The sequence below is a fragment of the Janthinobacterium aestuarii genome, from assembly GCF_051380835.1.
Classification (GTDB): Bacteria; Pseudomonadota; Gammaproteobacteria; order Burkholderiales; family Burkholderiaceae_D; genus Janthinobacterium; species Janthinobacterium aestuarii.
This window is the reverse complement of sequence record NZ_JBNYXU010000011.1, coordinates 167,606-225,276: the sequence shown is the minus strand read 5'-3', so window position 1 is coordinate 225,276 and position 57,671 is coordinate 167,606. Positions and strand designations below refer to the sequence as shown.

The following is a 57,671-nucleotide window of genomic DNA, read 5'->3' as shown; positions in this document are numbered from 1 at the left end:
TCAGGGCCAGCGCGGCCATCTTTTCCTTTTTCTTCAGGCTGCCCGTCAGCCACGCCACCTTGACGCCCAGCGGCTCCATCCAGGCGGCGATCTTGCGGAAGTGCTGCTCGGCCAGGATCTCCGTGGGCGCCATCAGCGCGGCCTGGTAGCCGCTGTCGATCGCCTGCGTGGCGGACAATGCCGCCACCACCGTCTTGCCGCTGCCGACGTCGCCCTGCAACAGGCGCTGCATCGGATACGGCTGGCGCAGGTCGGCGCGGATTTCCTCGAGTACGCGCGCCTGTGCGCCCGTCAGCTTGAAGGGCAGGGCGGCGCCGAAAGCGTTCGACAAATTGCCGACGATGGGTAGCGATGCGGCGCCCTTCGAGCGGCGCGCGCGCTGGGCGCGTTTCAGCGACAGCTGCTGCGCCAGCAGCTCATCGAATTTCATGCGCACCCAGGCCGGGTGCGAGCGGTCCATCAGCGCGCTTTCATCGATGTCCTGCGGCGGGTAGTGCAGCAGGTGCACGGCGGCGCGGAATGGCGACAGCTGCATCTCGCGCAGCAGCTGGTCCGGCAAGGTGTCCTGCCAGTCGATGCGGCGCATGGCGTCGGCGATTTCGCGCCGCAAGACGTGCTGCGACAGGCCTTCGCCGGACGGGTACACGGGCGTCAGGGCCGTGGGCAGGGGCGCTCCCTCGTTGACCACTTTATACGTCGGGTGCACCATCTCGGCGCCGAAAAAGCCGTGTTTGAGTTCGGCGCGCGCGCGTACCCGCGTGCCTTCGGCCAGCTGCTTGACCTGGCTGCCGTAGAAATTCATGAAGCGCAGCAGCAAATTGCCTGTTTCGTCGGCGATCGTCACCAGCAGCTGCTTGCGCGGCTTGAAATTGACTTCGCATTTGGTGACGACGCCTTCCACTTGCCACGACTCGCCGCCGCGCAGGCAGGCGTCGCGTATCGTGTAGACCTTGGTTTCGTCCTCGTAGCGCATCGGCAGGTGCAGCACCAGGTCCATGTCCGTGCGCAAGCCCAGTTTGGCCAGCCGGCTTTCCGTGCTGACCACTTTTTTGACGGCTTTCGGCTTGGTGGCCGGCTTGGCTGCGGGTGGAAGATCGGGCTTGGGATCGGACATATCGGAGATTTTTGTGCCGCTAGCGTAAAATAGAGGGTTGTCCGGCACACCCTGTGCGTACCGCAGTTGTAAATTGTTGCGGCGGATTATTGTAATGCCTGTATAGGCGCACAGTATAGTGCCAGATGTTCCATAGCGCACTCCTAATCATTTTTGACGTACTTTTGAAGCAAAACGCATGTATTCGCTTTCCGATTTCGATTTTAATTTGCCGCAAGAAAACATTGCGCAAACTCCGTTGGCCGAGCGCAGCGCCTCGCGCCTCTTGCATCTGGACGGTGAGACCCTGGTCGACCGCCAGTTCGCCGACATCGTCGGGCTGTTGCAGGCGGGCGACCTGCTGGTGATGAACGATACGCGCGTGCTGAAAGCGCGCTTCTTTGGCGTCAAGGAAAGCGGCGGCAAGATCGAGGCCCTGGTCGAGCGTGTGCTCGATGAGCGCACCGTGCTGGCCCAGGTGCGCGCCTCGAAGTCGCCGCCGCCCGGCTGCCGCATCCGCCTGGCCGACGCCTTTGATGTCACGGTCGGCCAGCGCGCCGGCGAATTCTTTACCCTGCACTTCGAGGCCGACGTGTTCGAGCTGATCGAGGCGCATGGCCGCCTGCCGCTGCCGCCGTACATCGAACACGATGCGGACGAATTCGACGAGACGCGCTACCAGACCGTGTTCAACAAGGTGCCCGGCGCCGTCGCCGCGCCGACGGCCGGCCTGCATTTCGACCAGGCCCTGCTCGATCAATTGAAGGCCAAGGGCGTCAACTTCGCCTATGTGACCCTGCACGTGGGCGCCGGCACCTTCCAGCCCGTGCGCACGGAAGTGCTGAGCGAGCACAAGATGCATACCGAGTGGTACACCATGCCGCAGGAAACCGTCGACGCTGTGCGCGCCGCGCAGCTGGCCGGGCGCGACGTGGTCGCCGTCGGCACGACCAGCTTGCGCGCGCTGGAGTCGGCCTCGCAAAGCGGCCAGCTGGTGGCGGGCAGCGCGGATACGGCCCTGTTCATCACGCCCGGCTATGCGTTTAAAACGGTGACGCGTTTGATCACCAACTTCCATTTGCCGAAGTCGACCCTGCTGATGCTGGTGTCGGCCTTTGCCGGCTATGCGCCGATCCGCAGCGCCTACGCGCACGCGATCGCGCAGAATTACCGTTTCTTCAGCTATGGCGACGCGATGCTGCTCACCACGCAATCGCGCGTTGCGCTGAACCTTGATACCCCCATGAAAGACTGACATGCTGGAATTTACATTACTCAAGACCGACACGAGCGGCCTGACCAAGGCACGCCGCGGCACCTTGAAGCTCAACCATGGTGTCGTGCAGACGCCGATCTTCATGCCAGTGGGCACTTACGGCTCGGTGAAAGCCATGTCGCCGCTGGAACTCAAGGAGATCGACGCGCAGATCATTCTGGGCAATACATTTCACCTGTGGTTGCGTCCAGGTAACACCGTCATGGAAAAATTCGGCGGCTTGCATGGCTTCATGGGCTGGAACAAGCCGATCTTGACGGACTCGGGCGGCTTCCAGGTGTTTTCGCTGGGTGCCATGCGCAAGATCACGGAAGAGGGCGTGCATTTCAATTCGCCGATCAACGGCGATAAATTGTTCCTCTCGCCGGAAGTGTCGATGCAGGTGCAGCGCGTCTTGAATTCCGACATCGTCATGCAATTCGACGAATGCACGCCGTACGAAATCCAGGGCCGCCCGGCCACCATCGAGGAAGCGGCCAAGTCCATGCGCATGTCCTTGCGCTGGGCGCAGCGCTCGAAGGACGAGTTCCACCGCGGCGAAAACCCAAATGCGCTGTTCGGCATCGTGCAAGGCGGCATGTTCGAAATGCTGCGCGACGAGTCCTTGGCCAAGCTGGAAGAGATCGATTTCCCCGGCATCGCCATCGGCGGCCTGTCCGTCGGCGAGCCGAAGGAAGACATGATGCGCATGCTGGCCCACGTTGGCCCGCGCCTGCCTGCCAACAAGCCCCATTACCTGATGGGCGTGGGCACGCCGGAAGATCTGGTGGCCGGTGTGTCGAACGGCATCGACATGTTCGACTGCGTCATGCCGACGCGTAACGCTCGCAATGGCTGGCTGTTCACCCGTTTTGGCGACATCAAGATCAAGAACGCCAAGTACAAGGAAGACCAGGCGCCGCTGGACGAGACCTGCAGCTGCTACGCCTGCCGCAACTTCTCGCGCGCCTACCTGCACCATTTGCACCGCTCCAAGGAAATCCTCGGCGCGCGTTTGAATACCATCCACAACCTGCATTACTACCTGGACCTGATGCGCCAGATGCGCGAAGCGCTGGACGAAGACCGTTTCCACGCGTTTACCCTGCAATTCCACGCGGAACGCGCACGCGGAACTTAAGAAAACCTTATCTGGCACCCTGGTCGCAGCATGGCCGGAAGTTTTGTGTATTGGTGCTTGGACTGGGGCGATAAAGCATTGCATAATGCCTTTTTAGCCCCATTTGAAGCTGCCATGCCTGCAATTGGAGGCTTGGCGGATTGCCAATGCTAGAATACAGCGCTATTTTTTCAAACTGATTAGAACTGGAGTCACCGTGTTTTTCATTTCCAACGCTTATGCGCAAGCCCCAACCGACGCCCTGGGCCTCGGCGGCAACCTGACCAGCTTCTTGCCGCTGGTATTGATGTTCGTGGTCATGTATTTCCTGATGATCCGCCCACAGCAAAAACGCGCCAAAGAACAACGGGCGATGATGGACGCGCTGGCCAAGGGTGACGAAGTCGTCACCGCCGGCGGCATGCTGGGCCGTGTTGTCAAGGTAGTGGACGCTTACGTCACCATCGAAGTGGCGACCGGCACCGAAATCACGGTGCAAAAGAGCTCCATCACCACCTTGCTGCCTAAAGGCACCCTGAAGGCGCTGTAATTCCTCGCTGTCATTGCCCCGGCAATGATTGAACGGGGCGGCTACCCGCCGCCCCTCGCGACGCCTCCGACGCTCAACACTGAACGCTGAATCAATATGAATCGCTATCCTGCCTGGAAATACATCATCATCGTCGTCGCCTTATTGCTGGGCGCACTCTATACGGCGCCCAACTATTTCGGTGAGTCACCGGCGCTGCAAGTAACCAGCGGCAAGTCGACCGTCAAAGTGACGGGCGAGCTGATGACGCAAGTCGAGCAAATATTGACGAAAGAGAACGTCAAGTCGGAAGGTGTCACCATGGATGGCGCCGGCAACCTCGCCTCCGTGCGCGTGCGTTTCGCCGATCCCGATACCCAGTTCAAGGCGAAACTGGTGCTGGAAAAAGACCTGAACACCGATGCCAGCGATCCCGCCTACATCGTGACGGTCAATCTGCAAGCCAATACCCCCTTGTGGATGCAAAAATTGCATGCCTTGCCCATGTTCCTGGGCCTGGACTTGCGCGGTGGCGTGCACTTCCTGATGCAGGTCGATGCGAAAGCCGTACTGAACAAGAAAGTGCAGGGCGTCCAGTCCGCCGCGCGTAGCGTGTTGCGCGACAAGAATATCCGCCACGCCGGCATCGAGCGCGTGGGCGACAGCGTCCAGATCAACTTCCGCGACGCGGAAACGCGCGTGAAGGCAAAAAATGTCCTGTCCGACCAGATGACGGAACTGGCGTTCGCCGATGCGGGCGAAGGCAGCGATTTGAAACTGAACATCACCCTGAAGCCGGCGGCCCTGAAAGCCACCATCGATGAAGGCGTGAAACAGAATATCTCCACCCTGTCCAAGCGCGTCAACGAGCTGGGCGTGGCCGAGCCGCTGATCCAGCAGCAAGGTCCTGACCGCATCGTGGTGCAATTGCCTGGCGTGCAGGACGTGGCCCGCGCGAAAGCCATCATCGGCCGCACGGCTACCCTGGAAGTGCGCCTCGTCGATGAAAGCATCGTGCCCGGCACCGAACTGTCGAGCGCCATCCCGTTCAATTCGGAACTGTTCACCGTCGGCAAGGGAGTACCTGTCGTGCTGGCGAAAGACGTGATCCTGACGGGCGACTATATCTCCAGCGCCACGGCCAGCTTCGACCAGAACCAGCAAGCGGCCGTATCGATCGACCTGAACGGCGACGGCGGCCGCAAGATGCGTGAAGCGACGCGCGAACGCGTCGGCAAGCGCATGGCCATCGTGCTGTTTGAAAAGGGCAAGCCGGAAGTGCTGTCGGTTGCCACCATCCAGCAGGAACTCGGTTCGCGCTTCCAGATCACCGGCATGGGCGGCGCGGAAAACGCGAACGAACTGGCGCTGCTGCTGCGCTCGGGCGCCCTGTCCGCACCGATGACCGTCATCGAAGAACGCACGATCGGACCGCAGCTGGGCGCGGAAAATATCGCCAAGGGCTTCCACTCGACCTTGTATGGCTTCATCGCCATCGCCGTTTTCATGATCGCCTACTACATGCTGTTCGGCGCCTTCAGCGTGCTGGCACTGGCCACCAACCTGCTGTTGCTGGTCGGCTTGCTGTCGATGATCCAGGTGACGTTGACCTTGCCAGGTATCGCCGCTATCGCGCTGGCGCTGGGTATGGCGATTGACGCCAACGTGCTGATCAATGAACGTATCCGTGAAGAGCTGCGCGCCGGCAATACGCCGCAAGCGGCGATCGCCGCCGGCTTCGACCGCGCCTGGGCCACGATTCTCGACTCGAACGTGACCACCCTGATCGTCGGCCTGGCGCTGCTGGCCTTCGGCAGCGGTCCTGTGCGCGGCTTCGCTGTTGTGCATTGCCTGGGTATTCTGACCTCGATGTTCTCCTCCGTGTTCGTCTCGCGCGGCGTGGTCAACCTCTGGTATGGCCGCAAGAAAAAGCTGACGACCTTGTCGATCGGCACGGTGTGGGTGCCGGGCGCGAGCAAGTAAGCGACGGCCCCGACTCACCCAATAGCGTCAACAGCGATCGCGTCCGGTGGCACAGCCGCCGGACGCACAGAATAGAACTCAGAGGATTTCATGGAATTTTTCCGGATCAAAAAAGATATTCCCTTCATGCGCCATGCGTTGATTTTCAACGTGATTTCGGCCGTGACCTTCCTTGCCGCCGTCTTCTTCCTGGTGCACAAGGGCTTGCACCTGTCCGTCGAATTCAAGGGCGGCACGCTGATGGAGGTGAAATACCCGAAGGCAGCCAATCTTGAAGGCATACGCGGCACCCTGATCGCCATGGGCTACGAAGAGCCGGGCGTGACCAGCTTCGATACGGCGCGCGACGTGATGATCCGCCTGCCGGTGGAAAATGGCGTTAGCGCCGCCAACACCTCGCAGCGCGTGTTCGAATCGCTGTGCAAGGCCGAGCAAGGCGCGACCAAGGCCATCGACACCGTCACCGACAAGGGCGAGCATGTGCTCAAGAGCGCCTGCATGGATGCTGCCGGCAGCGAAGCGGTCGTCTTGCAGAAAGTTGAATTCGTCGGCCCGCAAGTGGGCGAGGAACTGGCGCAGAACGGCTTGAACGCGCTGGTGGTGGTGATTATCGGCGTGATGATCTACCTGGCCATCCGCTTCGAATGGAAATACGCTGTCTCGGCGATTATCGCCAACTTGCATGACGTGGTGATCATCCTGGGCTTCTTCGCCTTCTTCGAATGGGAATTCTCGCTGACGGTGCTGGCGGCCATCCTGGCGGTGCTCGGTTATTCCGTCAACGAATCGGTGGTGATCTTTGACCGTATCCGCGAAAACTTCCGCAAGCAGCGCAAGGCGACCGTGCATGAAGTGATCGACAACGCGATCACCAGCACCATTTCGCGTACCATCATCACCCACGGCTCGACCCAGATGATGGTGCTGTCGATGCTGGTCTTCGGCGGCCAGACCCTGCACCACTTCGCACTGGCGCTGACCATCGGTATCTGCTTCGGTATTTACTCGTCCGTGTTCGTCGCGGCCTCGATCGCCATGTGGCTGGGCGTCAAGCGCGAAGACTTGATCAAGCCGATCAAGGAAAAAGACGAAACCGACGGCGCCGTGGTGTAAGCGCAGAGCTTTTTGCAGGTCGAATGGAAAACGATCACCGTTTGCGGTGGTCGTTTTTTTTTGTAACGGATGATGATGAAGCGTATTTTATTGATGGGCATGATGGCAGGCGTGACGGCGCTGGCCGACGCCGCCGATTTCAGCCGTGCCGATGCCGGCAGCATCGCCATGCGCGGCCCGATTGCCGAGGGCGACGTGGACAAGCTGCGGCAGCTGGCCGCGCCGGGTACCGTGCTGTTGCGCGTCAATAGCGACGCAGGCGATCCGCAGGCGGCGATGCAGCTGGGCCGCTATCTGCGCCAGCAGCAATGGCGTCTCGCCATCGACACGCTGTGCGCCGGCAGCTGCGCCCTGTATGTGTTCCCGGCCGCGCGGCACAAAAGCATACCCGACGGCGCCGTGCTGGCACTGCAGGAGTCGGCGTTCCTGCGCGCGCAGGTCGACCGGGCGCAGATGCGCCGCATTCTGGTTGAAGCGGGTGTGGCAGCCGAGGATCTGGACAGTGAAACGGTGGCGCTGGCGGCCCGGTTGGCAGAGACGGCGGCGCAGGAAGCGGTGTTTGCCGCGGAGCTGGGTATTGCCCCCGCCTTTTACCGCGACTTCCGGCAAGTGGCGGCGCAGGCCGATAGCGTGCGCCAGCGCTTTCCCGACCAGGAGGCGGCCGTCTACTGGTGGCCAGCTGCCGCCCGCCTGCAGCGCTGCTATGGCATCTCCGGCGTGCAAGAGGGGACGCGCGCGGCGCGCATGCTGCCCGACGGCTATCTGTACGTGCCGGCCCTGTCGGCCCTCGTCATGGGCGACCAGGCTTTGCAGGCTTGTCCATGAGCCGCAGCGGCCGTTTGTTCCTGCTGATGGACGCCATGCGCGCCAAGCGCGTGCCCGTCACGGCGGCCCAGCTGGCGCAGCAGCTCGGCGTTTCCGAGCGCACGATTTACCGCGATATCCAGACCCTGGCCGAATTGGGCGCGCCCCTGCAGGGCGAGGCCGGCATCGGCTATGTGCTGCGCCGCGGCGCCTTCTTGCCGCCGCTGATGTTTGGTGCCGACGAGCTGGAAGCGCTGGTGCTGGGCGCGCGCTGGGTGCGCCGGCAGGGCGATGCGGGCCTGGCGCAGGCGGCCAGCAATGCCCTGGCCAAGATCGCGGCCGCTTCGCCGCGCGACCTGCGCGACAGCATGGCCGAGACCAGCTTGTGGGTGCCGCTGGGGCGTCCCGCCGATGGCACGCAGCCGGCCGACCGTTACGTGCAGCCCGTGCGCGAGGCGATCCGCTATGAACAGAAGCTCACGCTCGCCTATCAGGATGAGCACGGCAGCGCCACCTCGCGCACGGTGTGGCCGTTCGCCCTGGCTTTTTTCGAAGGCAAGCGCCTGCTGGCCGCCTGGTGCGAACTGCGCGGCGATTACCGGCATTTCCGCATCGACCGCATCGCCGAGGTGCAGCAGCATGCGGAGCGCTATCCCACGCGGCGCCATGTACTGCTCGATGCCTGGCGCAAAGCGCACGAAATTGACCCGGAATCCTGATATCCGCTCCTGACAAAAACTGTCAGTGACGACGACTACGATGGTGGCTTCTTCACTCACCGGAGCCATCTATCATGCGCCTGTACCACCACCCCATGTCTTCGAATGCCCGCCGTGCCCTGATGACGGCGATCCACCTCGGCCTGCCTCTGGAACTGGCCGAAGTCGACCTGATGAATGCGGACGACCGCCGTCGCCTGGGTGAATTGAACCCGAACGGCAAAGTGCCCGTGCTGGCCGATGGCGATTTCCTGCTGTGGGAGTCGTGCGCCATCATGCAATACCTGGCCGAGCAGGTGCCGGGCCAGACGATTTATCCGCAGGCGCCGCAAGCGCGCGCCGACGTCAACCGCTGGCTGTTCTGGGCCGCGCAGCACTTCGCGCCTGCCATCAGCGTGCTGGCCTGGGAACGCGCCTGGAAAGGCATGACGGGCAATGGTCCGGCGGACCCGCAGGAAGAGGCGCGCGGCGAGCACGAACTGCATGCCTGCGCCGTGGTGCTGGACGCGCATCTGGCGCAGCGTGACTGGCTCTGCGGCGATGCCTTGACCCTGGCCGAGTTCGCCGTGGCCGCGCCGCTGATGTACAGCGAGGCCGTGCGGCTGCCGCTGGCACAGTACCAGTACATCCAGGCGTGGTTTGCCCGCGTGCGCCAATTGCGTGCCTGGCAGGAAACGGACGTGGAACTGTTGCCGGGATAATGTGCGCGCTAAGTGAGCCAGCGCACGGAGCCGGCGCGGCGCACCGCATAAGATAGGGCTGTCTCTTTCAGGACATCCCTAGCTTTGGACTTTACCCGCTTTCGAGCGGGTTTTTTTTGAATAGCGGCTTGATAAATTGATAATCGCTGCACAGATGGGGTACATCCCACTTCCAGCAGGTACGCCATGTTCATGCCACGCCATCCGAAACCCCTGTTGAGTACAAAAGCGGTCGCCATGCAAGTTGTTGAGCAGAAGCAGGGAACGCAGGCCATGGACAAGCATGTGCTGATCGTCGATACGCTCAAGCCGGCGGCGCCGCCGCCGGTCGTCAAGAAGCCTGCAAGCTAGTGCACGAGCACTTTCAGCAGCGACTGCACTTCATCGTCCGATTCTTCCATGATGCTCGACAAGGTTGCATCGTCGCCGATCAGGCAATCGATGCTGCGCGCGGCGCGGGCCGCCCGCACGGCGATGGCGGCCGGGCTTTCGTTGAGTGGTGACGAGACGGGCGCCAGGTCATTTGCCAGCAGCAGGGTGTCGCCCAGCGATTCGGGCGGGATGGCGCGCAAGCCTTCCCACAGCGCATCGATGGCGCCTCTGACCGCTTCCGGCACCTTCAGTTTGGCCAGGACGCCGTGGCCGATGGCCTGTTCGCCATGTTCGACCCAGTCTTCCGGTTCGCCGTCGAGGATGCCGGGGAATTCGGCTGCGCGCGACAGCAGATAAAAGCCGCCCACTTCATGCATGATGCCGGCAAACAGGGCCGTATCGGGGTCCACCTTGGTGACGCGGCGGGCCAGTACCTGCGACAGGGCCGCCACGTGGGCCGTATGCTCCCACAGCTGGTTGGCCTTCGCTTGCAGCACGGGATCGGTGATGGTGCTGCCCAGCTGGCGCACGATCAGCGATGCCACCACCGACTGCAGGGTACGCACGCCAAGCCGCTGCACGGCATTGCGCACGCTGGTGATTTCATTGCCGGAACGGTTGAACGCCACGGAATTGGCGATGGCCACCGTGCGCGCGGCCAGCAGCGGATCTGCCTGCACCAGCTTGGCGGCGGCCTCGATATGGCAGTCGGGATCGGCCAGCGCCTCTTGCAGCTTGAGCGAAGCGTCCACATTGGCAGGAAAGGTCAGCTCGCCACGAGCGGCTTGTGCGGCGATGCTTTTAAAGGCGTCGAGTCTGTTCATTGAAAAAATTATACTCGCAATATTTCCGCACGGAACTTTTTAAGCATGATCTTTTCGCAAACAGCCTGGCAAAGGCAAGCAATGCCCTGTAAACGGGAAAAGGCATGCCACTGGATCAGCGGCATGCCTTTTCTTCAACGACAGCGATCGTCAAGCGCTATTACAGAGTTTCACTGAATATGGCGTCGCAGCCTTCAACGAGTTCGTCGCTGTCTTCCAGTTCATCGGTCAAGCCCAGGTCGAACAGTTCCTCGACGGCGTTCATGAAGCTGTTGTGCTTGGTGGCGCCGATCAGGCGGTAGATTTCGCCGTCTTCGTTGCGCACGCCGATGATCAGTTTTTCCTGGCGTACCAGTTCCGGCGTGCTGGCGTTGAGCAGCAGATTGCCGATGATGTGTTTATCGAAATGAGCAGGCTTTTTGCCTTCGAGCAGTGAGGTTTTCAACTTGGTTTCCTTTGTCTTGTTTGAATGTCTGTGCTTGGTGAGTGGTCAGCCGTGGCCGTTGGCAATGGCGTGCTTCAATCCTGCCAGCGTCGTTTCCAACCGCATGAAATCGTCTTCGGTATAGCCGTCGAACAGACGCTGGCCCTGCTTTGTCAGCTTGGGGAACACGTCCTGAAACACTTGTTCGCCCTCGCAGCTCAGGCGCACGTAATAGGAACGCTTGTCGCGTGGACAACGTTCGCGTATCACCAGCCCCTTTTGTTCCAGCCGGTCCACCACACCCGTCAAAGTACCCTTGGTAATCAGGGTTTTCTGGCCCAGTTCCTTGTAGGACATGCCGGGGGTGTTGCCGAGCGTGGCAACGATGTCGAATTGCGCATGCGTCAAGCCGTACTGGCGCACGAAGTCGCTAGAAAACCGCTCGAAGCCTTGCATGCATTCGGCCAGCAGCCGGATACTTTTTAAATATCGTTCACCCATGGGAGTGATTATATCCTTCCGCTCCGCTTTTTTCCGCCGCGCCAGGATGTGCCCTTGCATGAAGGGCGCGACGGGGCGGAAGTCCGGTATCATGTGGGCAACTCAGCCCTTGCCTTTGGTCCGCCTCGCCGATGTCCTTCGCTAATCTTTCCCGTATCGGCCTCGACAAACCGCTGCGTTTGCTGCTGGTCCATGCCGGCGACGCCGAGTCGATTACCTGGGCCGGCCTGGTGCAGCCGCTGCGCCTGTGCGCGCGAGCGCTGGGGCCGGACGCCTTGCAACTGGACGTGCGCACGCCGGAACAGGTGGCCGCGCAGGGCGGCAACTGGCATATTGCGCTGCTGGTGGCCGATGAAACGCAAGCGCCGCTGCGCGCCGAGCTGTGCCGGGCCGTGATCGAGCGCTGCCGTTCGGCGCCGTTCTGGGGCGGCGTGGGTGCGGCCGTGCTGTGGCTGGCCGACGCGGGCGTCATGGATGGCGTGCGCATCGCTTTGCCGTGGGCCTTGTATGCCGATGCGGAAGCGAAGGCCGAACGGGCCATCCTGACGCCGCATTTGTTCGACATCGACGGCCCGCACATCACCTGCTGCGGCGGCGCGGCCAGCATCGACTTTTCGCTGACCCTGATCGAAACCATCTTTGGCGCCGACGTGCAGGCGCTCGTCAAGGAAGCGTTGTGCGTGGACAAGGTGCGCGGCAAGGAAGAGCGCCAGAGGGTGGCCCTGCAAGCGCGTTTCGGCGTGCTGCAGCCCAAGCTTTCCGAAGCGGTGACCTTGATGGAAGCCAATATCGAGGAGCCGTTGTCGACCGACGACATCGCCAGCCTGGTGGGCCTGTCGCGGCGCCAGCTCGAGCGGCTGTTCAAGCAATACCTGGGCAGCCTGCCATCGCGCTACTACCTGGAGCTGCGCCTGCAGCGCTCACGGCAACTGTTGCTCGATACACATTATTCCATCGTGCAAGTGGGCCTGATGTGCGGCTTTTCCTCCGGTTCGCACTTTTCCACGGCCTTTGGCACCCTGTTTGGCAATACCCCGCGCGAAGAGCGGCAGCGCAAGCTCATGCCCCTGTGTGATTAAGGCAAGCCCGGCTGTGATGAATTGTGAAAATCCTTGTCGCAGATTCAAAAGAGTTTTAGCATCCCGCTTTTTATAATGCAGTACACACGTAGCTGTCGTAGCTGCGGAGTACCTAACATATTGATGGGGAAATGCTATGAATGCCAAGCTTGATTCGACCGTAACGGCTCGTCCAGTCACCCGGGAAACCTTTGACCAGGTCCTCGTTCCTACCTACGCCCCTGCAGCCATGGTGCCCGTGCGCGGTTCCGGTCTGGATCTGTGGGACCAGTCAGGCAAGCATTACCTCGATTTCACCTCCGGCATCGCCGTCAACAGCCTGGGCCACTGCCATCCGGCCCTGGTCGACGTGCTGACCAAGCAAATCAATAATTTGTGGCATTTGGGCAACGGCTACACCAACGAGCCTGTCCTGCGCTTGGCGCTGGCCCTGACGGAAGCGACTTTCGCCGACCGCGCCTTCTTCTGCAATTCGGGCGCGGAAGCCAACGAAGCGGCCCTGAAGCTGGCGCGCAAGTACGCGCACACCAAGTTCGGCGCGCACAAGTCGCGCATCATTTCGTGCTTCAGCTCTTTCCACGGCCGCACCCTGTTTACGGTCTCCGTCGGCGGCCAGGCCAAGTATACGGAAGGCTTCGAGCCGCTGCCGCCATCGATCGACCACATTGCCTACAACGACATCGAAGCGGCGCGCGCCGCCATCGGCGATGACGTGTGCGCCGTGATCGTCGAGCCGGTACAAGGCGAAGGCGGCGTGGTGCCGGGCAATCCGGAGTTCCTCAAGGAGCTGCGCGCCCTGTGCGACAAGACGGGCGCCCTGTTGATTTTCGACGAAGTCCAGAGCGGCATGGGCCGCACTGGCGCCTTGTTCGCCTACATGGGCTACGGCGTCACGCCGGACATCCTGACGGCCGCCAAGGCCCTGGGCAACGGCTACCCGATCGGCGCCATGCTGACCACGAATGAACTGGCGCAAACGCTGGCCGTCGGCACCCACGGCACCACTTACGGCGGCAACCCGCTGGCCGCCACCGTGGCCCTGACCGTGCTGGACACGATCAACACGCCGGCATTCCTGGCGCGTGTGAAAGAAGCGAGCGTCAACACCATCGCCATGCTGCAAGGCCTGATCACGGATTACCCGCAAGTGTTCTCCATCGTGCGCGGCAGCGGTTTGCTGCTGGGCCTGGTCGTCACCGATGCCTTCAAGGGCCGCGCGAAAGACATCCAGAAAGCGGCCGAAGCGCAAGGCTTGATGGTGCTGATCGCCGGCATGGACGTGGTGCGCCTGGCGCCGGCCCTGATCGTCTCGGACGAGCAGATCGCCGAAGCGGGCCGTCTGCTGCGCGCCGCCATCGACGGCATGCTGAAAGCCTGAAGCTAGCCCCGCTCCCTGTTTGATCACCGGCCCGCCGCTTTGCTGCGGGCCGGCTTGGTTCTACCCCAGCATTGTCAGCATTGAAGGAGTACCCATGTATGTTGTCCGTCCGGTAGAAATTGCGGATATTGCAGCCCTCGAAGCGCTGGCCGCAGTCACCATGCCGGGTGTCCATACCCTGCCGAAGACGCGCGAAAAAATCGCCGCCTCCGTCGAGCGCTCCATCGCCTCGTTTGCCGCCCATGTCGACATCCCCAGCGAAGAGTCGTATCTCTTCGTGCTTGAATCCCTGCTCGACAAGAGCATCTTTGGTACGGCCGCCATCTTCGCCTCGGCCGGCTCGAACGGCACCTATTTTTCCTTCCGCAACGACGTTATCCAGCAAGTCTCGCGCGACCTGAACATCAGCCACAGCGTGCATGCGCTGACCCTGTGTTCCGAACTGACGGCGTACTCGCAGCTGTCCGGTTTCTACGTGCGCAACATGGAGCAGGCGGGCCTGGAAGCGGCCCTGCTGTCGCGCGCGCGGCTGCTGTTCGCCGTGCTGGCGCCGCACCGTTTTGGCGACCGCTTCTTCGTGCCGCTGGCCGGCATCACGGACGCCAACGGCCAGTCGCCGTTCTGGGATGCGCTGGGCCGCAAGTTCTTCCAGATGGATTTCCTCGATGCCGAAAAAGTCATCGGCGGTGCGCGCAACCGCACCCTGATCGTCGAACTGATGCCGCATTACCCCGTGTACGTGCCGCTGTTGCCCGGCGACGCGCAGGCGGCCATGGGCCAGATCCACCCGAGCGGCGAACTGGCGTTCAATCTGCTGACGGAAGAAGGCTTTGAAGCCGACGATTACATCGACATCTTCGATGGCGGCCCGATCCTGCAGGCGCACAAGCATGCGCTGCGCTCGTTTACGGGCTCGCTCACGCGCCGCGTCGTCGCAGGCGTCACGCCCAGCCGCACGGGCATGAAAGTCAATTATGCGGTCGCTTCCGGCGCCGAGCGCAATTTCCGCGCCGTGACCTTTGCCTGCGATGCGCTCGAAGCGCAGGACACCATCGGTTTGCCGGCCGACCTGCTCGAGGCGCTGGCCGTGGCCGAAGGCGACAGCGTCATTTGCGTGCGTATCTAAGGGAGTTAATTTTATGCTAGTAGTACGCGCCATCAACGCCAATGACCTCGATGCCCTGTATGGGCTGGCCAGCCAGGTCGGCACCGGCATGACCACCCTCAAGCCGGACATGAAAATGCTGGGCGACCGCCTGGCCATCGCCTGCGCTTCGTTCGCCGAAACCATCCCGCCCGAAAAGCGCGACTACATGTTCGTCATGGAGGATACCGACACGGGCCGCCTGGCCGGCGTGTGCGCCATCAAGGGCGCCGTGGGTCTGGACGAACCGTTCTATAACTACCGCATCGGCACGCTGGTCCATTCCAGCCGCGAGCTCGACGTATTTACGCGCATGGAAACCTTGTACCTGTCGAACGACCTGACGGGCAGCACGGAACTGTGCTCGCTGTTTTTGCACCCAGATTACCGCAGCGGCAACAACGGCAAGCTGCTGTCGAAAAGCCGTTTCCTGTTCATCGCCCAGTTCCCGCAGCTGTTCACGGAAAAGCTGATCGCGGAAATGCGCGGCTACCAGGCACCGGACGGCAGCTCGCCGTTTTATGAAGGCCTGGGCCGCCACTTTTTCAAGATGGATTTCCACCACGTCGACGACTTGACGAGCCTGGGTAAAAAATCGTTCATCGCCGAGCTGATGCCGCGCCAGCCCATGTACGTGGCCTACCTGCCCGACGAAGCGCAGGAAGTCATCGGCAAGGTGCATCTGAGCACGGCGCCCGCGCGCCGCCTGCTGGAACAGGAAGGCTTGCACTTCGAAGGCTATGTCGACATTTTCGACGCCGGTCCCGTGCTGCAGGCGCGCGTCTCGGAACTGCGCGCCATGCGCGACAGCATGCCGGCCGTGCTCGACGCCGAGGCTGCGCCGGAAGTGTGCGGCGATGCCGCCCAGGCCGAGCCTTACCTGGTGTCGAACACCGACCTGAAAGATTTCCGCATGATCGTCACCAGCGCCAATCCGCACAGCGGCAAGATCGCGCTCGACGACGATGAACTGCATCTGCTGCGCTGCCATCACGGCGACACCGTGCGCACCTTGTCACTCAACCCGAGGAAGCATCCCCATGTCTAACGTATTGAATCCATCTACCGCAGCATCGAACTTCATCAACGGCGCCTGGCTGCCAGGCACGGGCCGCGAACTGGCCACCATCGATCCGTCGAACGGCAAGCAGACCTGGGCCAGCCTGGAAGCGACGGAACACGAAGTCGAACAGGCGTGCCAGGCCGCGCGCGCCGCTTTCGAAGCGTGGGCCGATACGCCCGTCGACGATCGCATCGCCATCTGCGTGCGCTTTCGCGAACTGCTGAAGGAGCATGCGGAAACTCTGGCGCTGCTGATCTCGGAAGAAGTGGGCAAGCCGCTGTGGGAGTCGCGCACGGAAGTGGCCACCATGGCCAACAAGATCGATATCTCGGTGCAGTCGTACAACGCACGCACGGGCATCACGCAAAGCAAGATCGCCGATGGCGACGCCGTGCTGCGCCACCGTCCGCATGGCGTGTTCGGCGTCTTCGGCCCGTACAATTTCCCCGGCCACCTGCCGAACGGCCACATCGTGCCGGCCCTGATCGCCGGTAACACCATCGTCTTCAAGCCGAGCGAATATGCGCCGCGCACGGCCATCAAAACCGTGCAGCTGTGGCAGCAGGCCGGCTTGCCGAATGGCGTCGTCAACCTCGTCAACGGCGGGCGCGACACGGGCGTGGCGCTCGGCGCCAATCCACACCTCGACGGCGTGCTGTTTACGGGCTCGTGCCAGACGGGCATCAGCCTGCACCGCCAGTTCGGCGGCCAGCCGGGCAAGATGCTGGCGCTGGAAATGGGCGGCAACAACGCCCTCGTCGTGTGGGACGTCAAGGATGTCGACGCGGCCGTGCACCACGCGATCTTCTCCGCCTTTGTCTCGGCCGGCCAGCGCTGCACCTGCGCGCGCCGCCTGGTGGTGCAGGATAACGCCGCCGGTGCCGCTTTTGTGGCGCGCCTGGTGGAAGTGGCCGCGAAACTGGGTATCGGCGCTTCCGACGCCCAGCCGCAGCCGTTCATGGGCCCAGTCGTGTCGAGCGCCGTGGCAAAACGCCTGGTGCAGGCGCAGGCGGACATGGTCGCCAAGGGCGGTACCACCTTGCTGCAGATGCGCCAGTTGAATCCCGAGGCGGGCTTTGTGACGGCCGGCATCGTCGACGTGACTAGTGCTGTCGGCATCCCCGACGAAGAGTGGTTCGGCCCACTGCTGCAAGTGGTCCGCGTGGCCGATTTCAATGCGGCCCTGAAGGTTGCCAATGCCACGGAATTCGGCCTGGCTGCGGCGCTGTTGTCCGACGATCCGGCCCTGTGGCAAACGTTCCAGACGCGCGCGCGCGCCGGCATCGTCAACTGGAACCGTCCGACCACGGGCGCGGCCAGCACGGCGCCGTTCGGCGGCATCGGCAAGTCGGGCAACCACCGTCCCAGCGCCTATTACGCGGCCGATTACTGCGCCTACCCGGTTGCCTCGATCGAGAACGGCGCGCTGGAAATGCCGGCCAAGCTGTCGCCCGGCCTGAATTTTTAAGGAAATCCCATGCACAGCACGCGCGAATACAATTTTGACGGCCTGGTCGGGCCATCGCATAACTACGCCGGACTCTCGTTCGGCAACGTGGCCTCGTTCAGCAATGTGAAAAGCGCTTCGAATCCGAAGCAGGCCGCCTTGCAGGGCCTGGCCAAGATGCGCGCCCTGGCCGCGCGCGGCTTTGCGCAAGCCTTGCTGCCGCCGCAGGACCGGCCCAATTTCCGCCTGCTGCGCTCCATCGGTTTCACGGGGACGGACGCCGAGGTGCTGGCGCGCGCCTACAAGGAATCCCCGGTGATCCTGGCCTGCGCGTATTCCGCCTCGCCCATGTGGACGGCGAACGCCGCCACGGTCAGCCCGTCGGCCGATACGCACGATGGCCGCGTGCATTTCACGGCCGCCAACCTGAATAACAAGCTGCACCGCGCCTTCGAGCACGCGCAGTCGGCGCGCAGCCTGCGCGCCGTTTTCAGCGACGGCAAGCACTTCGCCGTGCACGATGCGCTGCCGTCGACACCGGCCTTTGGCGACGAGGGCGCGGCCAACCACACGCGCCTGGGCGCCAGCCACGGCGCGCCATCGGTGGAGTTGTTCGTGTATGGTCGCGTGGAGTTCGACCCGTCCGCGCCATCGCCGAAGCGCTATCCGGCGCGCCAGACCCTGGAAGCGTCGCAAGCCGTGGCGCGACTGCATGGCCTGGAGGCGAAACGCACCGTGTACGTGCAGCAGAACCCGGACGTGATCGACCAGGGCGTGTTCCATAACGACGTCATCGCCGTCGGCAATGGCAATGTACTGTTCTATCACGAGCAGGCGTTTGCCGATGAAGAGGCAAGCCTGTCGCAGCTGCATCGCGCCGTCGCCGCCACGGGCGCGCAACTGGACGCGCTGCGCGTGGACACGGGCCAGGTGCCGATCCAGGATGCGGTGACCAGCTATCTGTTCAACAGCCAGCTGCTGACGAAAGAGGGCGGCAAGATGGCGCTGGTGATCCCGCAGGAATGCCAGGAAAACCGCGCCGTGTCGCGCTACCTGGAAGGCCTGGTGGCCAGCGGTGGACCCATCGATGAACTGATACATTTCGACCTGCGCCAGAGCATGCGCAACGGCGGCGGGCCCGCCTGCCTGCGTTTGCGCGTGGCCCTGACGGAAGCCGAGGCGCGCGCCATGCACCAGGGCGTGATCATGACGGAAACGCTGTACCATCGGCTGGTGCAGTGGGTGGAAAAACACTACCGAGACCATCTGGAGCCGGGCGACCTGGCCGACCCGCAGCTGGCGCTGGAAGTGCATGCGGCGCTTGAAGAATTGACGATCATCCTCAACTTACCAGGATTGTACGACTTGTAGGCGATAGAAAAACACACAGAACATCCGAGACAACTATCCGTAGCACAGACAGAATTGGACGGGCGACCCCCGTCTCTTGACACCGCTGCCGCCCAGCCACAAGCCCGAACGACAGCGTTGGACATTCACATTACCGTAATGGAGATGCAAGATGAATCACACGCCACAAGATTTGCGTACACAAACGCTGGAGTTGATTAACGCGGCTGGCAATGCAGGCAAGGCGGTAGCGCCTGTCGTGCAGCTGGTGCAGGCATGGCTCGACTCGCTCGACGCCGAAGACCTGGCCGATATCGCGCCCGACAGTCTGGCGCCCGTGCTGGTCGACGGTTTCACGCAAGCGGCCGAGCGCACCGGCAACGGCTGCCAGATCGCGACCCTGCGTTATGCGGATGGCCGTGGCGGCATGGCGAGCGCCTTGCTGATCCTGAACGAAGACATGCCTTACCTGGTCGACTCCATCGTCATGGCCATGCGCCGCCAGCACCTGGCCGTGCGCGGCGTGATGAATACCGTGCTGCCCGTGCGCCGCGCCGCTGACGGCAGCGTCGAAGCGGTGCGCCAGCCTGGCGACCCGCTCGAATCGTATGTGCTGGTACTGCTCGACGAAGAGCTGGCGCCGGAAGCCCTGGCCGCGCTGGTCGCCGCCCTGGAGACGGTCGCGCGCGACGCCGCCGTCGTACGCCGCGATGCCGCCGCCATGAGCGAGCGCCTGGCCGCCGTCGCCACGGCTGCATCGCAGCATGGCGAAGAAGGCGCGGAAGTGGCCGCCTTCCTGGAATGGGCCCGCAGCGGCGGCTTTGAAGTCTTCGGCTATGCCTATTACCGCGTCAAGCCGGGCGTGCGCGAACTGGAACGCGACATTCCTAGCCGTGTCGGCGTGCTGCAGGATACGGCGCACCCCGTCTACGGCACCTGCCTGGCGAATATCCCGGGCGACTTCGACACCCTGGCCAAGCGCGACTCGGCGCTGTCCATCGTCAAGGCCGACGTGGCAGGCACTTTGCACCGCGACCAGCAGTTGGACTTCATCGGCGTGCGCGACATGGATGCGCAAGGCGCGATCCTCGGCGAGCACTGCTTCGTCGGCTTGTTCACCCGCGCCGGCAATTCCACCCCGCTGGCGGCGCTGCCGTTTGCGCGCGGCCGCGTGGCGAAGGTTTTGAGCCTGGCCGGCGTGCGCCAGCAAGGTTTCCGCGCCGAGAAATTCCGCGAAATCCTTGAGTCCTTGCCGCGCACGGAAGCGCTGGAAGCGGATCTCGACTGGCTGGCGCAAGTGTGCGGTTCTGTCGTCTCGCTGTACAAGCAGCCGCGCACCAAGGTTTTTGCGCGCCGCGACGTGTATGCGCGCCACCTGAACGTGCTGGTTTACCTGCCGCGCGAGCGCTACAGCGCCAGCGTCGCATCGAGCCTGGCGAAAGCCCTGCAAGCCAGTTCCGGCGCCACGCACGTGAGCATGCAAACCCTGGTGGCCGACGGCCCCCTGGCGCGCGTCTACCTGATCGCCCACGCCGCGCGCTACCCGCTGGACCTGGAAACGGACATCGAACAGCCGCTGCTGAGCGTGCTCGACGGCTGGCATAACGGCTTTGCCGCCGTGGCCGATGCCGTGCCCGACGTGGCCCTGCGCACCAGCCTGCGCAAACTGTGCGCCACGTTACCGCTCGATTACGTGGCCGCCACCGCGCCGGCCGTCGCCTTCCGCGACCTCGACACCATCCTGCGCAATACGGATCCGGCGCACGTGGCCGTGCGCATCGAGACGGGCGCCGTCACCACGATTCGCCTGTACTCGGCCAACAAGGTGCCGCCGCTGTCGACCATCCTGCCGGCACTGCACAATGCGGGCGTGGCCATCGACCGCGAACAGGCGTATTCGGTGTCGCTGGCCGACGGCACGCGCTATTTCGTCACCAGCCTGACGGTCGATGCCGCCAGCGCGGCGAAACTGGCGAAGCCATCCGTCGTCGCCGTGGCGCAGGAATTGTTTGCCGCCTTGTTCAACGACACGGCGGAAGATGGCCGCCTGAATGGCCTCGTCATCGAAGGCGGCTTGTCGACGCGCGAAGTGCAGCTGGTGCGCGCCTATACCAGCTACTGGCGCCAGACGGGCAGCCGCTTCTCGGTGCGCTACATCGCCGAAAGCCTGCGCAAGCAGCCGGCCCAGGTCAAAGCCCTGGTGGAGGCGTTCCTGCAGCGCTTCGATCCTTCGCTGTCCGACGCGCAGCATGCGGCGGCCCTGGAAAGCATCGCCGCCATCAAGGCTGGCCTGCCCTCCGTGAACCATGCCGATACCGAGGAAATCCTCGGCGCGCTGGCCGACCTGATGGCCGCCACCCTGCGCACCAGCTACTTCCAGAACAATCAACAAGGCGACAAGATCATCTTCAAGTTCGACACCAGCAGCTTGGCGCTGGTGCCGGAACCGCGTCCTTACCGCGAGATTTTCGTCTTCTCGCGCCGCTTCGAAGGCGTGCACCTGCGCGGCGGCCCTGTCGCCCGTGGCGGCTTGCGCTGGTCCGACCGCATGGAAGACTACCGCACGGAAGTCCTGGGTCTGGTGAAAGCGCAGATGGTCAAAAACGCCGTCATCGTGCCGGCCGGCGCGAAGGGCGGTTTTGTCTGCAAGATGATGCCGAAAGACGCCGTGCGCGAAACCATCGCGGCCGAAGGCGAAGCCGTCTACCGCCTGTTCATTTCCAGCCTGCTGGAAGTGACGGACAACCGTTCGCTGGGCAATATCGTCCCGCCAGTCGATACCGTGTGCTTCGATGACGCCGACCCGTATCTGGTGGTGGCCGCCGACAAGGGCACGGCCACGTTCTCGGACATCGCCAACGGCATCGCCGTGCAGCGCGGTTTCTGGCTCGGCGACGCGTTCGCCTCGGGCGGCTCGAACGGCTACGACCACAAGAAACTGGGCATCACCGCCAAGGGCGCGTTCGAAGCCGTGAAGCGCCATTTCTATGAAATGGACCACGACCTCAATACCACCCCGATCACCATGGTCGGCGTGGGCGACATGTCGGGCGACGTGTTCGGCAACGGCGTACTGCTGTCGCGCCAGCTGAAACTGGTGGCCGCGTTCGACCACCGCCACATCTTCCTCGACCCGACACCGGACGTCGCCGTCTCGTTCGACGAGCGCGCGCGCCTGTTCGCCTTGCCGCGTTCCTCGTGGGACGATTACAACAAGGAGCTGATCTCGGCAGGCGGCGGCGTGTATCCGCGCACTGCCCGCACGATCGAACTGTCGCCGCAAATCCGCGCCGCACTCGATATCGCGGAAACTTCGCTGCCGCCGGAAGAACTGATGCACCGCATCCTGAAGTCGCCCGTGGACCTGTTCTACAACGGCGGCATCGGCACTTACATCAAGGCGTCGACGGAGAGCCACGCGCAAGTGAAGGACCGCGCGAATGACCACATCCGCGTCAGCGGCAATGAGCTGCGCGTGAAAGTCGTGGCCGAAGGCGGCAACCTGGGTGCGACGCAGGCGGGCCGCATCGAATTCGCGCTGGCCGGTGGCCGCATCTTCACCGATGCGATCGACAACTCGGCCGGCGTGGATTGCTCGGACCATGAAGTGAACGTGAAAATCTGGCTGGACGTGGAAGTCAACGCGGGCAAGCTGACGGAAGCGGAACGCAACCGCGAGCTGTATGCGATGACGGACGACGTCGAGCGCCTGGTCTTGCGCGACAACACGCAGCAGACGCATTTGCTGGTGCGTGAATTGCAGGCGCAAAGCGAAAGCGCCGTGCAGGATGGCTATGCCGCCCTGATCGCCAGCCTGGAAGAAGAGGGCGCGCTGTCGCGCGATCTCGAGCAGCTGCCGTCGGTGGCCGAACTGGCACGCCGCAAAGCCGACGGTCGTGGCCTGACCACGCCGGAACTGGCGGTGGTGATCGCCAACGTGAAAAACCGCTTCAAGCGCATCCTGTCCGCCCTGCCGTTGACCGGCGAAACGTGGGCCGAGCCGGTGCTCAAACCGTACTTCCCATCCTTACTGGTGGAAACCCGTTCGGCGCTCGACCACCCGCTGGCCAACGCCATCTTGGCGACCGTGCTGGCCAATGAAGTGATCAACCGCTGCGGCCCGCTGATGATCCGCAACCTGGCGGCGGAAAACGGCGTGGACGAGTCGACCGTGATCCTGGCCTGGGGCCAGGCATGGGTGGCGCTGAATCTGGCGCCCGTGTTCGACGCGCTCGATGCGGATGCCTTGACGATTCCACGCGACGTGTCGATCAAGGTCGATGCGCAAACGCGCGTGCTGCAGCAAACGATGATCGCCGGTGTCTTGTCGGTGCCGGCCGAGCAGTTGCGCGGCGCCGGCCTGGCCGAACTGACTGGTTTGTTTGGCGCGGAATCGAAACGCGAGCTGCTCAAAGCTGTCGGCATCAAGTCGGAAGCGGCGCTGGTGCCGGGCTTGAGTCCGGCCTTCGTGCAGGCGTGGGATGCGGTCGACGCGCTGGAAGTCGTCGCCGGCTTCCTGTTCCCGGCCCTGTCCGTGGCGCGTCCTGCTTCGATGGACCTGGCTTCCTTCCTGCAAGTGGGCCTGGCCCTGCGCAGCCAGGCGGGCATCGATACGCTGGAACGTGGCCTGAAGCTGGCCGCGCAAGGCAAGTCGCAAGAACAGTTGCGCAACTACGCGCAGCAAGCGCTGCGCCGCACGCAACAGCGTCTGCTGACGCAGGTGCTGGCGCGTGCCGAGCAAGGCAATGCAGGCCAGGCAGTCGATGCCGTGACGGGCGCGCTGGGTCTCTCGGCCTATGTGGCGGCGACGGAACTGGAGCAAGCCATGCTGGACGTGTGGACCTTGTCGGAAGCCGTGAATAAAATCACGGAGAAAACCCCAGCGGAAGCGGCGGTGTAATGACGCAAAAAGTAACACAGGTAGTGCAGGCGCTGGCGCAGGCCGATTTCAGCGGCGTGGCCCAGTTGTTTTCGGACGCCGGTTTCACGGTGGCCTTGCCGGCGCCCGGCATGCTGCAAGTCGTCAAACTGGGAGCCGGCCGCGCCAGCGTGGCCGTCTCGGTGGGCGTGCATGGCGACGAGACGGGACCGATCGAAGTGCTGGCGCATCTGCTCGACGCCTTGTCGCGCGATGCATCGAAGCTGGCCGTCGACCTGCTCGTTTGCGTGGGCAATGTCGATGCGATCCGGGCCGGCAAGCGTTTCATCGACGCCGACCTCAATCGCATGTTCCGCCCCGTACGGGGCAGCTTGGCGCAAGCGGCGGAAAGCGCGCGCGCCGATGAAATGATCGCCGCGACAACAGCGTTCTTTGAAGCGGCCGGTCCCGTGCGCTGGCACCTGGATTTGCACACGGCCATCCGGCCGTCCGTGTACCCTACGTTTGCCATCGTGCCGGACCTGGTGGCCGACGACGCCAAGGCACAGCTGATCGACTGGCTGGGCCAGGCGGCCATCGGCGCCATCATCATGAACCCGCAGTCGGCCGGCACGTATAGCTATTATTCGGCCGAGCATTTCGGCGCGGCCGCCAGCACGGTGGAGCTGGGCCGCGTGGGCACCCTGGGGCAGAACGATCTGTCCCTGTTCGACGACGTGTCGCTGGCGCTCGATGGCCTGCTGCGCGGCCTGCCTGCGCAGCCCGTCAAGGCGCAACCGCACGTGTTCAAGGTGGCGCAGGAAATCATCAAGCACAGCGATGAATTCCGCATGGCTTTTGACCGCAGCACGCAGAATTTCACCTCGTTGCCGCAGCACGCCGTGATCGCCAGCGATGGCGACCATGTGTACACGGTGCGGCACGCGGAAGAGCTGGTGGTGTTTCCGAATCCGGACGTGCGCGTGGGCTTGCGCGCGGGACTGATGGTGGTGCGCGTGTCCTGATCTTCAAGCCATGCACAGCAGCAGGCGCCAGCCGGGGAAACCCGTCTGGCGCTTTTTTTATGGAAAAAATGCCACATAGAAATAATTATCCATTAGGCAATCAATTGATTTAAAATATTTACCCTTTGCAATTTTTTGGACCGATCATGTTGAAACGCCTGCTGACAGCCTTGCTGTGCCTGACTCTCTCCGGCCTGACGGCTGCCGCCCCTGCCGAAGAGAAGGCAGCCGCAACGGAAATGACGGCCGAGCAATTCCTCGCCCAGTTGCACCTGCAGCACGGCAAGATCACCTTGCCGGGCGGTATCGCCACACTGGATTTGCCCGCCAGCTTCCGTTATTTGTCGCCGGCCGATGCCGAGCGCGTGCTGGTCGAGGCCTGGGGCAATCCGCCGGGCATGGAATCGCTGGGCATGATCGTGCCTGCCAAGACGAGCGTGCTCGAGCGCGACAGCTGGGGCGTGGTGGTGACGTATGAAAAGGAAGGGCATATCAAGGATGACGATGCGGACAGCATCCAATACGACGAATTGCTCAAGGATATGCAGGCGTCCGTGCTGGAAAATAATGCGGAGCGCAAGAAGCAGGGCTATCCCGGTATCCATCTGATGGGCTGGGCGGAAAAACCCAGCTATGCCAAGGATACGCACAAGCTGTACTGGGCCAAGGACTTGATGGTCGATGGCGGCGAGCACTCGCTGAACTACAACGTGCGCGTGCTGGGCCGTGAAGGCGTGCTGAACCTGAATGCGATCGCCAGCATGCAGCAGATCGCGACGATCAAGCAGGAAATGCAGCAAGTGACGGCGTTCACGGAATTTACCGACGGTAACCGCTACACGGATTTCGACAGCAAGACGGACAAGGTGGCCGAGTACGGCCTGGCGGCGCTGGTGGCCGGCGGCGTGGCCAGCAAGCTGGGCCTGTTTGGCAAACTGCTGGTGCTGCTGCTGGCCTTCAAGAAAGTGCTGCTCCTGGCCGTCGTGGGTGGTGGCGCGGCCATCATCAAGTTTTTCACTGGCAAGCGCAAGGAGAAGCCGGCGCCGATACAGCCGCAGGGGGCCGTTGAACAGCCAGCGCATTTACCGGACGGCAAGGTCAACCTCGACAAGTAAAAGCAACTGGGCTGCTCGGTGCGCTGACGCACACGGGCGCGGTACCCGAAAACAGCGCCTCGGGTACACTGGCTCATCGTTCACTATCAGGAGTCCGCCATGTCCGTGTCCATGTATCAGGCAACCATTCCCGTCTTCATCCGCGGCTTGCGGGTCGTCTCGTCCCTGCTGGAAAAAGCGCAAGCCCACGTGGAGGAAGATGGCATCGTGCCCGAGATTTTACTGGGCGCGCGGCTGGCGCCCGACATGCTGGATTTGACGGCGCAGGTACAGCGCGCCAGCGATACGTCGAAGATGTCGGTTGAGCGCCTGAGTGGCGTGCCGGCGCCGAAGTTCGAGGATAACGAAGCGTCGTTCGAGCAATTACAGGAACGCATCGCCAGCACCATCGCCTACATCGACAGCGTGAATGCGGGCCAGATGGCGGGCAGCGCGCAGAAGGAAGTCGTGCTGAACTGGACGGACGAGGGGACAAAATTCTCGGGCGATGATTACCTGCTCAGCTTTGCCTTGCCGAACTTCTATTTCCACGTTTCCATGGTCCACGCTATCCTGAGAAACAATGGCGTGGCCGTGGGCAAGCTCGATTATCTTGGTCCTTACGATTGATAGGCTTGAAAAACCGTCGCGGGCGGCGATGATTTGTGGCTGAGAAGCGCAACCGTACTTTGGTACGGGGGCGCCGAGCTGGTGAGCATCGCCGGCCGCAAAGCGCGACGCGCAGCAGTTTTTTAACGTTGGGGCTGTTGTTCCACCTGGTTCTGCACCGCATTGCCCAGCATGCCGCCGCCGATCACGCCGGCCACCGTCGCCAGCGCCTTGCCGCGGCCGCCACCGACCTGATTGCCGATCAAGCCGCCGATGACGGCGCCCGTGCCGATGCCCACGTAGTTCGGTTGTGCTGGTGCCGGCGCAGGCACTGGCTGCGGCTGGCGTACGGGTTCGCGGTAGGCCGTGTCGCGGTAGCCATCGTTGTTGTCATTGTAGGCAGGGCGCGATTGCGCCACTTGCGTGTGGTGCACGACGCGCTTGTGCACGACAGGCGCCGGGGCTGGTGCCGGGGCGGCTTGCGCGACGACAGGCGCGGCTACCGGTGCAGTCACGGGAGCAGTCGCGGGCGCTGCCAGGGCTGCGGCGCCGGCCGGCGTCATGGCGGCCACGTCGGCAGGCACGGCCGGCACATTCGCCCGCGAATTGGGCAGGATGCCGGCGATGGACGCCGCGCCGACCAGGCACAGGACCGTCACGGAAATGGCGGCGCCGGCCATCAAAGGGTGGATGCGGCTGGCGGTAGTCGTCGTGTTCATGTGTTCTCCTGGGGTGGTACTGCGGGTGTTATTGATGTGTCCAGATTAGCGGCCTCGCCTGTCCAAGGCTAGCCCTTGCGCTGTATCAAACGTAAGCAGGTGTAAGCCGCGCTTTCCAAAGCACAGTAGAATCGGTGCTTCCCCTTTTCCGGAGTCCGCCATGAGCCAGTTATTCACGCCGTATGCCCTGGGGCCGCTGCTGGTGGCCAACCGCATCGCCATCGCGCCCATGTGCCAGTACTCGGCCGACAACGGCAACGCCACCGACTGGCACATGATCCACCTGGGCCATTTGGCCCTGTCCGGCGCGGGCTTGCTGATGACGGAAGCGACGGCTGTCTCGCCCGAGGGACGCATCTCGGCCGAAGACCTGGGCCTGTGGTCGGATGCGAATCAAGCTGCGCTGGCCAACGTGGTGCAGGCCATCCGCCGCCACGCACCGATTCCCCTGGTGGTGCAGCTGGGCCACGCGGGACGCAAGGCGTCGAGCCGCGCGCCCTGGCAGGGCGGTGCCTGCGTGCACCTGGCCGAAGGCGGCTGGCAAACGGTGGCGCCGTCCGCCATTGCCCATGCACCGGGCGAAACCGTGCCGATCGCCCTCGACGAGATGGGCTTGCTGCAAATCAAGGGCGCCTTTGTGGCGGCCGCCCAGCGCGTGCATGCGCTCGGCATCGAGGGCATCGAACTGCATGCGGCGCACGGTTATCTGCTGCACCAGTTCTTGTCTCCCCTGTCCAACCAGCGTACGGATGCGTATGGCGGCAGCCTGGAAAACCGCATGCGTTTTCCGCTGGAAGTCTATGAAGCCGTGCGCGCCGCCGTGCCGGCCGACATGGCCGTGGGTGTGCGCATTTCCGCCACGGACTGGGTCGAAGGCGGCTGGGAAATCGAGCAAAGCGTGCGTTTCGCGCAGGAACTCAAGCAGCTGGGCGCCGACTTCATCCACGTCTCCAGCGGCGGTATTTCGCCGCAGCAGCAAATTCCCGTGGGTCCCGGCTACCAGGTGGCGTTTGCCGAACGCATCAAGCGCGACAGCGGTTTACCCACCATCAGCGTCGGTTTGATCACCGAAGCGCAGCAGGCGGAAGACATCATCGCCAACGGCCAGTCCGATATGGTGGCGCTGGCGCGCGCCATCCTGTTCGACCCGCGCTGGCCCTGGCATGCGGCGGCCCAGCTGGGCGCGCAAGTGCCGGCGCCGCCGCAGTACTGGCGCTCGCAGCCGCGTGAATTCAAGAACCTGTTCGGCGACACGACGCTGGGGCAGCGCTGACAAGCCTGCTCTGTTACACTGACACTTCTTTCCCATTTCTCCAGGACGCTTCGACATGCGCCATTGATACTGCCGTGCTGTGCACGGCCTCGCCCATCCCGCCACAGCGCCATTGCGCCGCGCGGGTTCGCCAGCCCTGTCTGCACGTACAAGGAGTATCCATGCCCGCATTACTACAACTCGACCGTCTGTCCTTTGTGCTGCCCGATGGCCGCGCCCTGTTTTCCGATTTGCAATTTAGCCTTGCCCCGCAACGTATCGGCCTCGTCGGCGATAACGGCGTGGGCAAGAGTGTGCTGGCGCGCCTGCTGGCGGGCCAGGCGCAACCGTCTTCCGGTGCCGTGCGCTGCGACGGCCGCGTGCATTACGTGGCGCAGGAACTCGATCCTGAGTACTTTCCCACCGTGGCGGCGCTCGCTGGCGTGACCAGCTTGCTGGCCGCGCTGGCGCGCATCGCCGAAGGCAGCGTCGACGAAGCCGACTACGCGCTCGTGGGAGAGCGCTGGGATGCCCACGCCCGTTTGCGCCAGGCGCTCGATGCGCTCGATTTGCGCCATGTCGATGCCGACACGCCAACGGCCAGCCTGAGCGGCGGCGAGCGCCAGCGCATCGCCTTGCAAGGGGCCTGGCTGTCGCAGGCGGACTGGCTGGTGCTCGATGAACCGAGCAACCATCTCGACGTACAGCAGCGCGCCCGTCTGGTGGCGCAGATGGCGCGCTGGCCGGGTGGCCTGCTGCTGGTTAGTCATGACCGCGGCTTGCTCGAGCACGTCGATGCAATCGTCGAGCTGTCGAGCCAGGGCTTGCGCAGCTATGGCGGCAATTACGCGATGTATGCGCAGCAGCGCGCGCTGGAGCAGGCCGGTTTTGCGGCCGCCCTGCAGGCGGAAAAGGCGGGCGCCAGACGCGAACAGCGCGACGCGCAGCAGCAGGCCGAACGCCAGCAGAAACGGGTAGTGCGTGGTGAACGCGAGGGGCGCGAGGGTAATCAAAGCAAGCTGCTGCTCGACGCGCGCAAGGAGAAAAGCCAGGATAGCCAGGGCAAGCTGCGCCTGCGCGCGCAAGAGGCGCAGCAGGCGCGCCAGCAAAGGGTGATGGACGCCAGCGCCCGCTGCGCGCCAGAGGCTGAACGGCTGCTGCTGGCGCCCGACAGTGCCGTGCCGAACGGCAAGCTGATCCTGGAGCTGCGCGACGTGGTCTTGCCCTATGGCCAGGTGCAGCCTGTGAGCCTGGTCATCAGCGGCCCGCGCCGCCTGGCCGTGACGGGCAATAATGGCAGCGGCAAGTCGACCTTGTTGCGCGTGATCGCCGGACAGTTGGCGCCCGCCAGCGGCGAGGTACTGTGCCATGCGCGGGTGGCGTGGCTGGACCAGCATGCGGGACTGCAAGACGGCGAATGGAGCGCCGTGCAGCGCTTGCAGGCGCGCAATAGCACGATGGCGGAAGGGGACTTACGCACGCGGCTGGCGCTGCTGGGCATTGCCGGCGCGCGCGCCACCATGTCCAGCCGTTTGCTCAGCGGTGGCGAGCGCATGAAGGTGGCGCTGGCGGCCGAGCTGTATGCGCAGGCGCCGCCGCAACTGTTGCTTTTAGACGAACCCGACAATCATCTGGACCTGGCCAGCCTGCAGGCGCTGGAGCAGATGCTGCTGCAATATCGGGGCGCGTTACTTGTGGTTTCGCACGACCAGGCATTTCTGGATGCGATAAACCTTGACCCCGAGGGCTTGACATTGCACAAGTGACAATTTAATGAAAAAAGTCACGCTCGATGCCTGTAGAGCATGCTTCATGAACCGATGCTGAATTTTGTTTGATTGTCGGTATAATCCACTGAATAACCGGGCCTATTTGTGAACTAAAACTGCTGGTTCACCAATATGATGACGTTTAATCTGGCACTGTTGTCGGTCACTACCGCGCTGCCAGGGCGTCATCCTGCGTGCCCTGCCGTGCATGAATTCTGGTTTCGCTTATATTGTTTTCTTGGAGAAATAGCATGTCGTTTTACGAAAAACTCAAGGCCCTCAACATTGAACTGCCAGTCGTTGCCGCGCCAGCTGCCGCCTACGTGATGCATGCCCGCACGGGCAACACCGTCTTCCTGTCCGGCCACCTGGCCAAAAAGGATGGCAAGGTATGGGTTGGTCAACTGGGCAAGGACGTCACGACGGAAGAAGGCAAGATCGCTGCACGCGGCATCGCCATCGAACTGATCGCCACCCTGCAAGACGCGTGCGGCGGCGACTTGAACAAGGTCAAGCGCATCGTCAAGGTCATGAGCCTGGTCAATTCCACCTCCGAATTCACGGAACAGCACCTGGTGACCAACGGCGCCTCGGAACTGTTCGTCGAAGTCTTCGGCGACAGCGGCAAGCATGCGCGCTCCGCCTTCGGCGTGGCGCAAATCCCGCTGGGCGCTTGCGTCGAGATCGAACTGATCGCCGAACTGGCCTGACGCAGTGGTCTGACCACATGAGCATGCCGGCGCTTGCCGCCGGCGCGCCTTTTCCTCCTGTCCAGCAAGAGCGGAACCGCCATTGGGGTGGAGGGATCGGTGTATTCAAGAAAAAAACGGAGACACGTAATGAAAACGAGTGAACAAGGCTTGCACCGCGGCCTGGGTGAGCGGCAGATCCGCCTGATGGCGCTGGGCGCCGCGATTGGCGTGGGCCTGTTTTTGGGTTCCGGCAACGCCATCAAGATGGCCGGTCCCGGCATCATGCTGTCGTACATCATCGGTGGCGCGGTCATCTTCATGATCATGCGCGCGCTGGGCGAAATGGCCGTGCACAATCCCGTGGCCGGCTCCTTCAGCCGCTATGCCCAGGATTATCTGGGTCCTTTGCAAGGCTATCTGACGGGCTGGAACTACTGGTTCCTGTGGCTGGTCACGTGCGTCGCGGAAATTACCGCCGTCGCCATCTATATGGGCATCTGGTTCCCCGACGTGCCGCGCTGGATCTGGGCCTTGGCGGCCCTGGGTTCCATGGGCGCCATCAATCTGCTGGCCGTGAAAGCCTACGGCGAGTTCGAGTTCTGGTTCGCCCTGATCAAGGTGGTCACCATCATCCTGATGATCGTCGGCGGCACGGGCATGATCGTCTTCGGTCTCGGCAACAATGGCGTGGCTGTCGGTATCTCGAACCTGTGGATGCATGGCGGCTTTTTCCCGAATGGCGCGCAGGGCGTGCTGATGTCGCTGCAGATGGTGATGTTTGCCTACCTGGGCGTGGAAATGATCGGCCTCACGGCTGGCGAAGCGGCCAATCCGAAGAAATCGATTCCCGACGCCATCAATTCCGTGTTCTGGCGCATCCTGATTTTCTATGTCGGCGCCTTGTTCGTCATCCTGTCGATCTACCCATGGAATGAAATCGGCACCACCGGCAGCCCCTTCGTCATGACGTTCGAACGCCTGGGCATCAAGACGGCCGCCGGCATCATCAACTTCGTCGTGCTGACGGCGGCCTTGTCGTCGTGCAATGGCGGCATCTTCAGCACGGGCCGCATGCTGTACAACCTGGCGCTGCAAGGCCAGGCGCCGAAAGCGTTTGCGGAAACGACGGCCAGCGGCGTACCGCGCCGCGCCATCCTCGTGTCCGTCTTCGCGCTGCTGCTGGGCGTGCTGCTGAACTACCTGGTGCCGGAAAAAGTGTTTATCTGGGTCACCTCGATTTCCACCTTTGGCGCCGTCTGGACCTGGGGCGTGATCCTCGTCACGCAGATCCAGTTCCGCAAGACCCTGACGCCGCTGGAAATCAAGAACCTGGCCTTCCGCATGCCGTTCGCACCGTATGGCTCCTGGATTTCGCTCGCTTTCCTGGCGCTGGTGATCGGTCTGATGGCGTATTTCCCCGATACGCGCATCGCCCTGATGGTGGGGCCGGCTTGGCTGATCCTGCTGACGGTGCTGTACTACGCGCTGGGCCTGGCGCCGAAAGAGGGCCGCGACGACGTGCCGCAAGGCTACGAGGCAGGCTGGTCGCCGGCTGATGCGCCGCACGGCAAGAAGTAATTCAGCTGAACTGAGCTGAACCAGAAGCGCGCCCCTGCCCCTGCAGCGGCGCGCTTTTTCTTTCATAGAAGCAATATCTTCTTCGCCAGCACTCTTGCGTGTTTGATGGCGCACGCCTGGCGTTGTTTCCATGCATCAAAGTTCTGTTTGGCTGTGCCGGTGAAAGCCCTATAATCGCTTAGTTTTGAAAATGGACGCGATCTTTCCGGTTTTTTGCCAGGTAGGGCCGGAGCGCTATTTGTTTTTACCCGTCATACGAATATGTGTGCCTCATAAAGGAATATTAGTGAGCCAAACCCTGGTCCAGAAAATTTGCCGCACCAAGCCGATTGATACCACGGTCGAATATGGTGAAGGCCTCAGCAGCAGTGGCTTGAGCCGGTCCATCGGCCTGTTTTCCCTCACCATGATCGGCGTCGGCGCCACCATCGGCACGGGCATTTTCTTTACCATGGTCGAAGCCGTGCCCAAGGCGGGCCCATCGGTCGTCCTGTCTTTCCTGATCGCCGCCATCACGGCCGGCCTGACGGCCTTGTGCTATGCGGAGCTGTCGTTCCGCATCCCCGCCTCCGGCTCCTCGTATTCGTTTGCCTACGCCACCGTCGGCGAGTTTCTTGCCTTCATCATGGCCGCCTGTCTGCTGCTCGAATACGGCTTGGCTGGCAGTGCCGTGGCCATCGGCTGGTCGTCCTACCTGAACAACTTCCTGGAAAATGCGTTTGGCTGGCACATACCCGAGATGCTGCGCACGCCGATGATCGTTTCCGGTCCGCATGGCATGGAGTTTCATGCCGGCCACATCAACCTGCCGCCGATCTTTTTGATCTGCATGTGCGGTTTCCTGCTGTTGCGTGGCGCCAAGGAATCGGCGCTGATGAACGCCATCATGGTCATCATCAAGCTGTCCATCCTCGTATTCTTCATTGCCATTGCCTTTTCCGGTTTCAATGCCGACAACTTCGTGCCCTTCTTCAATACCGACAATAGCAAGGGCTTTGCCGGCATGACGGGCGTGACGGCCGCGGCCGGCACCGTCTTCTTCTCCTTCATCGGCCTCGACACGGTGGCGACGGCGGGCGACGAAGTGAAAGACCCCAAGCGCAATGTGCCGCGCGGCATCCTGTATGGCTTGCTGATCGTCACCGTGTTCTATCTGCTGGTGGCCGTGGCCGCCCTCGGTGCGCAACAGGCGAAGTTGTTCGAAGGCCAGGAAGCGGGCCTGGCGGTGATCCTGCAAAACGTGACGGGCAAGACCTGGCCCGCGCTGGTGTTGTCGGCCGGCGCCGTCATTTCCGTCTTCAGCGTGACCCTGGTGACGATCTATGGCCAGACGCGCATCCTGTTTGCCGTCAGCCGCGACGGCCTGATCCCGAAATCGTTCCAGAAGATCCACCCGCGCACCCTGGTGCCGGTCAGCAATACCATCATCGTTTGCCTCGTGGTGGCCGTGGTGGCGGGTTCCATCGATGCGACTTACCTGTGGGACATGGTCAGCATCGGCACCCTGACGGCTTTCATGGTGGTCTCGATCGCCGTGCCCGTGCTGCGCCACAAGCAGGGCGCGAACCGCATCGAAGGCTTCAGCGTGCCGTTCGGCCCGTACGTGATTCCTGGCCTGAGCGTGCTCGCCTGTCTGTACATCATGCGCGATTTGCCGCATACGACGTTTGTCGTGTTTAGTATCTGGATGGCGGTGACGGTGGCCATTTACTTCCTGTACAGCATGCGGCATTCGCACCTGGGCAAGAAGGCCCGCTAATGCAGTCTGTTCCATCCAAAACCGCCGCGCTTGCCGGCGGTTTTTTTTATTTCTAACCGGAATTTACATGATGAAAATAACTGATCTGGCCGCCTGCGGCTTGCTGGCAAGCAGCCTTCTGGGTACCACGGCACACGCCGCCGCTGCAACCGGGCCGGCATTGCGCGATTACCGCGCCGTGGTTCTGTCGGCCAATGGCCAGCGCATCGCCGCCATCGAATCGAACAAGGCGGGCGAGCAAGCGCAGCGCCCGCACGCGGCCATCGTCGTGCGCGACGCCGCCTACGGCGCCATCGTGCAGCAATTCGATCCGTGCACCGTGTGCTCCTACGACAAGCCCAGCTGGTCGCCGGACGGCAAACAGCTGGCCTTCATCGGCTACGACGCCAAGGCGGGCACGGCGCAGCTGTACCTGGCCACTCTGTCGCAAACGCCAGTCCGAACGTTGACCAGCATCAAGGGCGTGGCCAGCACGGCGCGCTGGTCGCCTGACGGCAAGCAGCTGGCCTTGCTGGCGACGGTGGGCGCGCGCAAGCTGGCCGGTGCCGTGGAGGCGGGCGCGCGCCAGGTGGGCGAAGTGGGCAGCGAAGACGATGCCCAGCGCATCGCCGTCGTGCCTGCCAGCGGCGGCGAGCCGCGTCTGCTGTCACCCGCCGACACCTATGTGTATGAATACAGCTGGACGCCCGATGGCCGCGGCTTTGTCGCCACCAGCGCGCAAGGCAATGGCGACAGCAACTGGTGGGTCGCCAAGCTCAGCCATATCGATGCGGCCACGGGCGCCCTGCGCGTGATCGCGTCGCCGGCCATGCAGCTGAACTTGCCCTCGGTCTCGCCCGATGGCAAGACAGTGGTCTTCATCGGCGGCCTGATGAGCGATTTCGGTTCCATCGGCGGCGATATCTACACGGTGCCGCTGGCCGGCGGCACGCCGCGCAACGTGACACCCGACTATCGCGGTACCTTCAATGGCGTCGTCTGGCGCGGCGCCGGTTTGCTGGCAACGGCCCTGATCGATTCGCAACTGGCGCTGGTGCCTGTCGATGCGCAAACGGGTCCGGCCCAGCCCGTGCTGCTCGGAGAAATCAGCAGCAGCGGCAGCGACGGCCGCTTGTCGTTCAGCGCCGACGGCCAGTACGCCGCCGCCGCACAGGAAGACTTTACGCATGCCAGCTACCTGGTGGCGGGACCGGTGGCCCAGCTGAAAAAGATCACGCGCGACAATGACGGCTTTGCGCCGCAGTTGACGGTGCAGAACGTGGGCTGGAACAACGAGCAATACAAGGTGCAAGGTTGGCTGCTGGGACCGTTGAAGATGGACGCCGGCAAGCGCTACCCGATGGTCGTCAACGTGCATGGCGGCCCTGGCGCGGCAGCTTCGCCCCGTTATGTGGGCGCGGGCACCCTGATCCACGAATTGACGCAAAAAGGCTATTTTGTCTTCCTGCCCAATCCGCGCGGCAGCTTTGGCCAGGGCCAGGCTTTTACGCGCGCCAACATGGCGGACTTTGGCGGCGGCGACTGGCGCGACATTCTCAGCGGCATCGACGCGGTGCAAAAAGTGGCGCCCGTGGACGGCGAGCGCCTGGGCCTGATCGGCCATTCATATGGCGGCTTCATGACCATGTGGGGCGTCACGCACAGCGACCGTTTCAAGGCGGCCGTGGCGGGCGCGGGCGTGTCGAACTGGATCAGCTATTACGGCCAGAACGGCATCAACCAGTGGATGATCCCGTTCTTTGGCGCCTCCGCCTATGACAACCCGGCCGTCTACCGTAAGGCCTCGCCCATCGAATCGATCAAGGCGGCCAAGACGCCGACCCTGATCTACGTGGGCGAACGCGACGTGGAAACGCCGGCCGCCCAGTCGCTGGAATTCTGGCACGGCTTGCGCGCCATGGGCGTGCCGTCCAGCTTGTTCATCTACGACGGCGAAGGCCATTCCTTCCGCAAGCCCGAGCACCAGCGCGACTTGCAAAAACGCACCGTCGGCTGGTTTGAACGCTACCTCAAGTAGCTCGCTTATACGTCCAGGCGCAGCTGCAAGCCCGTTGCCGTGTACGTCGGCGTCACCTTGAAACCATCGGCGGTGATGCTGTCGAACTTGCCTTTCAGGCTGGCGGCCTGCAGCACGGTCAGGGTGTCGCCGGCGGCCGGCTTGTAGCCGTTCTGGAACGTCACCTTCAGGCTGCCGCCCGCCACTGTCATCTGGCCCGCTACGCTCAGGCGGCCTTGCTGTCCGCTACCCAGCTTCAATTCCAGATTGCCGGTGGCCAGCTGCGTGTACTTGCCGGCCAGCACCAGGCCGGACGGGGCATTGCTGACCAGGGTGCCGCCGCTGACATACACGTCGCCCTTGCCGAAGGCCGTGGCCGACAAGCCTTCCACGCGGCCCCCTTCCAGCTGCGTGCCGCCGCTCCAGCTATTGTTGCCGCCCAGCTTCAGGGTGCCCGTGCCTTGCTTGTTCAGCTTGCCCGTGCCGCCGATGTCGTTGCGCCAGCGGTCGACGGCGTAGAAGCCGCCCTTGGCCGCATCCATGCTGATGCTCACATTGCCCGTGAAGACGGCATAGCCGTCGGCGGCGGCAAACAGGTTCAAGCGACCCCAGCCTTCAGCATCGTCCATCACCGGGTAGCCCGATGGCAAGGCCGTTGTTTTCAGCACCACGCGGCGCTGCGCGTCGGACAGATATGGCAAACGCGTTTCCAGCAGCACTTCCGCGCCTTTCGGCACGACGGCTGGCGCATTGGCGTCGCCCGTCTGCGCGAAACCGAAAGTCAGGCGGCGGATATAGGCGGCCCTGGTGCTGGCGTAGTCCGCAAAGCGGTCGTTGGCGCCGGTGCCCGAATGGGCGTAGTCATAGAAGGTGTCGGCCGTGGTGCCGGTTTTCGCCATCAGGGTCGTGTGCGCCTGCGTCACGGCGGCGGCCTTGGTGGCGGCCGTGGCCGGGTCGAGCAGGTTGGCGGCGACGATGGCTTGCGCCTGCACGCGGCCGCTGATCACGTCGAGCGGCGAATGCATGCCGGCGATGATGCGGTTTTCACCGAGTTCCAGGCCCCGCGCCACCATTTCCTGGTAACGCTCAGGCAAGGCATACGCCATGCCCAGTGCACCGCGCACGGCTTCGGCCGAATGGCCGCTGGTAAAGCCGCCATCGGTGGCGGGCGTGGCGCTCCTGGCCGGCAGCAGGGCCGGGATCACGGCTACGTTGTTGCTCCAGCGGAAGGGGCGCGCATATTTGTAGAAGCGCTTGGCCGGTTCCGTCGAGCCATTGTTGCCCATGGCATTGACGAGGCCCACCACGTTGCCGAACTCGGCATTGGCGCTGCCCGCCACGCCCGTGTTGCTGCCGCTATCGTTGTAGAGCTTGCTTGTCGCGTCCGGCGCGATGTCGGTGATGCTGGTGGTCTGGCGCGCCGCGCTACGCCAGGCGTCCGTCAGCGGACCCATGCCGTCGGTGATACTGTAGCCCTTGCCGCGGCGGTCATCGAGGTAGGCGGCCAGTTCCTGCGCCGGCGTGCGGCTGGTGGTGGCTTTGACGACGAAATCGATGTTCGCATTGTGCACGCTGGCATTGACAATGGTGCCGCCCGGCGTGCCATCATTGGGCACGCCCGTCCAGGCGGAAGGCACGACTGCGGGGAAGCCGTCCACGGCTGGCGCCGAGACGCCGGCATCGACGATTTCCGTCAATGGTTTCCAGATGTCGAGCATGCCGGCCAGTACGCGCACGCCCGCATTCGTGGCGGCCGTGGCGTAGCGCGCATCGCCGCGCTGGTTGCTGGCGATATTGTCGACAAAGGGAATGGCCGTGGCCGATGGCGGCGCCGTGTCGGGCGCGCCCTGGTCGGCGGGCGCGGCGGGAATGACGAGCGCTGCTTCCTGGTGGTCGGAACCGCCGCAGGCGGCAAGGGCGAGGGCGGCGCTGATGGCCAGCGCCAGCGGCAGGCGCCGGCTCAGGGGAAATGCGTGCATGGATGACCTTGGCTGGAAGTGGAAAATCCATGGCAGCATAGAGAGGCCAGATGACCTCCTGATGACACCACTTGCGCCAGGGCGCTCCCAGAAGATTATCTGGGTGCCACGATATGCACGATCGCCGCGCTATGCACCACGATCTTGTCGGCATCGGCCTGCAACAGGCGGATGCGTCTTTTGACCAGCGGCCAGCCCGACCAGTCCACTTCGCTCACGGGCGGTGCGGCAGGGGCCGCCAGCGGGGCGCTGATGGCGGCCTTGTTGTCGAGCTGATCCAGCGCGCGCGACAGGGTCAGGCACACTTGCGTATGGCTGTGGCCAAGCAGGGCGTTGACGGGCGCGACGGGAAGCTGGCTGGCATGGCGTCCCAGGATGGAGCGCAGCGCCGCCACGTGGGCCACCAGCAAGTAATTTTGCACGATGAACAGGTTGATGTCTTCCACGGCCCGCTGCTTGCTGGCCGGTTCGTCGAGCATGCGCACCAGTGCCGAGCTGAGCGCGGCCAGGCTGTCCATCAAGCGCTTGCGCTCGATGCGGTAGGCGAAGTCATCGAAACACTTTCCCTGCAGCAGCGCGAAGCTGGCTTGCATGTATGACAGGTTCACGTTCAGCACCTGGCGCACGAGGCGCGGCAGGCTCTGGTATTCCCAGTTGGCCAGCACGAAGCTGAACACGGTGGCCACTGCCGCGCCGATCAGGGTGTCGATCAGGCGCTCGCTGACGAGGTTCGGGTTGCTGGGCGCCACCAAATGCATTTGCAGCAGAATCATCAGGCTGACGGCAATGGCCGTGTAGCGGTAGCGCAAATAGATGAAGGTGGGCGTGGCCACGATGGAGAGGAACAGGATGGCCATCAGCACGATATTGCTGTGTACGAAACGGATCACGATGGCCGTGATCACGCAGCCGATGATGGTGCCGATGATGCGGTCGGCGCGGCGCTGGCGCGTCATGCTGAACGTGGGGCGCAGGATGATGACGATGGTGAGCACGATCCAGTAGCTGTGCGCCGCATACGGCAGCCAGTGGCCGATCAGCAAGCCAACGGAAATGGCCATCGATACGCGCAGGGCGAAGCGGAATACGGGCGAGTCCAGGCGCAAATTCGACAGCAGGGTCTTCAGTTCGTATTTCTGTTGCGACAGGAACGGCGCCATGTCCGCACCGCTCCAGAACGGCACGTTGTCATAGACTTTTTGCGTGGCAAGGTGCAGTTCACCGATCATTTTCAGAATGGCGCGGATCTTGTTGCGCTGCGCGCGTAACGTCGCCAGCGCTTCCTGCGCACTGTCGCCCTTTGCCTGCAGTCGGGCAATTTCTCCTTCGATGTCGGCCCATTCCTTGTCATAGCTGATCTGCGCATACGAAGCGCGCTTGCGCGTGACGGCGTAGGCGACGGCTTCGATGTCGCGCGCCGCCTTGTAGGCCAGGTCGTGCAGGGATTTCAGCACGTCGGAGTCGGCCAGGTGCTGGCGCAGCAGCGCATAATCCGTGTGCGTCGAGAGGATCAGTTCATACAGATCGAGCATGCACACGTGCACTTGCACGACGATGGCGTCCTTGCTGTTCTTGTGGCTGCGCAGAATCAAATCGCGCGACGCCTGCTGGCGGTCGGCGAGGATGCTTTGATGGCGCACCAGCTTGTTGAACTGTTCCGTCAGATTGAAACGCGTATCGTAGAAATCGGCCTTGATGTCGATGTAGGCGGCCAGCTCGAACAGGGCTTCGGCCAGCACTTGCTGCTTGATGCGGTGGCGCAAGACCCAGGCGATGGCCATGGCATAGGCCAGATAGATCAAGCCGCCCAGCATGAACAGGCCCGCGTGGTGGAACGATTGCTGCCACGTCATCTGATGCTCCATCGACATGGTCATGATGAACAGGGCGGCCAGCTGCAAGGGCATGGATTTCTTGCCGTACACCACCATCATGCTGGCGAGAAAACTGACGAGCACGAGCACCGTCATCAACAGCCACTGCACGGGCCCGCACAGGCTGATCAGCAGCGTCACGGCGCTGCACAGCAGCACCGAAGCGAGCATTTCGTTGAACTTGTGGCGCAGCGGGCTGGGCATGTCCATCAAGGTCGTGCACAGGGCGCCGATGCACACGGTCATGGCGGTGGCGCTGTCGCTGATTTCCTGGGTCAGCAAGGCCAGGCCGACCAGGCCAACGGCCACGCGCAAGCCCAGGTAAAAATAATGGCTGTAAATAAAGGTGCGCAGGTTCAGTGCGTAGTGCATGGGATTACCTTGTGGGCAGGGCACAGAAAGAGGCGCCGCACCGGGGTCTCCGATGCGGCGCCAGGATGTTGCAGTCGCTACAGCCGCGAGTTACATCAGGGCGATTACAGGATAACGCCGCCATTCCGGCTCGGCAAAGCGCTGGCAGTGTGCAAAAATGAAGTCGAGCACGGCTTCCTGATTGCTCAGCAAGGCCGGGTTGGCCGCTTTCCATTCGGAAAATTTTGCCGCCAGCGCCGGCTCGTCGCGCAGCAATTCGGATGCCATGTCTTCGAACACGTAGTCGGAAAACGCTTCTTTCTTCTCCAGCACGCTGTTGAAGAAGCCCCAGCGGAAGAAGCTGTCGTGCGCCTGCGGCTCCAGCGTTTCCACGGCGTAGCGCGCGTTGTCCTGCTCCAGGGACACGACATAATCGCCCGCTTGCACGGTGAACTGGCCCGTGCGCGCTACCAGTTCCACCGTGTCGTGGAACATGTGACCTTCGTAGGCCGTGGCGCGCGTGCCGACGCTGGTGATGTGGTAGTAGCGCGCCGTTACCGTCTGTTCGGTGGTGATGCGGCTCATTTCGACACCGTTCCAGCGCAGGCGCTCGATGACTTCGCGCCACGCTTGCGGCACGATATAGGCTTTCGGCGCGGCCACGATGACGTCCGCATCAAAGCGGTTGTAATACTTGATGTCGCGCTCCCACGGCTGCGAGCGGTCATACGACAGGCGCTGGTAGTCACCGAGGATACTCGGCGTGTATTGCGCCGCATAGCCCTTGAAGGGGAAGGTCGACGGCTGTTCTTCGTTCATGGTCCAGTGGATGGGCCACTCGGCTTGCGTGCGGCCGGCCGCCTTGGCTTGCGCGCGCAATTGCTTGATCTGTTCGCCATGTTTGACCGTGAACGCCATCGTGATGTCGAGCAGGGCGCGCATGGAGGCGTAGCGGTCGGCAAACGGTTTCAGCATGTGCGTTTCCGGCATGAAACCGATGACGTGATGCAAGGCCGCAAAGCCGGTCGAGAAACGCGGCACTTCGAGGAATTCGGCGATGCCGTGGTCGGGGCTGTCCTTGACAGGGTTCACATACGGGCAGGTGGGCCAGCCGGCACTTTCCATCTGCGCAAAGATGTGCGGCAGCATGATGTCTTGCAGGAAGGGGCCGAGGCCATTGCCCAGTTTGTCCGTCTGCGTGTGGATCAAGGTCATCGTGTATGGGTAGTCGGCGCCGTTCGACGTGTGCGTGTCGACCATCACGTCCGGGTCCCAGCTGGCCAGCAGGCGGTTGAACACTTGCGCGTTCAGGCTGTCGCACTTGATGAAGTCGCGATTCAGGTCCAAGTGGCGGCTATTGCCGCGGAAACCGAATTGCTCCGGGCCATCCTGGTTCACGCGCGACGTGTTGGCGCGGTTCAGGCTGCCATCGACGTTGTAGATCGGAATGAACAGCAGCACGGTGCTGCCCAGCGCCGCCAGGCGTTCCGGCTGCGTGCACAGGTCGCGCACGATGGCCATGCAGGCGTCGATGCCTTCCGGTTCGCCCGGGTGGATGCCGTTGTTGTTGAAGAACACGGTGCGGCCTGCGCGCTTGATCTGTTCGCGGTCGAACACGCCGTCCGCGCTGACGACGCCAGCATGAATGGGCACGCCCGAGTCGGACAGGCCGATCTGTTCGAAATGCAGCACTTGCGGGTAGCGTGCGGCGAGATCCTTGTAGAAAGTGATGCATTCCAGCCAGGTCGTGGTCTGGTTGTGGTTACCGAGTTCGTAGGTCGTGCGCAAGTCTTGTGGCATAGCGGTCTGAGTCTGGGAGGGGGAAGGCGCGCTGGGTAAGCACGCCCGCTAGGCGCCAATTGTAGCATCGGCGTTGGCGCCTTGAGGCGCGGCAGAGGGACTGGGCCGCACTTGTGTTATGAATAGGTTTCACACGCGAGGGGGGAGGCGGCATGGGCAAGACGGCGATGGCGGCGCTGGTGTGGTGGATATGCCTGGCAGCGCAGGCGGCGCCATTGCGCTTGCCAGCAGGCAAGGGACCCCTGGCGCAGGGCGGGTCCGTCACGGCTGCCGCGCAGGGCGCGCTGATACGCTACCGGGGCTGGCTGCTGGCCGTCGATGGCGCCGTATCGGAGGAGCTGCCCGACGTCGTGCTGGCGTCGGCGCGGGCGGGCCACGCGCCGCAGCTGCAGGCCGGGGCCACACAGCGCAGCTTGCCCCTGTGGTCAGCCCTCGAACTCGTCAAGGGTAGCGCGCGCCTGCGCATCACGGTGCTGCCCGGACCCGATGCGTTTCCCGCGCTGCTGCTGGACTTTGGCGATGGCGACTACCGCATCGTGATTCCCGCCGCCGGCATTGCGCGGCAAGCGTATCCGCTGCTGGCGCAGCGTTTTCCCGGCGCCGACCTGGCCTTGCTGCTGCACGATGGCCGGCGGGTCATGCTGCCCTTGGGAAGTGGCAGGGCTCAAGTGTTTGGCGAGGAACAAGCCGTGCCGTATCGCTTTACCAAGGTAAAACGCTAGGCGAAAAAAAGCCACTCCCGCAGGAGTGGCTCAGGCTAAAGCGCCCGTTGCCGGGTTATTGCTTCTTGTTATTCAGCGCCCATTTCTTTCAGCAGATTGTCTGCATGGTCGATGTGTTTCATGTTCCACAGCATGTAGCGCAGGTCGACCTGGATCGAACGGGTGTTGGCCTTGTTGTAGTCCCAATCGGAAATGATCGAGTCCAGGGTGCCGTCGAAGGCCAGGCCGATGAATTCGCCTTTGGCGTTCAGGGCAGCCGAACCGGAGTTGCCGCCGGTGATGTCCAGGGTCGCCAGGTAGTCGACCGGTACGGTTTTCAGCTTCGGATCGACGAATTTACCGAAGTCCTTGGCTTTGATCGCGGCCAGTTGATTTGCCGGAGCATTGAACTCGCCCTGGCCCGTGGCTTTGGCGGCGACGCCATTGACGGTGGTGAAGGCAGACCAGGTGGTGCCGTCGGCGCCATGGTCGCGGCCGGCTACTTTGCCGAACGTCACGCGCAGGGTGCTGTTGGCGTCAGGATAGACGGCTTGGCCCTTGCTCTTCATGAAGGCGATTTTTGCTTTCATGTAGTTGGCATAGGCTTGCTGGATCTTGCCTGCCAGTTCTTCGTCCTCCGCTTCGTTTTTCAGCGAATCCGGGTACATGGCGACGGCTGCCTGGATGAAGCTGTCCTTGCTGGCCTGGAATTCGGCTGGCGTGCGTTTCAGCCATGCTGCGCGCTCGGCCTTGTCGGCCAGCTTGCTGCCGGCATACAGTTTGTCCAGAGCGGCGGACAGGTCGGCTGGCGACATGCCGTCCTTGATGCCGATGGCGGCGTCGAAGCTGGCGCGGCGTTGTGCTGCCGGTTGCGCGGCGTACTTGGTCAGGCTGTTCAGTACCAGCGCCTTGTCGACTTTTTCATCGTAGGTGCGCTCGACCGAGGTGATGCCCGCTTCCAGGCGTGGCAAGTCGCGCGTCTGGTAGCCGGATTTGCGTTCCGTATCGGCCTTGGTGCCTTCGTTCGACAGGCGGTACAGGCTGCGTGCCGTGTTCAGCAGGCGTGGCTGTGCGTAGCTGAGGAAGAAATCGCGCTTGGTGTCGGCATCGCGCTCGGCGATCAGCTTTTCCACTTGCTCGATGTCGCCGGCAAATTCCGCCTTGCGTGCCGGCGTGGCGTTGACCCAGGTCTTCAGGGCTTCATGTTCCGCCGTCTTGCGCGCCAGGAAGTCGCTGCCGGCGTACGAGTCCAGCATGCCTTGGCGGTTCTTGTAGTAATTGTTTACACCGGCAACTTGACCCGCGTATTTCAGGGCAACATCCTTGTTGTCCTTGGTTTCGCGCGCGATGATGGCCAGGGTTTCGCCCGACGCTTTCACGAAGGCCGGGTAGTTCCAGTCAAACGTGTACGCCACTTCCGATGGCAGGCGGTGACGGTTGGTGCGGCCAGGGTAGCCCAGGACCATCACGAAATCGCCTTCCTTCAAGCCATCCTTGGCCAGTTTCAGCACGTGTTTTGGCTGGTACGGCACGTTGTCCTTGCTGAAGTCGGCCGCTTTGCCGTCCTTGCTGACATAGGCGCGGTAGAAACCGTAGTCACCCGTGTGGCGTGGCCACATCCAGTTGTCGGTGTCGCCGCCGAATTTACCGACGCCCGCTGGAGGCGCGTGCACCAGGCGCACGTCGCGGATTTCCAGTTGCTTGATCAGGTAGAACTCCAGGCCGCCGTAGTAGGCGGACACGGTGCAGCGGAAGCCCGCTTCTTTTTCGCATTCGGCGACCAGTTTCTTCTGGTTTTTCTCGATCGCGTCGATGCGTGCCTTGCCTTGCAGCTTGGCCACGTCGGCGGTGATGATCTTGTCGCTGACATTCGTCACGGCCGAGGTGACGAAGATGCGGCTGCCTGGGGAGGCTGGCAATTCTTCAGCGAAAGTCTTGGCCAGGAAACCGTTGGCCAGCAAATCGCGCTCTTTGGTCGAATTGACCGCCACGCTGTTGTAGACGCAATGGTGGTTGGTGGCAACCAGGCCTTGCGGCGAGACGAACGACGCCGAGCAGCCGCCCAGGCTGACGATGGCGCCCATCGGGAATTCGGTCAGTTTGGTCAGGTTGGTCGGATCGAGTTTCAGTCCGGCCGCTTTCAGTTCCTTGGCTACTTGTGGCAGCTGTTGGGGCATCCACATGCCTTCGTCGGCGTGTGCGAAATTGCTCAGGATGGCGAGCGCGATGAGAGATTTTTTCATTCGAGTTCTGTTCTTTTACATTGTAGGGAAGTCGGAATCAGCGGAGTACCCGCTGATTGTGCAGCGGGCGACATAGAGTATCCGTATCGAACTCGCACTAGTCAATCACATTTTCCGGGCAGCATGTTCGCATGTGCTTGCCTGAATGGCATGATTTTGGGGCGCATACGGGCTGGAACCGGCTGCCAGCGCGCATTTTTCCGCGTGGCGGCTGTGGTATTTGTACATACGTGTCCTGGCGGCAATGAAAAATGGCCGGGCGCTTGCGCGGCCCGGCCATGTGTTGCTGCGCTGCTGTTTGACTGCTTAGCGTATTTTGCCGCGGCGCAAAAGATTCACGATGCCCAGCAGGATCACGGCGCCCAGGAACGAGACCAGCAGCGAAGCCAGGCTGAAATTGTCGCTATTGATGGTGCCCGTGCCGAACAGCGGGGCCAGCAGCCAGCCGCCCAGGAAGGCGCCGACGATGCCGACGATGATATTGAGGAAGATGCCCTGTTGCGCATTGGTTTTCATGACCATGCTGGCCAGCCAGCCAATGACGCCGCCAATAACGATCCAGATAATGAAATTCATGTAGTCCTCCGCGCGATGGATAAGTGGGTGTGCCATGTCAGAACAACATCATGCCAATGGATAGTGATGCCGCACGATAGAAAAGTCCAGCGGATTCGCGTGGCGCATGCAAAAGCCCGCCTGGCTGCGGGCAGCAAGGCGGGCTTGTCATGCGGCAAGGCTGTGTTTAGTCGGCTTTGATGGCTTCCACCTGGATGGCCAGCTTGACTTCCGGCGAGAACGCCGGCATGCCGTAGTTCAGGCCAAAGTCGCTGCGCTTGAATTCCGCCGTGGCGTCGGCGCCGCACACTTCACGCTTGTAGCGCGGGTGCATGATGCACTTGAACTTGCTCACGTTCAGCTTGACGGGCTTGGTCACGCCCAGCAGGGTCAGTTCGCCATCGACTTCCACCAGCTGATCGCCGTTGAACTTGAGCGACTTGCTCTTGTAGGTAATTTCAGGGAATTTCTCGACGTTGAACATGTCCGCTTTTTTCGCGTGCGTGTTCATGGCGTCCAGGCCAAAGTCGATCGAATCGGCATCGATGACGAGGTCCAGACTGCCCGTCTTGGCAGCACGGTCCAGGGTGACCGTGCCCTTGGTCTTGTTGAACTTGCCGCGCCACACGGACATGCCCATGTGATCGGCTTCAAAGCTGGGGAAAGTGTGCGTCGGGTCGAGGTTGTAGGTGTCGGTAGCGGCCATGGCCGAACCCGCGCCGGCGGCTGCCAGCATGGCGATCATCAAGTGCGAAAATTTCATGCAGATCCTATAGTTGAACAGGTTTTGGGGTTGTTTTTCATAACGCTTGAAAAACGTTCAGGGCAAGGCGCCTTGCCGAAGGCAGTACGAATGTACGACGAGGCAAGAGCAACGCAGCCATGGACGTTTTCTCAGGTGTTACTGGGCTGCGACGTGGAATTTAATTGTGACTTCATCGGCGACCATGCTCGTGTCTTTCCACTCGCCTTCGCCGATGTTATAGGTCAGGCGCTTGATCGGCAGGGCGCCGTCAAAGGCATATTTGCCGCCATCGGCTTTCACCGCCAGGGGGAAGGTCACGTCGGTGGTCTTGCCTTTGATGCTCAGCTTGCCGGTCACCGTCAGCTTGCCCGCGCCGGCCGCCTTGATGCTGCTCGAGACAAAGGTGGCTTTCGGGAACTGGGCCGAGTTGAACCATTCTTTCTTCGCCACTTCCTTGTTGTACTCGGGGTCGCCGATATCGATGCTGGCCGTCTCGATTTCCACCGATGCCTTCGAGGCGTCCGGCGCGGCCGGGTTGTAATCGATGGCGATATTGAACTTCTTGAACTTCGCTTCCACGGGCACGTTCATTTGCTTGAACACGGCCGATACGCTGGTCTTGGCGGGATCGACTTTCAGCAAGGTGGCGGCGGTGGCGGCCACGGACAGGCCCAGCAGGGAAGCGAGGACGATGCGTTGGGTGGTTTTCATCTTGTTTTTTTCCTGTAGTTTTTCAGTGAGCAAGGGGAAGTCGGTGTCAGGGCAGCATGCGCTTGAGGACGCCATCGCGGTCGATGAACTGGTGCTTCAGCGCCGCCAGCACATGGGCGACCACGGCGGCGGCCATCGTCATGTTCAGAACATAATGAATCTCTTTTAAAAGCGGCTTAAGTTCCGGGTTCGGCGCCATGATGACGGGCAGCTGGAACAGGCCCAGGTAGACGACGGGCACGCCGGCGGCCAAGGTGTACAGGTAGCCGGAGACGGGCACGGCGAAGATCAGGAAGTACAGCAGCACGTGCATGGCGTCGGCCGCCTTCTTTTGCCAGGCAACCATGCTGGCCGGGTGCGGCGGCGGCACATTGGCCTTGCGCCACAGCAGGCGGATGGCGGCGATGGCCAGCACGGTCACGCCCAGCCATTTGTGCCACGAGAAATATTTGAGCTTGGTGGGCGTCAGGCCGGGAATGTCGACCATGACCAGGCCCATGACGAAGGCGCTGATGATCAGCAGGGCGGTCAGCCAGTGCAGGATGATGGCGGTGGTGGTGTAGCGTTGCATCGATGGCTTTCTTGAAAGTAGTACGTATTAGGACTAATTCGGCCTAATATACCAAAGAAAAGCAAATTGCGCTGCGTGCCGGAGATTCTACAAGAAAGATTGCTGTAAAAACCGCGGGGCGGGCAGCAATTGTGTGCTGGCCGCCCCGCGGGAGTGGGATCGGAGGATCCCCATGTGGAAACTGCTTAGATGGCTTTGGCCAATTGCGCGGCGATGCCGATGTAGTTACCCGGCGTCATGGTCAACAGCACGTCCTTGGCATCCTGCGGAATGGCCAGGCCATTGACGAAGGTTTGCAGCGCTTCTTTCGAGATGCCCTTGCCGCGCGTCAGCTCTTTCAGCTGCTCGTACGGGTTTTCGATGCCATAGCGGCGCATCACGGTTTGTACGGGCTCGGCCAGCACTTCCCACGTCGCGTCCAGATCTTGCGCCAGGCGCGCGTGGTTCACTTCCAGCTTGTTCAGGCCGCGCAGGCAGCTGTCATACGCCAGCAGCGTATAGCCCAGGCCCACGCCGATATTGCGCAGCACGGTCGAATCGGTCAGGTCGCGCTGCATGCGCGAGACGGGCAGTTTTTCCGACAGGTGTTTCAAGACGGCGTTGGCCAGACCCAGGTTGCCTTCCGAGTTTTCGAAGTCGATCGGGTTGACCTTGTGCGGCATGGTCGACGAACCGATTTCGCCCGCTTTCAGCTTTTGCTTGAAATAGCCCAGAGACACATACGTCCAGATGTCGCGGTTCAGGTCCAGCAGGATCGTGTTGGCGCGCGCGAAGGCGTCGAACAGTTCGGCCATGTAGTCGTGCGGTTCGATCTGGATGGTGTACGGATTGAAGACCAGGCCCAGGCGCTGTTCGATGACGGCCTTGGAGAACGCCGGCCAGTCGAAGCCCGGGTAGGCCGACAGGTGGGCGTTGTAGTTGCCGACGGCGCCATTCATCTTGCCGAGGATTTCCACTTGCTCGATGCGTTTCACGGCGCGCTGCAAGCGGGCCACGACGTTGGCAAATTCCTTGCCCAGGGTGGTCGGGCTGGCCGTCTGGCCGTGCGTGCGCGACAGCATCGGCACGTCGGCATTGTCGTGCGCGATCTGCGTCAGCTTGGCCACCAGGCCGTTCAATGCCGGCAGCATCACGCCATCGCGCGCGGCTTTCAGCATCATGCCGTGCGAGGTGTTGTTGATGTCTTCCGAGGTGCAGGCGAAATGGATGAATTCCGACGCCGCCACCAGTTCCGGCACGTCCGCCACTTGTTCCTTCAGCCAGTATTCGACCGCCTTGACGTCATGGTTGGTCACCGCTTCGATGGCCTTGATGCGGGCCGCGTCGGTTTCTGAGAAATCGGCCGCCATCTTGTCGAGCAGGGCGCTCGCTTCTGCCGAGAACGGCTTGATTTCAGCGAAACCGGCTTGCGACAGCGCTTGCAGCCAGGAGATTTCCACTTTCACGCGGTGGTGCATGAAACCGGCTTCGGACAGGATCGGGCGCAGCAGATCGGTCTTGCTGGCGTAGCGGCCATCGAGCGGAGACAGGGCCGACAGCGTGGAATACGGAGTAGTAGAAGTCATGAGAGCGGATGCAAGTTAAAGAAACGGTTGGCGTGTGGCGCGCGGGGAGGGCAGGGTTATTGCAATACAGCAACACTGACGGCGCCACAGTAAAGGGCGATTTTACCACCGCTGGCCGCTGGCCAGCCGTCCGTCGGCAGCGGATGGCCCCCATGTTGGCCGAATCCGGCCCCGATGCGGCGTGCCTGCCACACACTGGAGGCCGCCGGGCGCGTGCTGCCAAACACCGCTGCCGCCGATGCTATACTGCTAGCTGCTCCTTTACCTTAAAGTACCTATGAAACTGATCGGTTCCCTCGCCAGCCCGTATGTCCGCAAAGCCCGTATCGTGCTGGCGGAAAAAAAGCTCGACTATGTCTTCGAGCTGGAAAACGTGTGGGCGCCGGAAACCCGCATCGCCCAGGCCAATCCCCTGGGCAAGGTACCCTGCTTGGTGATGGAGGATGGCAGCACGCTGATCGATTCGAAAGTCATCGTCGAATACCTCGACACGCTCACGCCCGTCTGTAAACTGCTGCCGGCCGGCGGCAATGGCCGTGAGCGGGCCGATATCAAGAACTGGGAAGCGCTGGCCGACGGCATCCTCGACGCGGGCGTGCTGGTGCGCCTGGAGCGCACGCAGCGCCCGCCCGAGCAGCAAAGCGCGGCCTGGATCGCGCGCCAGCTGGAAAAAGTCACCCTGGGCCTGGCGGCGCTGGAAGCACGCCTGGGCGAGAGCGCCTATTGCGCCGGCAAGAACTACACCTTGGCCGACGTGGCAGTGGGCTGTGCCCTGGGCTGGCTCAGCTTCCGCTTCCCGGAAATCGACTGGCGCGCGGATCACCCGGCGCTGGCGCGCCTGTTCGACAAACTGTCCGAGCGTCCATCGTTCAAGGACACCGCGCCGCAGTGAGCGCACGATGACCGGCAACGATTCGAAGGCGCAGCAGCGCCTGCAGATGGCCGATATCGCGCGCCTGGCCGGCGTGTCCACGTCGACCGTGTCGCGCGCGTTGAGCGGCAGTTCGCTGGTCAATGAAGAGACGCGCGCGCGCGTCATCGCGCTGGCCCGTTCGCTCAAGTATTCCATCAATATCGGCGCGCAAAACCTGCGCCTGAAACAGAACCGCACGGTGGGCGTGGTGGTGCCGTATGACGCGGCCACGCGCCAGCACCTGTCCGACCCTTTTTTCCTCAGCATGCTGGGCAGCCTGGCCGATGCGCTGACGGAGCAGGGCTTCGACATGCTCATTTCGCGCGTGGACGCGGAAACGCTCGATGCGGCCGCCCTGTCCTTCGACAGCGGCCGCGTGATCGGCATCATCCTGATCGGCCAGTGGCGCCACCATGAACAACTGAACCAGCTGGCCGCGCGCCAGGTGCCCATCGTCGTGTGGGGCGCGCAATTACCGCAGCAGCTGTATTGCACCGTCGGCGGCGATAACGTCGCCGGCGGCAGGCTGGCCACGGAACATTTGCTGGCGGCGGGGCGCCGGCGCATCGCCTTCTTTGGCGACGCCAAGCTGCCCGAAGTGGCGCAGCGCCACGCCGGCTATGCCCAGGCGCTGGCCGCGCAAGGGCTGGCGCCGGACCCGCAACTGTACGTGGCCGGCTCCTTCCTGCCGCAGGGCGGCGCGACGGACGTGCAGGAATTGCTGGACCGCCAGCTGCCGTTCGACGCCATCTTTGCCTGCAGCGACTTGCTGGCCATGAGCGCCATCAACGCCCTGCGCGCGCGCGGCGTGGGCGTGCCGGAACAGGTGGCCGTGGTCGGCTACGACGATATCGAACTGGCCGCGTATTTCCACCCGCCGCTGACCACCGTGCGCCAGCCGATCCGCGCCGCCGGACGCGCGCTGGTGGCTTCGCTGCTGGCGCTGGTCGACGGCGCGCCTGCGCCATCGCAGCAATTGCCAACCGAGCTGATCGTACGCGCCTCGGGCCGCTGAGGCTTGGCAGCAAGGTACTGCAACCGATTGCAATAATTTTAAATTTATCCGTGATTTTTCATGCTGCACAGCAGCATGAAAAATCCTGATATCACGTCGAACCCCGCATTTTCCCCTCTGTTTCTCCCGTAACATTCTCTTAAAAACAACAATATTTCCATGTTGCAGCGCTCTATTGCAATCGATTGCAATAAGTTCTTATTCGTTCAATAATGGCGTACCGGCTCAGCCAGCGCGCCACGGCATGCGGCGGCCAGTACCCATAACAAGCGGATACCTCGATGTATCGGCATACAACACTGGAGACAAAATGAACGCACGTACTGCTCAACGCGGCTGCATGGCTGCCGCCGTCGCCCTGGCCATGCTGCAACTGGGCGCCGCCCACGCGCAATCGGCCGCCGACACCGCCAGCGCTGCTCCCGCCGATGGCCTGAACCTGGAACGCATCGTCGTCACGGGCACCACCGGCGGCACGTCCAAAATGAAATCGAGCAATTCCGTCAGCAGCATGGAACTCGACACCATCCTGCACAACGCGCCCACCAGCGCGTCCGAAGTCCTGCGCTCGGTACCGGGCTTGCGCGCCGAATCCTCGGGTGGCGAAGGCAATGCCAACATCACCGTGCGTGGCCTGCCTATTTCCGCCGGCGGCGCGCGCTATGTGCAGATCCAGGAAGACGGCTTGCCCGTGCTGCAGTTCGGCGACTTCAATTTCACCACGCCAGACAGCTTCGTCAAGATCGATTCCACGCTCGACCACCTGGAAGTGGTGCGCGGCGGTTCGGCCTCCACCCTGGCAACCAATTCGCCGGGCGGCATCATCAATTTCATCAGCAAGAATGGCAAGGAGAAGGGCGGCAGCGTGGCCCTCAGCCGTGGCCTGGGCTACGACCAGACGCGTGTCGATTTTGATTACGGCGCGCCGGTTTCGGAGCGCACGCGCTTCTTCATCGGCGGCTCCTGGCGCACGGGCGAAGGCATCCGCCACAGTGGCGTCAACAGCGAAAAAGGGGGCCAGATCCGCGGCAATGTCACACATGAATTCGACAGCGGCTTCGTGCGCCTGTCGTTCAAGCACCTCGACGACCAGTCGCCCACGGCCCTGCCCGTGCCCGTCAGCGTGCGCAATGGCCGCATCGGGGAAATTGCCGGCATCGACCCGCGCAAGGCCAGTTTCTATTCGCCGTACTGGGTGTCCGACATGGTGCTGAACAAGGATAACCAGCGCGTGGCCACCCGCGTCAACGACGGCTTGCACGTCAAGAGCGATACCGTGGGTCTGGAAGCGTCGTTCAAGCTGGGGCAGGGCTGGAGCGTGAGCGAAAACTTCCGCTATGCCGACAACTCGGGCCGTTTCATCGGCATCTTCCCGTCGAATAATGGCAGCGACGGCAGCTATGTGTTTGCCAGCGGCCCGAACCAGGGCAAGCCCTACACGGGCCGCGCGTTTTCCGCCGTGGTGTTCAACACCTCGATCGACGACGCCAGCAATACCCTGAGCGACACCAAGCTGGCCAAGACCTTTGTCCTCGACAGCGGCAAGCTGACCACCACGGCCGGCCTGTATTTGTCGCAGCAAAAGCTGGGCCTGACCTGGAATTTCAACGAATACCTGATGCAGGCCACGGGCGACCGGCCGGCGCTGCTGCAGACGGCCAGCGGCACGCCAGGCTATATCGGCCCGGCCTTCGGCGCCTGCTGCTCGCGCGCCGTCGACATGGAATACCGCACGACGTCACCGTACCTGAACCTGGCCTGGGAAAGCGGTGCGCTGAATCTCGACGGCGGCCTGCGGCGCGACCGCCAGCATGCGAGCGGCACGGCCAACCAGGCCACCGGCGCGCAAGTCTATCTGCCGTCGACGGTGCAGCGGGTCGACTACACCCTGGGTCACACCTCGTACTCGCTGGGCGCGAACTACAAGCTGCAAGCGAACCTGGCCGTGTTTGCCCGCGTCAGCGAAGGCGTGGCCTTCAATGCCGACCGCATCCTGTTCGGCACACCGCTCGATGGCAGCGTGCCTGTGGCGATCAACACCGTGCGCCAGCTCGAAGGCGGCGTGAAATGGCGGCGCGGCCCCTTGAGCACCTTCGTCACCGTGTTCCAGGCCAAGACGAAGGAAAGCAATTACGAAGCGACCACCCAGCTGCGCACGGCCAACAGCTATGAAGCGAAGGGCGTGGAGCTGGAAGCGGCCTACAGCGCCGGCGACTTCCGCATCAATGGCGGATTGACGTTCACGGATGCCGAGATCACGGGCACGGCGGCGGCCGACGTGGCGCTGATCGGCAATACGCCGCGGCGCCAGGCGCGTGTCGTCTACCAGATCGCGCCCACCTATGAATGGGGACCGGCCACCTTGGGCGCGAGCCTGGTCGGCACGGGCAAGTCGTGGGGCGACGATGCGCACACGATCACCTTGCCCGCCTACCAGGTGCTTAACGCCTTCGTCAATTACCAGCTCACGCCGCAATTGCAGGTGGCACTGACGGCGAACAATCTGCTCGACAAGATCGGCTATACGGAAGTCGAGGGCGATGGCCATGCGGCCCGCTCGATCACGGGGCGCGCCGTCAAGGTCAGCCTGAAATACGCATTTTAAGCAAGGATAGGATTCATGATGTCGATACGCAGCCCCCTGGCGCGCCTGCTGGCGCCGCTCCCCACGTACTTGCGCGACGATGCGGCGCGCCGTTATGCGCGCCAGGAGGCGGTCTTGCTCGATCGCCTGGGCAGCCTGTATGGCCAGCGGCCGGACTTCCTGCCCTGGCTGGGCGACCTGATGGAAAGCGTGGGGCGGCTGTACGCGGCGCGCGCGCCCGAACTGCGGCAGCAGGATGCGCAGCGCGAAGCGCAACCGGACTGGTTTGCCAGCCAGTCCATGCTCGGTTACAGCGCGTACGTGCAGCGCTTTGGCGGCAGCCTGCAGGGCGTGGCGGCGCGCATTGCCCACCTGCGCGAACTGGGCGTGACGTATCTGCACCTGCTGCCGTTCTTGCGTCCGCGCGCCGGCGAAAGCGATGGCGGTTTTGCCGTCGCCAGCTTCGAGGAAGTCGATCCCGCGCTGGGCAGCAATGCCGACTTGCTGGCGTTGACGGCGCAGCTGCGCGCGGCCGGCATCAGCCTGTGCTCGGACCTAATCCTCAACCACGTGGCCGACGACCATGCGTGGGCGCTGGGCGCCAAGGCCGGCGATCCGCTGCTGCGCGATTTTTTCCACACTTATCCCGACCGCGTGCAGCCGGACCGCTACGAGCGCACCGTGGGACAGGTCTTCCCGCAGGCGGCGCCCGGCAATTTCACTTTCGTGCCGGAACTCGAGCGCTGGATCTGGACCACGTTTTATCCCTACCAGTGGGATTTGAATTACGCCAATCCGGCCGTCTTCGCGGCCATGGCCGGCGCCATGCTGGGCCTGGCCAACAAGGGCATCGAGGTGTTCCGCCTCGATTCGACGGCCTTCCTGTGGAAGCGCGAAGGTAGCGATTGCATGAACCAGCCCGAAGCCCACAGCCTGCTGCAAGCGTTGCGCGCGATCGCCGCCATCGTCGCGCCGGGCGTGCTGCTCAAGGCCGAAGCCATCGTGCCCACGCCCAAGCTGCCCGCCTACTTTGGCAGCGATGCCGCGCCTGAATGCCATATCGCCTACCACAGCAGCTTGATGGCCGCCGGCTGGGGCGCGCTGGCCGAGGAAAGCACGGACTTGCTGCAGCAGGTGATCGCCGCCACGCCGCCGCTACCGCCGGCCGCCAGCTGGCTCAGTTATGTGCGCTGCCACGACGACATCGGCTGGAACGTGCTGCTCAATGAAGCGGGCGCGAACGGGCCGGCACGGCTGGCGCGCATCGCGCAGTTTTTTGCCGGTGCACCCGGCAGCTATGCGCGCGGCGCCGCCTTCCAGAGCAGCAGCGCCGACAAGGCGCATGGCAGCAACGGCATGGCCGCTTCGCTGGCGGGCCTGGAAAGCGCCGCCACGGTGCAGGAGCAGGAATACGCGTTGCGGCGCCTGCTGCTGCTGCATGGCCTGGCCTTGAGCTTTGGCGCCTTGCCCGTGCTGTACATGGGCGATGAACTGGGCATGACCAACGATCACAGCTACGTGCAGCGGGTCGACCGGGCGATGGACAGCCGCTGGCTGCAGCGTCCCGCGTTCGACGACAGCCTGCTGGCATGGCGCCACGATGGCGTGAGCGCCAGCGGCCGGCTGTACCTGGCGCTGCGCCAGCTGGTCGACGTGCGCCGGCGCTTGCCGGCCCTGGCCGCCGCCGCGCCACGCAGCGTGCTGCCCGCTGACACGCCGGCCGTGCTGGCGCTGCTGCGCGGCGACGCGTTTCTCAACCTGAGCAACTTCAGCGGCGCCAGCCAGCGTTTCACTTTGCCCGCAGGCGAATGGCGCAACAGCCTCGATGGCAGCGTGCTGTCCGGCACGGTGGCTTTGCAGCCCTGGCATATGCTGTGGCTGGAGCGTGAGCAAGAGCAAAAACGGGAAGCAGCATGAGCGACGCCAGCGCACACCGTCCGCACCTGTCGTTCTGGCAGATCGTCAACATGAATGTCGGATTTTTCGGCATCCAGTTCAGTTTTGGGCTGCAGCAAAGCAGCATGAGCCCCATCTACAAATACCTGGGCGCCGATGAAGCGAGCCTGCCCTACCTGTGGCTGGCCGGTCCCATGACGGGGCTGCTCGTGCAGCCATTGATCGGCGCCATGAGCGACCGCACGGTGACGCGCTGGGGACGCCGCACGCCATATTTTCTGATCGGCGCCATCCTGTGCAGCCTGGGCCTGCTGGCCATGCCGTTCAGTCCCACTCTGTGGATGGCCGCCAGCCTGCTGTGGATACTCGACGCGGCCAACAACGTGACGATGGAGCCCTACCGCGCTTTTGTCAGCGACAAGCTCGACAAGAAGCAGCACTCGCTGGGTTTTCTCACGCAAAGCGCGTTTACGGGGCTGGGACAGACGCTGGCCTATCTGACGCCATCGCTGCTGGTCATGCTGGGCATGAACAAGGATGCCGTCAACGGCAGCCATATTCCGCACATCGTCATCGCCGCCTTCATGATCGGTGCCGTGTTCTCGCTTGCCTCGGTGCTGTGGACCTTGAAGACGACGCCGGAAAATCCGCTCACGGCGGCCGAGCTGGCGGCCATCCGCAGCCGCCCGCCGGGCTGGCGCCACACGCTGTCCGATATCGGCGCGGCCCTGCGCGACATGCCGCCGACGATGAAGCAGCTGGCCCTCGTCAACCTGTTCCAGTGGTACGCCCTGTTCTGCTACTGGCAGTACATCGCGCTGTCGCTCGCGGCCACGCTGTTTCACACGACGGACCCCGCGTCGCAAGGTTTTCGCGACGCGGGCCTGCTGAACGGGCAGGTGGGCGCCTTTTACAATTTCGTCGCCTTTGTCGCCGCCTTCGCGCTGGTGCCGTTCACGCGCCGCTTCGGCCCCAAGCGCATGCATAGCGTGTGCCTGTGCGCGGCCGGCGTGGGCATGCTGAGCATCCCGCTGATCCACAGCCCGGCGCTGCTGTTGCTGCCGATGCTGGGCGTGGGCCTGGCCTGGGCCAGCATCATGGGCAATCCCTACATCATGCTGGCCGGCTGCATTCCGCCCGAGCGCACGGGCGTCTACATGGGCATTTTTAATATGTTCATCGTCATCCCGATGATCATCCAGATCTTCACCTTGCCCCTGTATTACCGCAGCTGGCTGGGCGGCAATCCGGAGAACGTCATCCGGCTGGCCGGCGCCCTGTTGCTGTGCGCGGCGGTGGCCGTGCTGTTCGTCAAGCTGCGCCCGCCGCAGACCGGCAAGGCTTGACGGCAGGCGAAAAAAAACCGGCGCTGCCGGTTTTTTTTATCTGCCTCGAAGAACAATTATTCCTCAATTGCCATCTGGCTTTGCAGGTAGTTCTGGATGCCGACTTTGGCGATCAGGTCGATCTGCGTTTCGAGCCAGTCGATATGCTCTTCCGTGTCTTCCAGGATCATCAGGAACAGGTCGCGCGAGACGTAATCGCCCGCTTTTTCGCTGATGGCGATGCCTTCCTTGACGGTGGCGTGCGCGGCGCGTTCCAGCTTCAAATCGCATTCCAGCATTTCCGGCGTGTTCTCGCCGATCAGCAGCTTGTGCAGCGCTTGCAGGTTAGGCAGGCCGTCGAGCATCAGGATGCGGTCGATCAGCTTGTCGGCGTGTTTCATTTCGCCGATCGATTCCTCGTATTCCTTCTTGCCCAGCTTTTCCAGGCCCCAGTGCTTGTACATGCGCGCATGCAGGAAGTACTGGTTGATGGCCGACAGTTCGTTGGTGAGCTGTGCGTTGAGCATGCGGATGACTTCTTTATCGCCCTTCATGGGATTTCCTTTGTTCTGTATTGCGTTCGATGATGAAAC

46 protein-coding genes (1 of these 46 cut by a window edge) are annotated in these 57,671 nt (G+C 62.8%); 31 read left to right on the top strand and 15 right to left on the bottom strand.

The annotated features are described in order from the left end of the window. Positions 1-1,114: the 5' portion of an ATP-dependent DNA helicase RecG gene (gene recG / locus ACQ4WO_RS25025; protein WP_436483696.1), read on the bottom strand. It extends 989 nt beyond the left edge of the window; only the first 1,114 of its 2,103 coding nucleotides appear in the window; its start codon is at positions 1,112-1,114; its stop codon lies beyond the left edge, outside the window. Positions 1,115-1,292: 178 nt separating this feature from the next. Here recG and queA point away from each other — a divergent pair, with 178 nt between their 5' ends. From queA to ACQ4WO_RS24980, 9 genes are all read left to right on the top strand, one after another. Further along, complete coding sequence (gene queA / locus ACQ4WO_RS25020; protein WP_436483694.1) at positions 1,293-2,348, top strand: tRNA preQ1(34) S-adenosylmethionine ribosyltransferase-isomerase QueA; 1,056 nt, start codon at positions 1,293-1,295, stop codon at positions 2,346-2,348. Position 2,349: 1 nt separating this feature from the next. Then, entirely contained in the window at positions 2,350-3,489 is a 1,140-nt protein-coding gene (tgt, locus tag ACQ4WO_RS25015) for a tRNA guanosine(34) transglycosylase Tgt (protein ID WP_230518263.1), read from the top strand. Between the two features lie 196 nt (positions 3,490-3,685). Next, positions 3,686-4,018, top strand: coding sequence for a preprotein translocase subunit YajC (gene yajC / locus ACQ4WO_RS25010; RefSeq protein WP_034745505.1), 333 nt, complete (start codon positions 3,686-3,688; stop codon positions 4,016-4,018). Positions 4,019-4,114: 96 nt separating this feature from the next. After that, entirely contained in the window at positions 4,115-5,980 is a 1,866-nt protein-coding gene (gene secD / locus ACQ4WO_RS25005) for a protein translocase subunit SecD (RefSeq protein ID WP_230518262.1), read from the top strand. Between the two features lie 90 nt (positions 5,981-6,070). Further along, positions 6,071-7,093, top strand: coding sequence for a protein translocase subunit SecF (gene secF / locus ACQ4WO_RS25000; RefSeq protein WP_436483692.1), 1,023 nt, complete (start codon positions 6,071-6,073; stop codon positions 7,091-7,093). 75 nt (positions 7,094-7,168) lie between these two features. Then, on the top strand, positions 7,169-7,918 hold the full coding sequence (locus tag ACQ4WO_RS24995; protein ID WP_436483690.1) for a hypothetical protein: 750 nt from the start codon (positions 7,169-7,171) through the stop codon (positions 7,916-7,918). Next, positions 7,915-8,616, top strand: coding sequence for a helix-turn-helix transcriptional regulator (locus ACQ4WO_RS24990; RefSeq protein WP_436483689.1), 702 nt, complete (start codon positions 7,915-7,917; stop codon positions 8,614-8,616). Before ACQ4WO_RS24995 ends, ACQ4WO_RS24990 begins: the two co-directional genes overlap by 4 nt. 74 nt (positions 8,617-8,690) lie before the next feature. Further along, entirely contained in the window at positions 8,691-9,317 is a 627-nt protein-coding gene (locus tag ACQ4WO_RS24985; RefSeq protein WP_436483687.1) for a glutathione S-transferase family protein, read from the top strand. Between the two features lie 186 nt (positions 9,318-9,503). Further along, entirely contained in the window at positions 9,504-9,668 is a 165-nt protein-coding gene (locus ACQ4WO_RS24980) for a hypothetical protein (protein WP_436483686.1), read from the top strand. On the opposite strand, the gene ACQ4WO_RS24975 is transcribed toward ACQ4WO_RS24980, so the two are convergent. From ACQ4WO_RS24975 to ACQ4WO_RS24965, 3 genes are all read right to left on the bottom strand, one after another. Then, positions 9,665-10,513, bottom strand: coding sequence for an HDOD domain-containing protein (locus ACQ4WO_RS24975; protein ID WP_034745523.1), 849 nt, complete (start codon positions 10,511-10,513; stop codon positions 9,665-9,667). The genes ACQ4WO_RS24980 and ACQ4WO_RS24975 overlap by 4 nt on opposite strands. A 160-nt stretch (positions 10,514-10,673) precedes the next feature. Beyond that, positions 10,674-10,958, bottom strand: a complete 285-nt coding sequence (locus ACQ4WO_RS24970) for a hypothetical protein (protein ID WP_436483685.1) — start codon at positions 10,956-10,958, stop codon at positions 10,674-10,676. A 45-nt stretch (positions 10,959-11,003) separates the two neighbouring features. Then, on the bottom strand, positions 11,004-11,438 hold the full coding sequence (locus ACQ4WO_RS24965) for a MarR family transcriptional regulator (protein ID WP_436483684.1): 435 nt from the start codon (positions 11,436-11,438) through the stop codon (positions 11,004-11,006). A gap of 131 nt (positions 11,439-11,569) precedes the next feature. On the opposite strand from ACQ4WO_RS24965, the gene ACQ4WO_RS24960 reads away from it, so the two are divergent. From ACQ4WO_RS24960 to ACQ4WO_RS24915, 10 genes are all read left to right on the top strand, one after another. Beyond that, complete coding sequence (locus ACQ4WO_RS24960) at positions 11,570-12,517, top strand: GlxA family transcriptional regulator (RefSeq protein ID WP_436483682.1); 948 nt, start codon at positions 11,570-11,572, stop codon at positions 12,515-12,517. Between the two features lie 136 nt (positions 12,518-12,653). Then, entirely contained in the window at positions 12,654-13,895 is a 1,242-nt protein-coding gene (gene astC / locus ACQ4WO_RS24955; RefSeq protein ID WP_436483681.1) for an acetylornithine/succinylornithine family transaminase, read from the top strand. Between the two features lie 94 nt (positions 13,896-13,989). Beyond that, positions 13,990-15,021 (top strand): arginine N-succinyltransferase, encoded by a 1,032-nt coding sequence (locus ACQ4WO_RS24950; RefSeq protein ID WP_070302837.1) that lies wholly within the window; start codon positions 13,990-13,992, stop codon positions 15,019-15,021. Positions 15,022-15,034: 13 nt separating this feature from the next. Then, on the top strand, positions 15,035-16,087 hold the full coding sequence (astA, locus tag ACQ4WO_RS24945) for an arginine N-succinyltransferase (protein ID WP_128141652.1): 1,053 nt from the start codon (positions 15,035-15,037) through the stop codon (positions 16,085-16,087). Continuing rightward, positions 16,080-17,570, top strand: coding sequence for a succinylglutamate-semialdehyde dehydrogenase (gene astD, locus ACQ4WO_RS24940; RefSeq protein WP_436483679.1), 1,491 nt, complete (start codon positions 16,080-16,082; stop codon positions 17,568-17,570). The genes astA and astD overlap by 8 nt, the downstream gene beginning before the upstream one ends. A gap of 9 nt (positions 17,571-17,579) precedes the next feature. Then, a complete protein-coding gene (gene astB, locus ACQ4WO_RS24935; RefSeq protein WP_436483678.1) occupies positions 17,580-18,920 on the top strand; it encodes an N-succinylarginine dihydrolase in 1,341 nt (446 codons plus the stop codon). A 151-nt stretch (positions 18,921-19,071) separates the two neighbouring features. After that, positions 19,072-23,799, top strand: a complete 4,728-nt coding sequence (locus ACQ4WO_RS24930) for an NAD-glutamate dehydrogenase domain-containing protein (RefSeq protein ID WP_436483677.1) — start codon at positions 19,072-19,074, stop codon at positions 23,797-23,799. Further along, the gene (locus ACQ4WO_RS24925; protein ID WP_436483676.1) at positions 23,799-24,782 is read left to right on the top strand and encodes a succinylglutamate desuccinylase; all 984 of its coding nucleotides are present in this window, start codon (positions 23,799-23,801) and stop codon (positions 24,780-24,782) included. Before ACQ4WO_RS24930 ends, ACQ4WO_RS24925 begins: the two co-directional genes overlap by 1 nt. Before the next feature lie 146 nt (positions 24,783-24,928). Beyond that, a complete protein-coding gene (locus ACQ4WO_RS24920) occupies positions 24,929-25,897 on the top strand; it encodes a DUF2167 domain-containing protein (protein ID WP_436483675.1) in 969 nt (322 codons plus the stop codon). A gap of 99 nt (positions 25,898-25,996) precedes the next feature. Then, positions 25,997-26,506, top strand: coding sequence for a DUF1993 domain-containing protein (locus ACQ4WO_RS24915; protein ID WP_436483674.1), 510 nt, complete (start codon positions 25,997-25,999; stop codon positions 26,504-26,506). 122 nt (positions 26,507-26,628) lie between these two features. Here ACQ4WO_RS24915 and ACQ4WO_RS24910 read toward each other — a convergent pair whose 3' ends face one another. Further along, positions 26,629-27,204 carry a glycine zipper 2TM domain-containing protein gene (locus ACQ4WO_RS24910; protein ID WP_436483673.1) on the bottom strand — a complete coding sequence of 192 codons (576 nt, stop codon included), beginning with the start codon at positions 27,202-27,204 and terminating at the stop codon, positions 26,629-26,631. 160 nt (positions 27,205-27,364) lie between these two features. Between ACQ4WO_RS24910 and ACQ4WO_RS24905 the strand changes: the two genes are divergently transcribed. The 6 genes from ACQ4WO_RS24905 (at position 27,365) to ACQ4WO_RS24880 (ending at position 36,271) form a co-directional block, all read left to right on the top strand. Further along, positions 27,365-28,477: an NADH:flavin oxidoreductase/NADH oxidase gene (locus tag ACQ4WO_RS24905; protein ID WP_436483672.1), complete on the top strand. Its 1,113-nt coding sequence runs from the start codon at positions 27,365-27,367 to the stop codon at positions 28,475-28,477. Positions 28,478-28,638: 161 nt separating this feature from the next. Then, on the top strand, positions 28,639-30,222 hold the full coding sequence (locus ACQ4WO_RS24900) for an ABC-F family ATP-binding cassette domain-containing protein (protein ID WP_436483671.1): 1,584 nt from the start codon (positions 28,639-28,641) through the stop codon (positions 30,220-30,222). 254 nt (positions 30,223-30,476) lie between these two features. Then, a complete protein-coding gene (locus ACQ4WO_RS24895) occupies positions 30,477-30,935 on the top strand; it encodes a RidA family protein (protein WP_034745569.1) in 459 nt (152 codons plus the stop codon). A 129-nt stretch (positions 30,936-31,064) separates the two neighbouring features. After that, on the top strand, positions 31,065-32,495 hold the full coding sequence (locus ACQ4WO_RS24890) for an amino acid permease (protein WP_436483670.1): 1,431 nt from the start codon (positions 31,065-31,067) through the stop codon (positions 32,493-32,495). A gap of 286 nt (positions 32,496-32,781) precedes the next feature. Next, positions 32,782-34,254: an amino acid permease gene (locus ACQ4WO_RS24885; RefSeq protein ID WP_139090535.1), complete on the top strand. Its 1,473-nt coding sequence runs from the start codon at positions 32,782-32,784 to the stop codon at positions 34,252-34,254. 67 nt (positions 34,255-34,321) lie between these two features. Further along, positions 34,322-36,271, top strand: coding sequence for a S9 family peptidase (locus tag ACQ4WO_RS24880; protein WP_436483669.1), 1,950 nt, complete (start codon positions 34,322-34,324; stop codon positions 36,269-36,271). 5 nt (positions 36,272-36,276) lie between these two features. Here the strand turns inward: ACQ4WO_RS24880 and ACQ4WO_RS24875 are convergent, their stop codons facing one another. From ACQ4WO_RS24875 to ACQ4WO_RS24865, 3 genes are all read right to left on the bottom strand, one after another. Next, positions 36,277-38,229, bottom strand: a complete 1,953-nt coding sequence (locus ACQ4WO_RS24875) for an acid phosphatase (protein WP_436483668.1) — start codon at positions 38,227-38,229, stop codon at positions 36,277-36,279. A 95-nt stretch (positions 38,230-38,324) separates the two neighbouring features. Beyond that, the gene (locus ACQ4WO_RS24870) at positions 38,325-40,475 is read right to left on the bottom strand and encodes an FUSC family protein (protein WP_436483667.1); all 2,151 of its coding nucleotides are present in this window, start codon (positions 40,473-40,475) and stop codon (positions 38,325-38,327) included. A 90-nt stretch (positions 40,476-40,565) separates the two neighbouring features. Next, positions 40,566-42,254 carry a M14 family zinc carboxypeptidase gene (locus tag ACQ4WO_RS24865; protein WP_436483666.1) on the bottom strand — a complete coding sequence of 563 codons (1,689 nt, stop codon included), beginning with the start codon at positions 42,252-42,254 and terminating at the stop codon, positions 40,566-40,568. A 152-nt stretch (positions 42,255-42,406) separates the two neighbouring features. Between ACQ4WO_RS24865 and ACQ4WO_RS24860 the strand changes: the two genes are divergently transcribed. Then, complete coding sequence (locus tag ACQ4WO_RS24860; RefSeq protein ID WP_436483664.1) at positions 42,407-42,976, top strand: hypothetical protein; 570 nt, start codon at positions 42,407-42,409, stop codon at positions 42,974-42,976. Between the two features lie 68 nt (positions 42,977-43,044). Here the strand turns inward: ACQ4WO_RS24860 and ACQ4WO_RS24855 are convergent, their stop codons facing one another. From ACQ4WO_RS24855 to purB, 6 genes are all read right to left on the bottom strand, one after another. Next, positions 43,045-45,198: a S46 family peptidase gene (locus tag ACQ4WO_RS24855; protein ID WP_034745584.1), complete on the bottom strand. Its 2,154-nt coding sequence runs from the start codon at positions 45,196-45,198 to the stop codon at positions 43,045-43,047. A gap of 306 nt (positions 45,199-45,504) precedes the next feature. Further along, positions 45,505-45,774, bottom strand: coding sequence for a GlsB/YeaQ/YmgE family stress response membrane protein (locus ACQ4WO_RS24850; protein WP_034745587.1), 270 nt, complete (start codon positions 45,772-45,774; stop codon positions 45,505-45,507). A 166-nt stretch (positions 45,775-45,940) separates the two neighbouring features. Next, entirely contained in the window at positions 45,941-46,516 is a 576-nt protein-coding gene (locus ACQ4WO_RS24845) for a YceI family protein (RefSeq protein ID WP_128141668.1), read from the bottom strand. A gap of 138 nt (positions 46,517-46,654) precedes the next feature. Next, entirely contained in the window at positions 46,655-47,209 is a 555-nt protein-coding gene (locus tag ACQ4WO_RS24840) for a YceI family protein (protein ID WP_139090541.1), read from the bottom strand. A 46-nt stretch (positions 47,210-47,255) separates the two neighbouring features. Further along, positions 47,256-47,780 carry a cytochrome b gene (locus tag ACQ4WO_RS24835; RefSeq protein ID WP_436483662.1) on the bottom strand — a complete coding sequence of 175 codons (525 nt, stop codon included), beginning with the start codon at positions 47,778-47,780 and terminating at the stop codon, positions 47,256-47,258. A gap of 185 nt (positions 47,781-47,965) precedes the next feature. Continuing rightward, positions 47,966-49,345, bottom strand: a complete 1,380-nt coding sequence (purB, locus tag ACQ4WO_RS24830) for an adenylosuccinate lyase (protein ID WP_436483660.1) — start codon at positions 49,343-49,345, stop codon at positions 47,966-47,968. 277 nt (positions 49,346-49,622) lie between these two features. Here purB and ACQ4WO_RS24825 point away from each other — a divergent pair, with 277 nt between their 5' ends. The 5 genes from ACQ4WO_RS24825 to ACQ4WO_RS24805 all read left to right on the top strand — a co-directional run bounded on the left by ACQ4WO_RS24825 (position 49,623) and on the right by ACQ4WO_RS24805 (position 57,099). Beyond that, positions 49,623-50,237: a glutathione S-transferase N-terminal domain-containing protein gene (locus ACQ4WO_RS24825; protein WP_436483659.1), complete on the top strand. Its 615-nt coding sequence runs from the start codon at positions 49,623-49,625 to the stop codon at positions 50,235-50,237. 7 nt (positions 50,238-50,244) lie between these two features. Continuing rightward, complete coding sequence (locus tag ACQ4WO_RS24820; RefSeq protein ID WP_436483658.1) at positions 50,245-51,273, top strand: LacI family DNA-binding transcriptional regulator; 1,029 nt, start codon at positions 50,245-50,247, stop codon at positions 51,271-51,273. Between the two features lie 310 nt (positions 51,274-51,583). Next, entirely contained in the window at positions 51,584-53,878 is a 2,295-nt protein-coding gene (locus tag ACQ4WO_RS24815) for a TonB-dependent receptor (protein ID WP_436483657.1), read from the top strand. Between the two features lie 15 nt (positions 53,879-53,893). Then, a complete protein-coding gene (locus tag ACQ4WO_RS24810; RefSeq protein WP_436483656.1) occupies positions 53,894-55,774 on the top strand; it encodes an alpha-amylase family glycosyl hydrolase in 1,881 nt (626 codons plus the stop codon). Then, complete coding sequence (locus tag ACQ4WO_RS24805; RefSeq protein WP_436483655.1) at positions 55,771-57,099, top strand: MFS transporter; 1,329 nt, start codon at positions 55,771-55,773, stop codon at positions 57,097-57,099. Before ACQ4WO_RS24810 ends, ACQ4WO_RS24805 begins: the two co-directional genes overlap by 4 nt. 56 nt (positions 57,100-57,155) lie before the next feature. Here ACQ4WO_RS24805 and bfr read toward each other — a convergent pair whose 3' ends face one another. Further along, complete coding sequence (gene bfr / locus ACQ4WO_RS24800; RefSeq protein WP_034745609.1) at positions 57,156-57,632, bottom strand: bacterioferritin; 477 nt, start codon at positions 57,630-57,632, stop codon at positions 57,156-57,158. Positions 57,633-57,671: the final 39 nt, after the last annotated feature.

Coding starts and splice junctions, on each gene's coding strand:
- queA (WP_436483694.1), top strand. CDS start 1,293: ATGTATTCGCTTTCCGATTTCGATTTTAATTTGCCGCAAGAAAACATT.
- tgt (WP_230518263.1), top strand. CDS start 2,350: ATGCTGGAATTTACATTACTCAAGACCGACACGAGCGGCCTGACCAAG.
- secD (WP_230518262.1), top strand. CDS start 4,115: ATGAATCGCTATCCTGCCTGGAAATACATCATCATCGTCGTCGCCTTA.
- secF (WP_436483692.1), top strand. CDS start 6,071: ATGGAATTTTTCCGGATCAAAAAAGATATTCCCTTCATGCGCCATGCG.
- ACQ4WO_RS24995 (WP_436483690.1), top strand. CDS start 7,169: ATGAAGCGTATTTTATTGATGGGCATGATGGCAGGCGTGACGGCGCTG.
- ACQ4WO_RS24990 (WP_436483689.1), top strand. CDS start 7,915: ATGAGCCGCAGCGGCCGTTTGTTCCTGCTGATGGACGCCATGCGCGCC.
- ACQ4WO_RS24985 (WP_436483687.1), top strand. CDS start 8,691: ATGCGCCTGTACCACCACCCCATGTCTTCGAATGCCCGCCGTGCCCTG.
- ACQ4WO_RS24980 (WP_436483686.1), top strand. CDS start 9,504: ATGTTCATGCCACGCCATCCGAAACCCCTGTTGAGTACAAAAGCGGTC.
- ACQ4WO_RS24975 (WP_034745523.1), bottom strand. CDS start 10,513: ATGAACAGACTCGACGCCTTTAAAAGCATCGCCGCACAAGCCGCTCGT.
- ACQ4WO_RS24965 (WP_436483684.1), bottom strand. CDS start 11,438: ATGGGTGAACGATATTTAAAAAGTATCCGGCTGCTGGCCGAATGCATG.
- ACQ4WO_RS24960 (WP_436483682.1), top strand. CDS start 11,570: ATGTCCTTCGCTAATCTTTCCCGTATCGGCCTCGACAAACCGCTGCGT.
- astC (WP_436483681.1), top strand. CDS start 12,654: ATGAATGCCAAGCTTGATTCGACCGTAACGGCTCGTCCAGTCACCCGG.
- ACQ4WO_RS24950 (WP_070302837.1), top strand. CDS start 13,990: ATGTATGTTGTCCGTCCGGTAGAAATTGCGGATATTGCAGCCCTCGAA.
- astA (WP_128141652.1), top strand. CDS start 15,035: ATGCTAGTAGTACGCGCCATCAACGCCAATGACCTCGATGCCCTGTAT.
- astD (WP_436483679.1), top strand. CDS start 16,080: ATGTCTAACGTATTGAATCCATCTACCGCAGCATCGAACTTCATCAAC.
- astB (WP_436483678.1), top strand. CDS start 17,580: ATGCACAGCACGCGCGAATACAATTTTGACGGCCTGGTCGGGCCATCG.
- ACQ4WO_RS24930 (WP_436483677.1), top strand. CDS start 19,072: ATGAATCACACGCCACAAGATTTGCGTACACAAACGCTGGAGTTGATT.
- ACQ4WO_RS24925 (WP_436483676.1), top strand. CDS start 23,799: ATGACGCAAAAAGTAACACAGGTAGTGCAGGCGCTGGCGCAGGCCGAT.
- ACQ4WO_RS24920 (WP_436483675.1), top strand. CDS start 24,929: ATGTTGAAACGCCTGCTGACAGCCTTGCTGTGCCTGACTCTCTCCGGC.
- ACQ4WO_RS24915 (WP_436483674.1), top strand. CDS start 25,997: ATGTCCGTGTCCATGTATCAGGCAACCATTCCCGTCTTCATCCGCGGC.
- ACQ4WO_RS24910 (WP_436483673.1), bottom strand. CDS start 27,204: ATGAACACGACGACTACCGCCAGCCGCATCCACCCTTTGATGGCCGGC.
- ACQ4WO_RS24905 (WP_436483672.1), top strand. CDS start 27,365: ATGAGCCAGTTATTCACGCCGTATGCCCTGGGGCCGCTGCTGGTGGCC.
- ACQ4WO_RS24900 (WP_436483671.1), top strand. CDS start 28,639: ATGCCCGCATTACTACAACTCGACCGTCTGTCCTTTGTGCTGCCCGAT.
- ACQ4WO_RS24895 (WP_034745569.1), top strand. CDS start 30,477: ATGTCGTTTTACGAAAAACTCAAGGCCCTCAACATTGAACTGCCAGTC.
- ACQ4WO_RS24890 (WP_436483670.1), top strand. CDS start 31,065: ATGAAAACGAGTGAACAAGGCTTGCACCGCGGCCTGGGTGAGCGGCAG.
- ACQ4WO_RS24880 (WP_436483669.1), top strand. CDS start 34,322: ATGATGAAAATAACTGATCTGGCCGCCTGCGGCTTGCTGGCAAGCAGC.
- ACQ4WO_RS24875 (WP_436483668.1), bottom strand. CDS start 38,229: ATGCACGCATTTCCCCTGAGCCGGCGCCTGCCGCTGGCGCTGGCCATC.
- ACQ4WO_RS24870 (WP_436483667.1), bottom strand. CDS start 40,475: ATGCACTACGCACTGAACCTGCGCACCTTTATTTACAGCCATTATTTT.
- ACQ4WO_RS24865 (WP_436483666.1), bottom strand. CDS start 42,254: ATGCCACAAGACTTGCGCACGACCTACGAACTCGGTAACCACAACCAG.
- ACQ4WO_RS24860 (WP_436483664.1), top strand. CDS start 42,407: ATGGGCAAGACGGCGATGGCGGCGCTGGTGTGGTGGATATGCCTGGCA.
- ACQ4WO_RS24855 (WP_034745584.1), bottom strand. CDS start 45,198: ATGAAAAAATCTCTCATCGCGCTCGCCATCCTGAGCAATTTCGCACAC.
- ACQ4WO_RS24850 (WP_034745587.1), bottom strand. CDS start 45,774: ATGAATTTCATTATCTGGATCGTTATTGGCGGCGTCATTGGCTGGCTG.
- ACQ4WO_RS24845 (WP_128141668.1), bottom strand. CDS start 46,516: ATGAAATTTTCGCACTTGATGATCGCCATGCTGGCAGCCGCCGGCGCG.
- ACQ4WO_RS24840 (WP_139090541.1), bottom strand. CDS start 47,209: ATGAAAACCACCCAACGCATCGTCCTCGCTTCCCTGCTGGGCCTGTCC.
- ACQ4WO_RS24835 (WP_436483662.1), bottom strand. CDS start 47,780: ATGCAACGCTACACCACCACCGCCATCATCCTGCACTGGCTGACCGCC.
- purB (WP_436483660.1), bottom strand. CDS start 49,345: ATGACTTCTACTACTCCGTATTCCACGCTGTCGGCCCTGTCTCCGCTC.
- ACQ4WO_RS24825 (WP_436483659.1), top strand. CDS start 49,623: ATGAAACTGATCGGTTCCCTCGCCAGCCCGTATGTCCGCAAAGCCCGT.
- ACQ4WO_RS24820 (WP_436483658.1), top strand. CDS start 50,245: ATGACCGGCAACGATTCGAAGGCGCAGCAGCGCCTGCAGATGGCCGAT.
- ACQ4WO_RS24815 (WP_436483657.1), top strand. CDS start 51,584: ATGAACGCACGTACTGCTCAACGCGGCTGCATGGCTGCCGCCGTCGCC.
- ACQ4WO_RS24810 (WP_436483656.1), top strand. CDS start 53,894: ATGATGTCGATACGCAGCCCCCTGGCGCGCCTGCTGGCGCCGCTCCCC.
- ACQ4WO_RS24805 (WP_436483655.1), top strand. CDS start 55,771: ATGAGCGACGCCAGCGCACACCGTCCGCACCTGTCGTTCTGGCAGATC.
- bfr (WP_034745609.1), bottom strand. CDS start 57,632: ATGAAGGGCGATAAAGAAGTCATCCGCATGCTCAACGCACAGCTCACC.